This window comes from Streptomyces sp. NPDC005423 (assembly GCF_040606415.1).
Classification (GTDB): Bacteria; Actinomycetota; Actinomycetes; order Streptomycetales; family Streptomycetaceae; genus Streptomyces.
Genome location: NZ_JBEXET010000022.1, coordinates 1 through 55012, shown reverse-complemented (window position 1 = coordinate 55012; position 55012 = coordinate 1). Strand labels below are relative to the sequence as shown.

At 70.6% G+C, this 55012-nt stretch carries 55 protein-coding genes and 1 pseudogene; 32 read left to right on the top strand and 24 right to left on the bottom strand.

Annotated elements, in window-relative coordinates:
• The first annotated feature begins 301 nt into the window (after positions 1 to 301).
• A complete protein-coding gene (locus ABZT12_RS22850; RefSeq protein ID WP_356387525.1) occupies positions 302 to 1288 on the top strand; it encodes a LacI family DNA-binding transcriptional regulator in 987 nt (328 codons plus the stop codon).
• 85 nt (positions 1289 to 1373) lie between these two features.
• Here the strand turns inward: ABZT12_RS22850 and ABZT12_RS22845 are convergent, their stop codons facing one another.
• Positions 1374 to 2237 carry a LysR family transcriptional regulator gene (locus ABZT12_RS22845; protein ID WP_356387521.1) on the bottom strand — a complete coding sequence of 288 codons (864 nt, stop codon included), beginning with the start codon at positions 2235 to 2237 and terminating at the stop codon, positions 1374 to 1376.
• A gap of 93 nt (positions 2238 to 2330) precedes the next feature.
• On the opposite strand from ABZT12_RS22845, the gene ABZT12_RS22840 reads away from it, so the two are divergent.
• Both ABZT12_RS22840 and ABZT12_RS22835 read left to right on the top strand, forming a co-directional pair.
• Complete coding sequence (locus ABZT12_RS22840) at positions 2331 to 3215, top strand: aldo/keto reductase family oxidoreductase (protein WP_356387518.1); 885 nt, start codon at positions 2331 to 2333, stop codon at positions 3213 to 3215.
• 202 nt (positions 3216 to 3417) lie between these two features.
• Positions 3418 to 3759 (top strand): FG-GAP repeat protein, encoded by a 342-nt coding sequence (locus tag ABZT12_RS22835; RefSeq protein ID WP_356387515.1) that lies wholly within the window; start codon positions 3418 to 3420, stop codon positions 3757 to 3759.
• Between the two features lie 144 nt (positions 3760 to 3903).
• Here ABZT12_RS22835 and ABZT12_RS22830 read toward each other — a convergent pair whose 3' ends face one another.
• A complete protein-coding gene (locus tag ABZT12_RS22830; RefSeq protein ID WP_356387512.1) occupies positions 3904 to 4620 on the bottom strand; it encodes an SDR family oxidoreductase in 717 nt (238 codons plus the stop codon).
• A gap of 235 nt (positions 4621 to 4855) precedes the next feature.
• Here ABZT12_RS22830 and ABZT12_RS22825 point away from each other — a divergent pair, with 235 nt between their 5' ends.
• Entirely contained in the window at positions 4856 to 5770 is a 915-nt protein-coding gene (locus ABZT12_RS22825) for a LysR family transcriptional regulator (protein WP_356387509.1), read from the top strand.
• A gap of 150 nt (positions 5771 to 5920) precedes the next feature.
• On the opposite strand, the gene ABZT12_RS22820 is transcribed toward ABZT12_RS22825, so the two are convergent.
• A complete protein-coding gene (locus tag ABZT12_RS22820) occupies positions 5921 to 6547 on the bottom strand; it encodes a hypothetical protein (RefSeq protein WP_356387761.1) in 627 nt (208 codons plus the stop codon).
• An 86-nt stretch (positions 6548 to 6633) separates the two neighbouring features.
• The gene (locus ABZT12_RS22815; RefSeq protein WP_356387507.1) at positions 6634 to 7275 is read right to left on the bottom strand and encodes a TetR/AcrR family transcriptional regulator; all 642 of its coding nucleotides are present in this window, start codon (positions 7273 to 7275) and stop codon (positions 6634 to 6636) included.
• 108 nt (positions 7276 to 7383) lie between these two features.
• Here ABZT12_RS22815 and ABZT12_RS22810 point away from each other — a divergent pair, with 108 nt between their 5' ends.
• Positions 7384 to 8856 carry an MDR family MFS transporter gene (locus ABZT12_RS22810; RefSeq protein WP_356387503.1) on the top strand — a complete coding sequence of 491 codons (1473 nt, stop codon included), beginning with the start codon at positions 7384 to 7386 and terminating at the stop codon, positions 8854 to 8856.
• Between the two features lie 151 nt (positions 8857 to 9007).
• On the opposite strand, the gene ABZT12_RS22805 is transcribed toward ABZT12_RS22810, so the two are convergent.
• On the bottom strand, positions 9008 to 9898 hold the full coding sequence (locus tag ABZT12_RS22805) for a helix-turn-helix transcriptional regulator (RefSeq protein ID WP_356387500.1): 891 nt from the start codon (positions 9896 to 9898) through the stop codon (positions 9008 to 9010).
• Positions 9899 to 10140: 242 nt separating this feature from the next.
• Between ABZT12_RS22805 and ABZT12_RS22800 the strand changes: the two genes are divergently transcribed.
• The 5 genes from ABZT12_RS22800 to ABZT12_RS22780 all read left to right on the top strand — a co-directional run bounded on the left by ABZT12_RS22800 (position 10141) and on the right by ABZT12_RS22780 (position 14238).
• A complete protein-coding gene (locus ABZT12_RS22800) occupies positions 10141 to 11157 on the top strand; it encodes a zinc-dependent alcohol dehydrogenase family protein (RefSeq protein WP_356387497.1) in 1017 nt (338 codons plus the stop codon).
• A 78-nt stretch (positions 11158 to 11235) separates the two neighbouring features.
• Positions 11236 to 11526 carry a hypothetical protein gene (locus ABZT12_RS22795; RefSeq protein WP_356387494.1) on the top strand — a complete coding sequence of 97 codons (291 nt, stop codon included), beginning with the start codon at positions 11236 to 11238 and terminating at the stop codon, positions 11524 to 11526.
• 63 nt (positions 11527 to 11589) lie between these two features.
• Positions 11590 to 11937, top strand: a complete 348-nt coding sequence (locus ABZT12_RS22790; RefSeq protein ID WP_356387491.1) for a cyclophilin-like fold protein — start codon at positions 11590 to 11592, stop codon at positions 11935 to 11937.
• Positions 11938 to 11995: 58 nt separating this feature from the next.
• Positions 11996 to 13336, top strand: a complete 1341-nt coding sequence (locus ABZT12_RS22785) for an MFS transporter (protein ID WP_356387488.1) — start codon at positions 11996 to 11998, stop codon at positions 13334 to 13336.
• 137 nt (positions 13337 to 13473) lie between these two features.
• The gene (locus tag ABZT12_RS22780; protein WP_356387485.1) at positions 13474 to 14238 is read left to right on the top strand and encodes a metallophosphoesterase family protein; all 765 of its coding nucleotides are present in this window, start codon (positions 13474 to 13476) and stop codon (positions 14236 to 14238) included.
• Between the two features lie 36 nt (positions 14239 to 14274).
• Here the strand turns inward: ABZT12_RS22780 and ABZT12_RS22775 are convergent, their stop codons facing one another.
• The 6 genes from ABZT12_RS22775 to ABZT12_RS22750 form a co-directional block, all read right to left on the bottom strand.
• The gene (locus ABZT12_RS22775; RefSeq protein ID WP_356387482.1) at positions 14275 to 15267 is read right to left on the bottom strand and encodes a PfkB family carbohydrate kinase; all 993 of its coding nucleotides are present in this window, start codon (positions 15265 to 15267) and stop codon (positions 14275 to 14277) included.
• 115 nt (positions 15268 to 15382) lie between these two features.
• Positions 15383 to 16384, bottom strand: a complete 1002-nt coding sequence (locus ABZT12_RS22770; protein ID WP_356387479.1) for an SIS domain-containing protein — start codon at positions 16382 to 16384, stop codon at positions 15383 to 15385.
• Between the two features lie 84 nt (positions 16385 to 16468).
• On the bottom strand, positions 16469 to 17308 hold the full coding sequence (locus ABZT12_RS22765; protein WP_356387476.1) for an ABC transporter permease: 840 nt from the start codon (positions 17306 to 17308) through the stop codon (positions 16469 to 16471).
• The gene (locus ABZT12_RS22760) at positions 17305 to 18183 is read right to left on the bottom strand and encodes an ABC transporter permease (RefSeq protein ID WP_356387473.1); all 879 of its coding nucleotides are present in this window, start codon (positions 18181 to 18183) and stop codon (positions 17305 to 17307) included. Before ABZT12_RS22760 ends, ABZT12_RS22765 begins: the two co-directional genes overlap by 4 nt.
• Complete coding sequence (locus ABZT12_RS22755) at positions 18180 to 19451, bottom strand: spermidine/putrescine ABC transporter substrate-binding protein (RefSeq protein WP_356387470.1); 1272 nt, start codon at positions 19449 to 19451, stop codon at positions 18180 to 18182. The genes ABZT12_RS22760 and ABZT12_RS22755 overlap by 4 nt, the downstream gene beginning before the upstream one ends.
• Before the next feature lie 16 nt (positions 19452 to 19467).
• Positions 19468 to 20682 carry an ABC transporter ATP-binding protein gene (locus ABZT12_RS22750; RefSeq protein ID WP_356387467.1) on the bottom strand — a complete coding sequence of 405 codons (1215 nt, stop codon included), beginning with the start codon at positions 20680 to 20682 and terminating at the stop codon, positions 19468 to 19470.
• A gap of 236 nt (positions 20683 to 20918) precedes the next feature.
• Between ABZT12_RS22750 and ABZT12_RS22745 the strand changes: the two genes are divergently transcribed.
• A complete protein-coding gene (locus ABZT12_RS22745; protein WP_356387464.1) occupies positions 20919 to 22016 on the top strand; it encodes a LacI family DNA-binding transcriptional regulator in 1098 nt (365 codons plus the stop codon).
• A 555-nt stretch (positions 22017 to 22571) separates the two neighbouring features.
• Complete coding sequence (locus tag ABZT12_RS22740; protein WP_356387461.1) at positions 22572 to 24077, top strand: GMC oxidoreductase; 1506 nt, start codon at positions 22572 to 22574, stop codon at positions 24075 to 24077.
• A 132-nt stretch (positions 24078 to 24209) separates the two neighbouring features.
• On the opposite strand, the gene ABZT12_RS22735 is transcribed toward ABZT12_RS22740, so the two are convergent.
• The gene (locus ABZT12_RS22735; RefSeq protein ID WP_356387458.1) at positions 24210 to 25244 is read right to left on the bottom strand and encodes a helix-turn-helix domain-containing protein; all 1035 of its coding nucleotides are present in this window, start codon (positions 25242 to 25244) and stop codon (positions 24210 to 24212) included.
• Between the two features lie 334 nt (positions 25245 to 25578).
• Entirely contained in the window at positions 25579 to 27192 is a 1614-nt protein-coding gene (locus ABZT12_RS22730; protein ID WP_356387455.1) for a GMC oxidoreductase, read from the bottom strand.
• Positions 27193 to 27546: 354 nt separating this feature from the next.
• On the opposite strand from ABZT12_RS22730, the gene ABZT12_RS22725 reads away from it, so the two are divergent.
• Positions 27547 to 28023: an ATP-binding protein gene (locus ABZT12_RS22725; protein ID WP_356387451.1), complete on the top strand. Its 477-nt coding sequence runs from the start codon at positions 27547 to 27549 to the stop codon at positions 28021 to 28023.
• A 189-nt stretch (positions 28024 to 28212) separates the two neighbouring features.
• Here the strand turns inward: ABZT12_RS22725 and ABZT12_RS22720 are convergent, their stop codons facing one another.
• Positions 28213 to 29226, bottom strand: a complete 1014-nt coding sequence (locus tag ABZT12_RS22720) for a winged helix-turn-helix domain-containing protein (protein ID WP_356387448.1) — start codon at positions 29224 to 29226, stop codon at positions 28213 to 28215.
• Between the two features lie 225 nt (positions 29227 to 29451).
• Here ABZT12_RS22720 and ABZT12_RS22715 point away from each other — a divergent pair, with 225 nt between their 5' ends.
• Positions 29452 to 29898, top strand: coding sequence for a hypothetical protein (locus ABZT12_RS22715; RefSeq protein ID WP_356387445.1), 447 nt, complete (start codon positions 29452 to 29454; stop codon positions 29896 to 29898).
• Between the two features lie 70 nt (positions 29899 to 29968).
• Positions 29969 to 30919: a hypothetical protein gene (locus ABZT12_RS22710; RefSeq protein WP_356387442.1), complete on the top strand. Its 951-nt coding sequence runs from the start codon at positions 29969 to 29971 to the stop codon at positions 30917 to 30919.
• 252 nt (positions 30920 to 31171) lie between these two features.
• Here ABZT12_RS22710 and ABZT12_RS22705 read toward each other — a convergent pair whose 3' ends face one another.
• Positions 31172 to 31837 (bottom strand): TetR/AcrR family transcriptional regulator, encoded by a 666-nt coding sequence (locus ABZT12_RS22705; RefSeq protein ID WP_356387439.1) that lies wholly within the window; start codon positions 31835 to 31837, stop codon positions 31172 to 31174.
• Positions 31838 to 31974: 137 nt separating this feature from the next.
• Between ABZT12_RS22705 and ABZT12_RS22700 the strand changes: the two genes are divergently transcribed.
• Positions 31975 to 32661, top strand: coding sequence for an SDR family NAD(P)-dependent oxidoreductase (locus ABZT12_RS22700; protein ID WP_356387758.1), 687 nt, complete (start codon positions 31975 to 31977; stop codon positions 32659 to 32661).
• Positions 32662 to 32810: 149 nt separating this feature from the next.
• Here ABZT12_RS22700 and ABZT12_RS22695 read toward each other — a convergent pair whose 3' ends face one another.
• Positions 32811 to 34286: a HAMP domain-containing sensor histidine kinase gene (locus ABZT12_RS22695; RefSeq protein ID WP_356387436.1), complete on the bottom strand. Its 1476-nt coding sequence runs from the start codon at positions 34284 to 34286 to the stop codon at positions 32811 to 32813.
• Complete coding sequence (locus tag ABZT12_RS22690; protein ID WP_356387433.1) at positions 34273 to 34953, bottom strand: response regulator transcription factor; 681 nt, start codon at positions 34951 to 34953, stop codon at positions 34273 to 34275. The genes ABZT12_RS22695 and ABZT12_RS22690 overlap by 14 nt, the downstream gene beginning before the upstream one ends.
• A 128-nt stretch (positions 34954 to 35081) precedes the next feature.
• On the opposite strand from ABZT12_RS22690, the gene ABZT12_RS22685 reads away from it, so the two are divergent.
• Together ABZT12_RS22685 and ABZT12_RS22680 are read left to right on the top strand one after the other, a co-directional pair.
• Positions 35082 to 36614, top strand: a complete 1533-nt coding sequence (locus ABZT12_RS22685; RefSeq protein ID WP_356387430.1) for a glycosyltransferase family 39 protein — start codon at positions 35082 to 35084, stop codon at positions 36612 to 36614.
• Positions 36615 to 37001: 387 nt separating this feature from the next.
• The gene (locus ABZT12_RS22680) at positions 37002 to 37559 is read left to right on the top strand and encodes a DUF3291 domain-containing protein (RefSeq protein ID WP_356387427.1); all 558 of its coding nucleotides are present in this window, start codon (positions 37002 to 37004) and stop codon (positions 37557 to 37559) included.
• Positions 37560 to 37716: 157 nt separating this feature from the next.
• Here ABZT12_RS22680 and ABZT12_RS22675 read toward each other — a convergent pair whose 3' ends face one another.
• Positions 37717 to 38109 carry an HGxxPAAW family protein gene (locus tag ABZT12_RS22675; protein ID WP_356387424.1) on the bottom strand — a complete coding sequence of 131 codons (393 nt, stop codon included), beginning with the start codon at positions 38107 to 38109 and terminating at the stop codon, positions 37717 to 37719.
• Between the two features lie 164 nt (positions 38110 to 38273).
• On the opposite strand from ABZT12_RS22675, the gene ABZT12_RS22670 reads away from it, so the two are divergent.
• A complete protein-coding gene (locus ABZT12_RS22670) occupies positions 38274 to 38717 on the top strand; it encodes a MarR family transcriptional regulator (protein WP_356387753.1) in 444 nt (147 codons plus the stop codon).
• A 130-nt stretch (positions 38718 to 38847) separates the two neighbouring features.
• Positions 38848 to 40020, top strand: a complete 1173-nt coding sequence (locus tag ABZT12_RS22665; RefSeq protein WP_356387421.1) for a hypothetical protein — start codon at positions 38848 to 38850, stop codon at positions 40018 to 40020.
• Between the two features lie 225 nt (positions 40021 to 40245).
• Here the strand turns inward: ABZT12_RS22665 and ABZT12_RS22660 are convergent, their stop codons facing one another.
• A complete protein-coding gene (locus tag ABZT12_RS22660) occupies positions 40246 to 40989 on the bottom strand; it encodes an SOS response-associated peptidase (protein ID WP_356387418.1) in 744 nt (247 codons plus the stop codon).
• A 227-nt stretch (positions 40990 to 41216) separates the two neighbouring features.
• Between ABZT12_RS22660 and ABZT12_RS22655 the strand changes: the two genes are divergently transcribed.
• The gene (locus ABZT12_RS22655) at positions 41217 to 41492 is read left to right on the top strand and encodes a hypothetical protein (RefSeq protein ID WP_356387415.1); all 276 of its coding nucleotides are present in this window, start codon (positions 41217 to 41219) and stop codon (positions 41490 to 41492) included.
• A gap of 280 nt (positions 41493 to 41772) precedes the next feature.
• On the opposite strand, the gene ABZT12_RS22650 is transcribed toward ABZT12_RS22655, so the two are convergent.
• The gene (locus ABZT12_RS22650; protein ID WP_356387412.1) at positions 41773 to 42840 is read right to left on the bottom strand and encodes a rhodanese-like domain-containing protein; all 1068 of its coding nucleotides are present in this window, start codon (positions 42838 to 42840) and stop codon (positions 41773 to 41775) included.
• Between the two features lie 173 nt (positions 42841 to 43013).
• Here ABZT12_RS22650 and ABZT12_RS22645 point away from each other — a divergent pair, with 173 nt between their 5' ends.
• From ABZT12_RS22645 to ABZT12_RS22615, 7 genes are all read left to right on the top strand, one after another.
• Complete coding sequence (locus tag ABZT12_RS22645) at positions 43014 to 43718, top strand: GntR family transcriptional regulator (RefSeq protein ID WP_356387409.1); 705 nt, start codon at positions 43014 to 43016, stop codon at positions 43716 to 43718.
• 183 nt (positions 43719 to 43901) lie between these two features.
• On the top strand, positions 43902 to 44030 hold the full coding sequence (locus ABZT12_RS22640; RefSeq protein ID WP_356387406.1) for a hypothetical protein: 129 nt from the start codon (positions 43902 to 43904) through the stop codon (positions 44028 to 44030).
• Positions 44031 to 44323: 293 nt separating this feature from the next.
• Positions 44324 to 45295 (top strand): ABC transporter substrate-binding protein, encoded by a 972-nt coding sequence (locus ABZT12_RS22635; RefSeq protein ID WP_356387403.1) that lies wholly within the window; start codon positions 44324 to 44326, stop codon positions 45293 to 45295.
• Between the two features lie 178 nt (positions 45296 to 45473).
• Positions 45474 to 46538 carry an ABC transporter substrate-binding protein gene (locus ABZT12_RS22630; protein ID WP_356387400.1) on the top strand — a complete coding sequence of 355 codons (1065 nt, stop codon included), beginning with the start codon at positions 45474 to 45476 and terminating at the stop codon, positions 46536 to 46538.
• A complete protein-coding gene (locus ABZT12_RS22625) occupies positions 46535 to 47422 on the top strand; it encodes an ABC transporter permease (protein ID WP_356387397.1) in 888 nt (295 codons plus the stop codon). Before ABZT12_RS22630 ends, ABZT12_RS22625 begins: the two co-directional genes overlap by 4 nt.
• Positions 47419 to 48252, top strand: a complete 834-nt coding sequence (locus ABZT12_RS22620) for an ABC transporter ATP-binding protein (protein WP_356387394.1) — start codon at positions 47419 to 47421, stop codon at positions 48250 to 48252. Before ABZT12_RS22625 ends, ABZT12_RS22620 begins: the two co-directional genes overlap by 4 nt.
• Positions 48249 to 49400 (top strand): aminoglycoside phosphotransferase family protein, encoded by a 1152-nt coding sequence (locus tag ABZT12_RS22615; protein ID WP_356387391.1) that lies wholly within the window; start codon positions 48249 to 48251, stop codon positions 49398 to 49400. The genes ABZT12_RS22620 and ABZT12_RS22615 overlap by 4 nt, the downstream gene beginning before the upstream one ends.
• Positions 49401 to 49558: 158 nt before the next feature.
• Here ABZT12_RS22615 and ABZT12_RS22610 read toward each other — a convergent pair whose 3' ends face one another.
• Together ABZT12_RS22610 and ABZT12_RS22605 are read right to left on the bottom strand one after the other, a co-directional pair.
• On the bottom strand, positions 49559 to 50065 hold the full coding sequence (locus ABZT12_RS22610) for an SRPBCC family protein (RefSeq protein WP_356387389.1): 507 nt from the start codon (positions 50063 to 50065) through the stop codon (positions 49559 to 49561).
• 3 nt (positions 50066 to 50068) lie between these two features.
• A complete protein-coding gene (locus ABZT12_RS22605) occupies positions 50069 to 50410 on the bottom strand; it encodes a metalloregulator ArsR/SmtB family transcription factor (protein ID WP_356387386.1) in 342 nt (113 codons plus the stop codon).
• A 273-nt stretch (positions 50411 to 50683) separates the two neighbouring features.
• Here ABZT12_RS22605 and ABZT12_RS22600 point away from each other — a divergent pair, with 273 nt between their 5' ends.
• Positions 50684 to 50884 carry a hypothetical protein gene (locus tag ABZT12_RS22600; protein WP_356387383.1) on the top strand — a complete coding sequence of 67 codons (201 nt, stop codon included), beginning with the start codon at positions 50684 to 50686 and terminating at the stop codon, positions 50882 to 50884.
• Between the two features lie 274 nt (positions 50885 to 51158).
• Positions 51159 to 51695, top strand: coding sequence for a S8 family serine peptidase (locus tag ABZT12_RS22595; RefSeq protein WP_356387380.1), 537 nt, complete (start codon positions 51159 to 51161; stop codon positions 51693 to 51695).
• A 221-nt stretch (positions 51696 to 51916) separates the two neighbouring features.
• Here the strand turns inward: ABZT12_RS22595 and ABZT12_RS22590 are convergent, their stop codons facing one another.
• Positions 51917 to 52378: a nuclear transport factor 2 family protein gene (locus ABZT12_RS22590; protein WP_356387378.1), complete on the bottom strand. Its 462-nt coding sequence runs from the start codon at positions 52376 to 52378 to the stop codon at positions 51917 to 51919.
• 85 nt (positions 52379 to 52463) lie between these two features.
• Here ABZT12_RS22590 and ABZT12_RS22585 point away from each other — a divergent pair, with 85 nt between their 5' ends.
• Positions 52464 to 53030, top strand: a complete 567-nt coding sequence (locus ABZT12_RS22585; protein ID WP_356387376.1) for a TetR/AcrR family transcriptional regulator — start codon at positions 52464 to 52466, stop codon at positions 53028 to 53030.
• A 342-nt stretch (positions 53031 to 53372) separates the two neighbouring features.
• The gene (locus tag ABZT12_RS22580) at positions 53373 to 53801 is read left to right on the top strand and encodes a VOC family protein (protein WP_356387374.1); all 429 of its coding nucleotides are present in this window, start codon (positions 53373 to 53375) and stop codon (positions 53799 to 53801) included.
• A gap of 18 nt (positions 53802 to 53819) precedes the next feature.
• Here the strand turns inward: ABZT12_RS22580 and ABZT12_RS22575 are convergent.
• A pseudogene (locus ABZT12_RS22575) lies at positions 53820 to 54840 on the bottom strand (IS5 family transposase).
• Positions 54841 to 55012: the final 172 nt, after the last annotated feature.

The window sequence follows — 55012 nt, the reverse complement described above, 5'->3', positions numbered from 1 at the left end:
TCCCTGACCGAACGACCGAGCGAGGTCCGGCACATGGCAGCAGGGCCTGCCGGTAGTCAGGGGTGCGATCCCCACCGACTACCGGGAGGCTCTGTTGTCGCGGTTCCTCGCGCTCGTGGCAGGTCCCGGAGGCGGGTCTCGACACCTTGGGCCCGAACGGCATCGCACGTAGCCTGCGGTAATGGACTTACCCACGCCTCCCACCGGTCGAGCTCCTCTGGCACCAGTCGTCGCGGGACCGGGCAGGGAGCGGTTGACGGCCGCGGCTAACAGAGACTCAGCGGGCCCCTCACGTCCGTCCATGGCGGACGTGGCCCGGTTGGCGGGGGTCTCGTCGCAGACCGTCTCCCGTGTCTCCAACGGTCACCCGGGGGTCGCCGAGCCCACCCGGCAGCAGGTACTGGCGGCCATGCGGGAGTTGCGTTACCGGCCCAACAGCGCCGCACGGGCTTTGAAACGTGGCGCGTTCAGCACGATCGGAGTCCTCTCGTTCAGCTCTTCCGCCACCGGCAACGTGCACGTCCTCGAAGCGATCACCACCGCCGCCGCGCACGAGGGGTACTCCGTCGCCCTGCTGCCGCACTCACTGACCACCGAGGACGAGGTGCGCGGAGCCTGTGCCCGCATGCGGGACCTCGCCGTCGACGGTTTGATCGTCATGCCGGAGAGGCGGTTGTCCGATGCGGTGACCACCGCCCTGTCCGCGCATGTCCACGTCCTGGTGGCCGACCTCCACGCCGGTGACTCCTCCACCGTGGTCGACACCGACCAGACCGCCGGCGGCCGCTCCGCCGTACGGCATCTCCTGGGCCTGGGGCACCGCACGGTGTGGCACCTCGCCGGTCCCGAGGAGTCCTGCGCGGCACATCTTCGCGCGGCCGCCTGGCGCACCGAACTCACCGAGGCGGGGCGGGTGGTGCCCCAGCTGTCACGCGGCGACTGGTCGGCTGAATCCGGCTACCGTGCCGGACTCGAACTCGCGGCCCGAGAGGACTGCACGGCGGTCTTCGCGGCCAACGACCAGATGGCGCTGGGGCTGTTGCGGGCCTTTCACGAGCAGCGTCGGCGTATCTCCGAGGACATCAGCGTCGTCGGTTTCGACGACATTCCCGAGGCCGCTTCCTTCCTGCCTCCCTTGACCACCGTCCACCAGGACTTCGCCGAAGTGGGACGGCTCTGCGTGGAGCGAATCCTGTGTCAACTGCGCTCGCGGACAGTGGAGTCGGCTACGACGCGAGTGCCCACGCGCCTCGTGGTCCGCAGCACCACCGCACCGCCCCGCAGGTGATCCGCGGAAGAGCTGCAAGGACCTCAAGTCCGCTATACCGCGTGCGACCGCTGCCCGTGCCGGGGCGAGGGACGGCGGGGGCGGGTCACAGCCGTGTGGCCGTGCGGATCAGCGCGGCGAGGGCGAGGGAGCGGCTGTGCGCGGGCCACGCGATGTGGGTGACGACGGGGGGTGCGTCGGTCAGGGGAACGGCGGTGTGCTCGGCCCACAGCCAGGCGCGGGCCGAGTCGGGGAAGACGGCCATGGTGCGTCCCAGGGCGATCAGTTGGGCCAGCTGCGTCTGGTCGTGGATCTCCGGGCCCGGACCGGGCGGGTACGTGCCGTGGCGGGACCAGCGGGCGAGCGGAAGATCGGGGAGGTCGCTGACGTCGGCCAGGGTCAGACTCCGCCGCGCGGCGAGGGGGTGCCCGGCGGGCAGCACGGCGATCTGCCCCTCGGTCATCAGTTCCTCGCTGTCGAACCCGGCGAGGGAGTTGAACGGCTTGTGCATGAGCGCCACATCGGCGCGGCCGTCGCGCAGCATCGCCTCCTGCTCACAGGTGCCGCTCGGCAGCACCTCGATCTCGGCGTTGTCGGGCTCCGCCGCGTAGGCGTCGAGGAGCTTGCGCAGCAGCTCGTGGGACGCGCCGGCCTTCACCGCCAGCACCAGGCGGTGGCGGGGGGCGCCCGGCCGGTCGGCGCCACCGGCGCGGCGGGTGCGGCGAGCGGCAGCGGTGGTCGCGTCGAGGGCGGCGCGGCCCTCGTGCAGCAGCATCTCTCCGGCGCCGGTCAGGGCGACGCCGCGCCGGTCGCGTCGCAACAGGGCGACGCCGAGGCGCCGTTCGAGCTGCTGAATCGCCCGGGACAGCGGTGGCTGGGCCATGCCGAGGCGCTGTGCGGCACGACCGAAGTGCAGTTCCTCCGCGACGGCCATGAAGTACCTGAGCTCGCGGGTCTCCAAGGTGTCCATGGCCCCACCGTACCCCTGTGATACCTACCGGGTATGACAGGGCACTGCATCGGTATTGGCCGCGCCGCTCGTCCGCGAGCGAGCATCGACGGCATGAGCGAAACCCTGAACACACCCTCCGCGTCACTGCCCGGCGGCACCTGGACCCTGGGCGACCTCACCGTCACCCGCTTCGGCTACGGCGCCATGCAGCTCGCCGGCCCCGGGGTGATGGGCCCGCCTGCCGACCGCGACGGCGCGCTCGCCGTCCTGCGCGAGACCGCCGCCCTCGGGATCAGTCATATCGACACCGCCGGTGCGTACGGACCACGTGTCACCAACCAGCTGATCCGTGCAGCGCTGCACCCCTACTCCCCGTCGCTGCACCTCGTGACCAAGGTCGGCGCGGTCCGCGACCAGCAGGGCGGCTGGCCCCCTGCCCGGCGGCCCGAGGACCTGCGCCGCGCCGTCCGCGAGAACCTTGAGGACCTCGGCCTCGATGCGCTCGACGTGGTCAATCTCCGGCTCGGCGACGCCCAGGGTCCCCGGCCCGGCTCGCTCGCCGGGCCCTTCGAGACCCTCGTCGAACTTCAGCGGCAGGGCCTGATCCGGCACCTCGGCGTGAGCAACGTGACGGCGGAACAGGTCGCCGAGGCGCAGGCCATCGCACCGATCGTGTGCGTCCAGAACGGGTACAACCTCGCCTACCGTCAGGACGACGAGCTGATCGACGAGCTCGCCGACCAGGGCATCGCCTACGTGCCGTTCTTCCCGCTCGGCGGCTTCACCCCGCTGCAGTCCACGACGCTCTCCGCCGTGGCCACCCGGCTGGACACGACACCGATGTCCGTAGCCCTGGCCTGGCTGCTGCGGCGGTCGCCGAACATCCTGCTCATTCCCGGCACCTCGTCGGTGGCGCACCTGCGCGAGAACGTCGCCGGCGCGGCACTCCCGCTCTCCGACGAGGACCTCGCCGAGCTGGACAAGATCGGCCACTGATCCCGCGCCGGCAGTCGCTCAGCCGGACTACCGAAACACGTAAGGCAGTTGAGGTGCGGCGCGGAGTGGCAGGCCAGGAAACCCTGACCTGCCACTGCCTCACGAACCCGTCGGTGACTGCGGCTCGTTGCTGCCGTAGGGCCGCGTGATGATCTCCAGGCCGTGTCCGGCCGGACCCCTGAAAACAGCCCGCGCCGGTCAGGTGACCGTCGTTCCGGGCCGCCGCACGGGCGCACTCGGCGCCGGTTCCCACTCCTTCTCCCAGGACACGGCCGGCGTCCCCGGCGCCTCCGGGACCGACGACTTCTTCGGTACGACGGTCTCCGCCGGGGACACCGACCAGGACCGCAAGCCCGAGCTGTTCGGCGGCGCCGCGAACGAGAACAACGCCACCGGCGCGGTGTGGGTCTTCCCCGGTGCCTCCACCCGCCCGACCGCCACCGGCAGCCGCCCGTTCACCGCGCCCGCCGCGGGCCTCACCCAGAGCGACAGCACGCTCCTCGGCGGCGCCTTGGCCGCGGTCCGCGAGGTGCTCGCACGCTGAGTCCGAGCTGAACGAGCGGCTCATCCGAGGCCGCTGTGCCAGGGTCGAGGCCGTCGGTCGGCCTCGGCCTGAACGGGTCAGGACGAACTGGGGTGTGGGGTCCGGCAGTTGAGCAGTCGGGCGCCACGTCGGCGGGACCCGTGGTCAGGCGCCGATCCCCATGCCTCCGCCGACGATGAGGTTGTCGCCGGTGATGTAGCCGGCGGCGTCGGAGGCGAGGAAGGCGACGGCTTCGGCGATGTCGGCGGGAAGCCCGATGCGCCCGAGGGGAATACCCGCACTCCAGGACTGCACGGTTTCGCGCGAGATGCCCAGGCTGCTGTAGACGGGGGTGTCGATGGCGCCGGGGCTGACGGCGTTGACCCGGATACGGCGGGGCGCCAGTTCGAGGGCGACGCCACGCATCAGCGGGAGCAGGGCGCCCTTGGCGGCGGCCATGGCGGGTGCTGCCATGCCGGTACCGGCACCGACGGTGAAGATGACGGACGCGCCGTCGTTGAGGAGGGGGAGCGCCTTCCGCAAAGTGAAGAAGTTGCCCTTGACGTTGATGTCGAACAGCGCGTCGAAGTCCGCCTCTTCCGTGTCGGCCAACGGCTTGGGCCGTGAGACGCCGGCGTTGAGGAAGAGCACGTCGAGTGTGCCGAAGCGTTCGCGCGCCTGGTCCATGGCGTGGTCTATGTCGGTCAGAGAGGCGGCGTCGGCGCGTACCGCGACGATCCCCGCGGGGAGGTCGTTCCGTGCTTCGGCGACGCTCTCGCGTCCGGTGACCATCACGCGGTATCCGCGCTCGTGGAGCAGTTCGGCGGTGGCCTTGCCGATTCCGCTGGTTCCGCCGGTGATCAGGGCTGCGGGCGCGGGCATGGTGTTCTCCTTGCATGCGTACATGGGTCCGAGCGCAAGTGACGGCGTGCGGCTCGCCGCGCGCCGCCCCGAGGGCTGAGGCCCCACGGGCTGCGAGCTCGTGTCCTCACGCTAGGAGCCGGTCGCGGCCCGCGTCCAAGGCCCATGCCGCATATCGATATACGGCCGAGGCATCACCACGGCTCACGAACTCGCACGGAGAGGGGCGTCGGTGGGACGGAGTTACGCTGCGGGAGTGACCGAACCGATCCCTCCCACGGACCTCGACCTTCGGCTGCTGCGGTACTTCGTCGCTCTCGCCGACCAGCGGACCTTCGCTCGGGCCGCCGACGCCCTGAAGGTGACCCATCCTTCGCTGAGCCGCCAGATCGTGCGCCTGGAACAGCAGTTGGGGGTCCGCCTCCTGGACCGCACTCCGCACGGCAGCCGGCTCACCCCGGCAGGCGAGGTTCTCCTGCCTCGCGCCAAGGCACTGCTGCGCACCGCTGCCAGGACGATCGCTCTCACCCGGGCCGCCGCCGAGCCGGTACGGATCACGGTCGGCTACACGACCGGCATCATCGTCACCCCCGCGGTGCGAGAGCTGCGCCGACGGCATCCGGACGCCGAGGTGCACACCGTGCACCTGGGGTGGGGGGACGTGCGCCCGGCCCTGCTGGACCACCGCGTGGACGCGGTGGTCACCCGGTTGCCGCTGCACACCGCACGCCTGCACGTGACCGTCCTGTACGAGGAACCACGCGTCCTGGTGGTCGCCAGCGACCACCGACTGGCCGGCCGGGAATCCGCCTGCCTCGCCGACTTCGCCGACGAGCCCCTGATCCGTGCGAGCGACCCGGCCCGTGACGCCTTCTGGCGCATCGACCCCCGTCCCGACGGAAGCCGCGCTCCCGACGGTCCCCTCGTGGAGGACCTGGAGGACAAGCTCGAACTCATCGCCTCCGGACGGGCGGTGGCCATCGTCCCGGCCCTGGACGGCAGGAGCCGCCCCTACCTCACCGCCGTCCCGCTGCGCGACGTCGAACCCAGTCACGTCGTACTGGCCGTGCGCGCGGACGACCGCGGTCGGCTCGTCGCCGCCTTCCGCACGCTCGCCCAGTCCTTCCTCACCGGACCCGTCCCGGAGGGGCCCGCGGACCGTGCGCCTTGAGGCTCGTTGCCTTACGTGCGGACGCGGGTACGTGGTCGGCGCGGCCCCCGGGTGGTCGCGGCCCTGGTGCGGCGGCGCCTGGGCGCGCGACAACGGGCGGACACCGACCGTCGCGCGCGACACCCCTGGGTACTCATCGCGAAGGAGGCGTCAGCCGGCCGGGGCCGCGGACCCGGGCTTCTCCTCGGGGGCGGGCTCGGTGCCGGTGACGATACGGCGGATCGTCTCCATCGGCAGTTTCGGCGAACCGTCCGTGTAGAGAAGGCCGTTGGTCTCCTGGGCGGTGTCCATGAACCGCGTGTAGCAGAAGCCCGCGACGATCGGACTCGTGTGCAGCACCTCGAAGATGTCGCCGAGCAGGGCGGCGTACTGGGTGTCGGAGTTGGTCCGCGTGTAGGAGAACTCGTCCTCCTCGGCGCCCACGGACAGACCGCCGAACTCGGTCACCATCAGCGGCGCTTCACCGGCGCGGTACCGCTCGGTCTGCCGCGCGTCGAGCGAGAGGGTCCGCCCGGCCGGACCCGGGGAAGCAAGCAGCGCCTCGAAACGGGCGGCGTCGCCGTAGCGGCGGGTGAGCAGCTCGGGGTCGGAAGAGTAGTCGTGCACCCCCAGGATGTCGCTGTCGGTGTGCTCCCAGCCCTCGTTGGACATGACCGGGCGCGTCGGGTCCAGGGCGCGGGTGAGGGTGGCGAGCGCCACCGTGTAGGCCCGCTGCGCCGCGTCGTTCGTGATGTCGGAACAGCCCCAACTCTCGTTCACCGGTACCCAGGTGACGATCGAGGGGTGGCTGCACCGCGCTGATCGAGGCGGCCCGCATCGACGGCGCGAGCGAGGGCGTGCCGCACGCGGGGCGAGTGGAGACGTCAGGGCCTGTGGCGGTCGCTCCGTTTTCCGCCCTGTCCCGGGTGGTTGGCGGCGACGAGGGGCATGAACAGGTCGTCCACGATCGCGAGGACCCGCTCGGGCGGGATCGGCTTGTAGGTCATCAGCATGTCGTGGCGCATCAGGTCGAACGGCATGGTCAGAACGGCCGGCGGGATGCGATCGAGGTCGATCTCGCCGCGCTCGTGCGCGCGGGCGAAGACCTGGTGCGACCGGAGCGGCCGGTCGCCCATGACCTTCTCGCGTACCTCGGCCGGGGTGAGGCCGGTGCTGGCCAGCAGCCCGGAGAACGCGGCCCCGACGATGGCGGCGAAGCTGATCCGTGCCCTGCTGGCGGTGGTGAGCAGCGCGACCATGTCGTCGCGCAGGCTTCCGGTGTCGGGGGTCTCGACGGCCTGCACGGTGCTGTGGTGGCGGATGGCGGCGAGCACCAGGTCGTCCTTGTTGGGCCAGCGCCGGTACAGCACCGCCACGCCTGTCTTCGCGCGGGCGGCGACGGACTCCATCGTCAGCTTGGCGAAGCCGCCCTCGACGAGATCCTGCCACGCGGCCTCCAGCAGTGCGGCCTCCAACTCCTCCCCGCGCCGCCGCTGTCGGGGGGTCTGCTGTGTCCGCTCGGTCATGGCACCCAGCATAGCGACCAGCGATTGATAAGAGAGGCTTGCGTCTCTTACTGGCCTCAGCCTACTGTCGATAAGAGAGGAATCAATCTCTTATCGAGGAGTGATGGCATGGCATCGAGACCAGCCGGACCCGCGGCCGAGAAGCCGGACCCCGCGGTGGTGAAGACCGCCCTCATCCTGCTCGTCGGCGGGATGGCCGTCGTCTTCGACACCACGATCGTCAGCGTCGCCCTGCACACGCTCGCGTTGCGGCTGGACACCTCGGTCGCCACGATCCAGTGGGTGTCGACCGGCTACCTGCTGGCGCTCGGGATCGCGGTTCCGCTGTCCACCTGGGGCCTGACGCGGTTCGGCGGCAAGCGGCTGTGGATCTTCTCCCTCGCCGTCTTCCTGGCCGGCTCGGTCGGGTCCAGCCTCGCGTGGAACGTCGGCTCGCTCATCGGCTGGCGGGTCGTCCAGGGCATCGGCGGCGGCCTCATGCTCCCGCTGATGACCACGCTCATCTTCCAGGCCGCCGGCGGCAGGGCGCTCGGCCGGCTGGTCACCTACGTCGCGCTGCCGGCGGTGCTCGGCCCGATCCTGGGCCCGGTGCTCGGCGGCGCGATCCTGACGCACCTGAGCTGGCGGTTCATGTTCTGGGTCAACGTGCCCTTCTGCGTCATCGCGATCCTCCTCGCCTGGCGCTACCTCACCATCGACACGCCCACCCAGCCGGACCCCGCGGCCGGCAAGCCCAAGCTCGACGTTCCCGGCCTGCTGCTGATCGCGCCGGGCACCTCCCTCGTCCTGCTGGGCCTGGCCGACGCGGGTACCGCCGCCGGGTTCGCCCACCCGGACGTCGTCATCCCGCTCGTCGCCGGCGTCGCGCTCCTCGCGGCCTTCGCCCGCTACGCGCTGCGCCGGAGCCGCCCGCTCGTCGAGGTCCGGCTGCTGGCCAGGCGGCCGGTCGGCTCCTCCAGCGCGGTGCTGTTCTTCTCCGGATTCTCCCTGTACGGCGCGATGCTCCTGCTGCCGCTCTACTACCAGGAAGTGCGCGGCACCACCGCGCTCGCCGCCGGCGTCGCGCTCATCCCCCAGGGCATCGGCACCGTCCTGTCCCGTACGGTCGCCGGCAGCAACATCGACAGGTTCGGCTCGCGCGCGATCGCGCTGGCCGGGTTTGTCATCGTCGCCGCCGCGACCGTGCCGTTCGCCCTGGCCGGGCCGCACACGAACGAGTGGCTGCTCGCCCTGTGGATGCTCCTCCGTGGGTTCGGCCTGGGCTGCGTCACCATGCCCGTGATGGTCGCCGGATACATCGGCCTGGACCAGCACCAGATCCCGCACTCCAGCGTCCTCACCAGGACCGCCCAGCAGATCGGCGGCTCCTTCGGTACCGCCGTCCTGGCTGTCATCCTCAACACCGCCATCGCCGCACACCCGGCCACCCTCGCGGCCGCGTTCCACACCGCGTTCTGGTGGTCCGCGGGCTTCTCCGCCGTAGCCGTGCTGCTCTCCCTGTGGCTCCCCGGCCCTCAACCGGCACCCCGGAACGTCCATGACTCTGCCGGTGACCAACCCGCCGATCCCGTCCAGGTGTAGCGACAGGCGGCCGTCAGGTTCCGGCGGGGGCCGTCCGCCTTCCGGTCCGCGCCGCGTGCTCGCTCACCCGCTCGGCAACGCAGGGGGGATCGGCCGGGCCGGGGACCGCGCTGTCTCCCGGAGGTGACGGGTGCGGAGTGGCTTGTGGGGGTCAGCCGGACGCTTGCGGGGAGGACGCGTCGGCTCCCTGGGCAGTGGCGTGCCAGGACGCGAGCAGGCGCAGGCCCTCCTCGGAGGGGGAGGCGGGTTCGGCGGCGTAGACGGTGAGGGTCAGGCCGGGCTCGGCCGCCATCTCCAGGCCCTCGTAGGCGAGGGTGAGCTCGCCGACGGCCGCGTGGTGGAAGCGTTTTGTCCCCGTGCCGTGGTGGCGCACGTCATGAGCGCCCCAGCGCGTGCGGAAGGCGTCGCTACGGGTGGACAGCTCCCCGACGAGGTCGTGCAGGTCCTTGTCGTGGGGGTTGCGGCCGGCTTCGGTACGCAGGATGGATACGGCGACGTCGGCGGCCTGGTCCCAGTCCGGGTAGAAGCGGCGGGAGGCGGGGTCGAGGAAGTTGAAGCGGGCCAGGTTCGCCTGGTTGAGCGGGTTGGCGTAGACGTCGGCGTAGAAGGCGCGGGCGAGCTGGTTGGCGGCGAGCAGGTCCATGCGGCCGTTACGGACGAAGGCGGGACCGCCGGTGACGGCGTCCAGGGTCCATTGCAGGCTTCGGTGCGCTCTCCACTGCCGGGTGGAGGCGCGGCGAGGCCGGGTCAGGGCGTCGGAGCCGTCGGCTGCCTGGGCCAGGTGGAGCAGGTGGGCGCGCTCGGCGTCATCGAGTCGGAGGGCGCGGGCCACGGCTTCGAGGACGGCCGGTGAGACGCCGCTCAGGTTGCCGCGTTCGAGCTTGGCGTAGTACTCGACGCTGACGTCGGCGAGGGCCGCGACTTCGCTGCGGCGCAGGCCCGGGACGCGGCGCCGGGTGCCGGCGGGCAGTCCGGCCCGCTCGGGGGTGATCTTGGCTCGCCGCGAGGTGAGGAACTCGCGGACCTCTCGCTGGTTGTCCACCCTTCGACGGTACGTGCCGCGCGCCGCCGGAGGGATGTACTGCCGGTACACCTCTTGTCAGTGACTCGCCGCGCGTGCGAGGTGCGGGTTACCTGGATGACGTGGCGCTCTCCCGGCCCGATGAACGGCGGGGAGAAGACGTCACGTCCCGTGGCGGGTGAGGTCGCACCGTCCCTGCCGCGGGAGTGTCAGCGCGCGGACCGCCCAGGCGGTCCGGCCCCTTCCTACGTGAGGAACCCGTAATGCGCGGAGCGATGATCTACGCCCCCGGCGATGTGCGCTTCGAGACCCTGCCCGATCCGCGGATTCTCCAGCCGACCGACGCGGTCATCCGTACGGCCGTGACCTGCGTATGCGGCTCCGACCTGTGGCCCTACCGCGGTGCTGAGCCGATCGGTGACCCGCATCCGATGGGCCACGAGTACGTCGGCTTCGTGGAGGAGGTCGGCAGCGAGGTCACCTCGGTCAGGCCGGGCCAGTTCGTCGTCGGCTCGTTCGCCACCTCCGACAACACCTGCGCCAACTGCCGGAACGGCTTCCAGTCCAACTGCCTGCACCGCGAGTTCATGAGCACCTGTCAGGCCGACCGCATGCGCATCCCCAACGCCCAGGGCACCCTCGTCGCCACCGGCGAGGTACCGGGCGAGGAGCTGTGGCCCAGCCTGCTGGCCGTCTCCGACGTGATGGGCACCGGCTGGTGGGCCGCCGACGCCGCCGAGGTCCAGCCCGGCTCCACCGCCGTGGTCGTCGGTGACGGCGCGGTGGGCCTGTGCGGTGTGATCGCCGCGAAGGAGAGGGGCGCGGAACGGATCATCGCCATGTCCCGCCACGAGTCTCGGCAGCGGCTCGCCCGGGAGTTCGGCGCCACCGACATCGTCACCGAGCGCGGCGAGGAGGGCGTCGCCCGGATCAGGGAACTGACCGGTGGGATCGGCGCCGACAGCGTGCTGGAGTGCGTCGGCACCGCCGAAGCCATGCGGCAGGCCCTGCACTCGGCCCGGCCCGGCGGCAACGTCGGCTTCGTCGGCGTCCCCCATGAGGTCGCGATCGACGGGCAGGAGCTGTTCTTCTCCCACGTCGGCCTGCGCGGTGGTCCCGCCCCGGTACGCCGCTACCTGCCCGACCTCGTCCACCGCGTCCTCGAGGGACGGATCGAACCCGGCAAGGTCTTCGACCTCACCCTCCCTCTGGACCAGGTCGCCGAGGGGTACAAGGCCATGGACGAGCGCCGCGCCATCAAGACACTGCTCACGCCCTGACCTGCCCCGCTGCCCCGGGGACGGGCCCGTGAGAAGCCCGTCCCCACCCGCTCGCGCGTCTCCGAGGAGAACCCCGCCATGACCACTTTCGCTCTCATCGGCGCCGGGCCGGGCCTCGGCCTGGCCGCCGCCAGCCGCTTCGGTGCCGCCGGCCACCGCGTCGCCCTCATCTCACGCAGCGCCCGGCACCTGGACAACCTGGCAGCCGAACTGGCCTCGCAGAACATCCACGCCGCCCAGCTGATCATCCCCGGCGCGATCCGGCCCGACGCGGAACACTCCAGCCCCCAGGCGCTGGCCGAGCGCCTCTACGCCATCCACACCGAGCGGGGCGGGTTCCGGCACTACGCCGAGCCCATGCCCGCTTGACGCCCAGAGCAGAAGGCGACGGCCCCAGCCACCTCGTCGTCCGCCGCGGAGAGGAGCACTCACATGGACATCCGTGTCACCCTCGACGGCCGTCCGGTCGACGCCACCGTGCATGACAGCCCCGCCGCCCGCGACCTCGCCGGGCTGCTCCCGCTCACCCTGGACCTGCACGACTTCCACGGCACGGAGCGGATCGCCGGCCTGCCACGCGCACTGGACACCTCCGCCGCCCCCGAACCGGCCGCGGCCGGAGTCGGCGACATCGCCTACTACGCCCCTTGGGGCAACCTGGCCCTTTTCTACAGGGACGGCCCGGCCGCCTCCGGTGACCTGCTCATCCTCGGCCACCTCGACGTCAGCGCCGAACAGCTCGGCCGAGCGGAGCGCATCACCATCGAAGCCGCCCCCTGACCTCCCCCGTCCTCCTACGCGTTTCCACCAGTCCAACGAGGAAGAGGGAAGTACCTGTATGCCTCTCGCAGCCGGCACCCCGCAGGGCAGACTGCCCTTCGTCGTCTGGGTGCTCGCCGTCGGCACGTTCCTGATGGGCACCACCGAATTCGTCATCGCCGGCCTGCTCCCGGAGATCGCGGGTGATCTCGGGGTGGGTGTCTCCCACGCCGGTCTGCTGATCACCGCCTTCGCCGTCGGCATGATCGTCGGTGGGCCGACCATGGCCCTGGCCACCCTGCGTCTGCCCCGGCGCCTGACCCTCGTACTGGCCCTGACCGTCTTCGCTCTCGGGCACGTCGTCGCCGCGCTCAGCTCCTCCTTCACGGTCGTCCTGGCCGCCCGGGTGGTGACCGCGCTGGCCACCGGCGCGTTCTGGGCCGTCGGATTCGTCATCGCCACCGCCGCGGCGGGCCCGGCCCGGGCCACCCGGGCCGTCGGCGTCCTGATGGGCGGTCTGACCCTGGCCAACGTCGTCGGCGTGCCGATCGGCTCCTTCGTCGGCCGGTACACCGGCTGGCGCGGCCCCTTCTGGGCGCTGGCCGTCCTCGCCGCCCTGGCCGCCGTGTTCATCGGCCGCTTCGTCCCCGACGCCGGGCGGAGTGCCGAGGTGTCCGTCCGCGCCGAGGCGCGGGCCCTGCGCCAGGGCCGGCTGTGGCTGGCTCTGGCCGCCGCCGTCCTGATCATGGGCGGCGTCCTGGCCACGTACACCTACATCACCCCGCTGCTGACCGACCGTGCGGGCATCCCGGCGGGAGCCGTCCCGCTGGTCCTGATCGTCTTCGGGCTCGGTGCGCTGGGCGGCACCGCCATCGGCGGCCGGCTCGGCGACCGCCGCCCGCTGGCCACCACGCTCACCGCCGCCGTGGTCACCGCTCTGGCCCTGTTCCTGCTGATCCCGTTGTCGACCGCCCCCGTCACGGCCGTCGCCTTGGTCTTCCTCATGGCCCTGGCCGGGTTCACCGTCAACCCTGTCGTCACCTCCCTCGCCGTCCGCTTCGCCGGCGACGCCCCCACCCTCACCTCGGCACTGACCACCTCCGCCTACAACACCGGCATCGCCGCCGGCTCCGCCCTCGCCGCCACGGCCCTGGACACCTCCCTCGGCCTGACCGGACCAGCGCTGGTCGGCGCCGTCTCCGCCGCCCTCACCCTCCTGCCGCTGATCGCCCTCGCCCTCATCGGTACCCGGGACCGGACCCGGATCGTGGCCCGGCGCACCGCTCCGGCCGTCGTCCGCAGCGACAGCGCCGGCTCTGCGAGGAACCACCGGTTGAGCCCTCCCGCCAACCCGTCGCGGACCTCCCACGCCGCCGGCGGCCCTGCGCACGTCGGGCGCGGTGCTGGAACCGATGGCTGAAGTGCGGTGCCGTTTCCGGCCGTTCGGGCCTTTCCGACCGACGGTGACCGGGGCGCACCCGTAGGATCCCCGTACTCGTCGGTCCGGGCGCATGGCCGACGGTCGCCCGGACACCCGATGCCTTCGGAAGGTCACCCGTGGTCGCGAGCATCGCTGTCCTGTCCGACATCCACGGTGTGCTGCCGGCCTTGCAGGCGGTACTGGACGAGCCCGATGTCAGGGCGGCCGACCTCATCGTCGTCACCGGTGACCACGTGGCCGGTCCGCAGCCGGTCGAGGTACTGGACCGGCTGCGCGCGCTCGGCGACCAGGCCGTCCTGGTCCGCGGCAACGCCGACCGCGAGCTCGTCGATATGGCCCGTGGGGAGTTCCCGTCCGACCAGGCATGGGAGATCGACCTGTGGGCCGCCGCTCAACTGGGCGACGAACACGTGCGGTTCCTCGCCGAGCTCCCCCACCCGGTGACCATGGAGGTCGACGGCTTCGGCAAGGTGGTCTTCTGCCACGGGACGCCGCGCGACGACGACGAGGTCGTTCTCGTCGACACACACCTGGACCGCTGGGCCGAGGTCTTCGCCGAACTGCCCGCTGACGTAAGGACGGTGGTGTGCGGGCACACTCATATGCCGTTCACGCGCTACGTCGACGAACGCCTCGTCGTCAACTCCGGCAGCATCGGCATGCCGTACGGCCAAGCCGGCGGCTCCTGGGCCCTGCTGCAGGACGGTCAAGTGCAGTTGCGGCACACCCGGTTCGACATCGACGGGGCAGTGGACCGGGTGGCCCGGGAGTCGGGCTATCTCGGCCGCCGCGCCTGGGCCGAGCACTACGTCCGGGCGGTCACCACCGACGCCGAGGCGGTCCGCGCCTTCGGCCCAAGGGACGGCCGGACCATCTCCTGACCTACCGTCACCGACGAGGTGGGTGGGCGCCGTTCGTCACGGTTGCGGCCGACGGACCGTGTGCTCGCTCACGCTCCGGTCTTCGCTCGTCCCCGTCCCCGTCCCCGTCCCCGTCCCCGTTGCCGTTGCCGTTGCCGTTGCCGTTGCCGTTGCCGTCGGTGTCGGGTTCGGGTTCGGTGTCGGGCGGCCCCAGCCGAACGCGGCTTCCACGAAGCACTGGTCGTACGCCGCCCGTGCGCCGTGCCGCAGGGCCCGTTCCAGTGCTTCCCCGGTCGGCGGTAGGCGCCGTGACCACCCGTCACGCAGGAGTGAGACGACGAATCCGGCGAGGAGGGCGTCTCCGCAGCCCATGGTGTCGGACATGGCGGCGGGGTCCGCGGCGTGGGCCGGTGCGGTGGCCGTGAGGTGGCCGTCGTAGGCGATCGCGCCGTGCAGGCCGCGGGTGGCCAGTGCCATGGTGGCCCCCCGTCGCACGGTCTCGGTGAGCAGCGCACGGGTTGCGGTCTCGTCCAGGTGTGAGCAGGACAGCAGGGCCAGGTCCACGTGGGGGCAGACGCGGTCGAGGTAGGCGGGGGTGCGGTACTCCTCCTCGTCGGAGAAGTCGAAGCTGACCAGGGGGCCGGCCGCGGCCAGCCGGGGCAGCTCCGCCTCGGTGCGGGAGTAGACGCTGGAGTGCACGAGTGCGAAGGTCGCCGCGTACGCCAACAGGTCGTCGTTCAGGGTGAGTTGCTCGTGGACGGTGCTGTCGTCGTAGCCGAGGAACACCCGGTCGCCGTCCCGTACCTCCAGGGTGGAGACCGAGGTCTTCCCGTGGCGCACCGCGCTCCGCTCGACGGCGACGCCCTGTGCCGCCACGGCCGTGCGCAGGAAGACACCGAGGTCGTCGTCGCCGAATGCCCCCAAGTAGGCGGAGTCCAGGCCGAGTCGGCGGGCGTAGACGGCGACGTTGACGCAGTTGCCGCCGGGGTAGTCGGTGCCCCGGTCGATGAAGCGGTCGATGGTGTTGTCGCCGAAGCCGAGGACGTTCATCAAGGTCTCCCGAGGCGCGGGCGCGGCGTGCGGGAACGCCGCGCCCGACGTGGGCGCGCCGGCGCCGGGGCACCGGCGCGCGGTGGTGGATGGACGAGGGGAAGCGGTGCGACGGTCAGTAGTCCATGACGCGGTAGTAGCGGCGCAGGTCGAGCGAGTGGTCGCGGGCCCGCTCCAGGTGCTTGCTGACCCGGTCCATCACGGTGTCCAGCACCAGCGGGGAGAGCAGTCCGCGGAACTCGGGACTGATGCCTTCGAGGGGGTAGTCGCGGGTGTCGAAGACGGTGACGTCCTTGGAGACCCGCTTGGCGAACGCCTCGGCCCGGTCGGTGAGCGCCCTGGTCTCGTCCTCGCCCTGGAAGACGATCACGCTGGTGTCCTCCTCCAGCAGCTCCAGCGAACCGTGGAAGAACTCCGCGCTGTGCACCCGGGTGGTGCGCAGCCACTGCATCTCCTCAAGGATGCACATGGAGTACAGGTAGGTGAACCCCCACAGGTTCCCGCCGCCGATGAGGAAGTGGTAGTCGTCGTCCTTGTGGGCGTCCGCGAAGGCCGCCGCGACCGGCTCGGCCTGCCGAGCGACGTCCACCAACACGCGCGGCAGGCACGCGAGTTCGTCGGCGAGGCGCTCGTAGCCCTCGAACTCGCCGCGGTGGGAGAGCAGTCGGCCCAGGAACAGCAGCAACTGGACGTCGAACGGCCATGCCTTGGGCGCGGAGATCAGCGCGGTGTCGACGCTCCGCGCGATGGGGGAGTCGGCGATGCCGGTGAAGCCGATCGTGTGGGCGCCCCGGGACTTGCAGTACTCGACGGCGCGCAGGCTGTCCTCGGTGGTGCCGGAGACGGAGGTGAAGACGACGACGGTGCGCTCACCGAGGCGGGCGTCGCCGGAGGCCACCAACTCCGCGGCGATGGCGGCACGGACGGGGAGCAGCGAGGAGCGGCGGGCGAGGTGCTCGTAGGGCCACATCTGCGCGTACGTCCCGCCCGCTCCCACGAGGAGGACGTTGTCGTACCCCTCGTCGACGAGACGGTCGACGACCTTCTCGATCTGGGGGCGCAGCGCCACGAGGCTTTCCGTCTGGGAGCTGAACTCGGCTTCGTTGAAAGAGAGCACGGTGATGGTTTCCTTTGGGGGTTGTTCCGCACCGGCCGGCGTCTGCCGGTGAGCCGGTGTCCGAGGGCGCGGGACCGGGTCGGGTCAGACCGCGCGGCGCCGGGAGAACAGGACGTTCCCTCCGGCGATGAGGAGGCCGCCGACGAAGATCAGCGTCCCCATGACGTTGACCTGCGGGGGCACGCCGGTACGGCTGGCGCTGTAGACCCACAGCGGGAAGGTGACCGTACGGCCGGCGTTGAAGCTGGTGATGACGTAGTCGTCGATGGACAGGGCGAAGCACAGCAGGGCGCCGGATGCCACGCCGGGCAGCAGCATCGGCAGGGTGACCAGCCGGAACGCGGTCCAGGGGCCTGCCCCCAGGTCACGGGCGGCTTCCTCCAGCGACGCGTCGTGCCCCGCCATGCGGGCCCGTACGGTGATGGCGACGTAGGGGATGCAGAACGCCACGTGTGCGATGACGACCGTCCAGTAGCCGCGGGGTACGTCCATGACGATGAACAGCGACAACAGGGCGGCGCCGAGGGCGATTTCGGGTGCCGCGATGGCGGCGAACATCAGCAGGTCCACGGAGCCGCGGCCGCGGAAGCGGTAGCGGCCGAGGGCCAGGCCGATCGGTGTGCCCAGCAGGGTCGCGACCACCGCCACGAGTACGGCGATGGTGAGGCTGTGGACCAGGGCCGCGGTCAGGTTGGGGATGGCGAACAGGTGCCGGTACCAGGTCAGGGTGAAGCCCTGCCAGGTGAAGTTCACCTTGCTGCCCGTGTCGTTGAAGCCGAACAGGATCATGACGGCGATCGGCAGCATCAGCCAGGCCAGTACCAGCCCGGTGTACACGGTCAGGGTGGGGCGGCGACGCCCCTTCCGGCGTGGCCGGGTGGCAGGGGGCACATCGAGGGCGGGGGCGGTGATCGGTGTGGTCATCGCGCGGCCGCCTCCAGCACGTCGTCGGTGCCCAGGGCCCGGGCGTAGGTGAACACGGCGAGCAGCAGCGCGCCCATGAGCACGAAGGACAGGGCGGCGGCGCTCGGGTAGTCGAGGTTGGTGAAGTACTCGGTCTGGATGATGTTGCCGATCATCGTCGTCGAAGGGCCGCCCAGGATGCCCGCGTTGACGTAGTCGGCCGCGGCCGGCACGAAGGTGAGCAGTACGCCCGCGAAGACCCCGGGCAGCGACAGCGGCAGCACCACGCGCAGGAAGGTTCCCGTCCTGGAGGCGTACAGGTCGGTGGAGGCCTCGATCACTCTGGCGTCCACCCGTTCCAGGGCGACGTACACCGGCAGCACCATGAACGGCAGGAAGTTGTAGGTCAGTCCGCCGATCACCGCGTAGGGGGTGGCCAGCAGGTGGAAGTCGGCGGAGAGCAGGCCCCAGTCCTTGAGCGGTCCGAGCAGGACGCCGTTGTCGGCGAGGAGCACGTTCCAGGACTGGGTGCGGATGACGAAGGAGACGAAGAACGGCAGCAGGAGCAGGAAGAGGAACACGGACTTGTGGCGGCCGGCCCGGAAGGCGATCCAGTAGGCCACCGGGTAGCCGATGACAGCGCAGGAGACGGTGGCGACCGCGCCGTAGACCAGGGACCGGACGAGTTGCACATGGTAGGCGCGCACCACGTCGACGTAGGTCTGGAAGTGGAAGGTCTGGCGGAAGCCGTCGATGAAGTCGCCGGTCTGGAGGGACAGCGACACCATCACGATCACGGGGGTGACGAAGAAGGCGGCCAGCCACAGCCATCCCGGCAGGATCATCAGGTACGGGGCCAGCGCGGCCCCGGGACGGCGCCGGCGTCGCCGGGTCACGCCTGGTAGATCGGTTCGAACAGTGCGTTCCACTGCTTCTCCTCGTCTTGGTCGAGCACCCGCAGGTGGCGCAGCTTCGCTTCGTCGGCCTTGTTCGGGAAGACCAGGGGACTGGTGCTCAGGGCGTCGAGCACGGTTCGCCGCTTGCCGGTGGCGGCGGCCGCGTCGCGCACGACGACCGGCTGCGCGCCGGGGACGGGGCAGACGAACTGCACGGTCTCGCTGATCTTCGCGGCGACCTCGGGCCGGTAGACGTAGTCCATGTACGTGAGCGCGTCCACGGGGTGGGAGGCCGTCGAGGGGATGCAGAGGTTGTCGGTCCACAGCAGACCGCCCTCGTCGGGGATGACGAACTCCAGGTGGGAGCCGCTCTGGTTGGCCTGGAAGATGTCGCCCGAGTACACGAGGGACGCCGCCAGGTCGCCGCGCTGGAGCGAGGACTGGTAGGTCGCCGTGCTGTAGGAGCGGACCATGCCGGCGTCCCGCTGCTTGCGCAGCCAGGCCGCCGCCCTCTGCCAGTCGGCGTGCGTGGAGGACTCCGGGTCGACACCGACGGCCAGCAGGGCGATGTTGCCCATCTGCACCGCGTCGTTCCACATGCCGACCTTGCCGTGCAGCTTGGGGTCGAGCAGGTCCTGCCAGCTGGTGATCTTCCGGCCGACCCGGGCGGGGTCGTAGCCGATGCCGGTCATGCCGGACTGCCAGGGGACGGTGTAGACGTTGCCGGGGTCGAACGAGCTGTTCTTGAACGCGGCTCCGCCGTACCGGGCGAAGGTGGGCAGCCGGCTGTGGTCGAGCGGGGCGAGGTAGCCGAGTTCGATGTACTTGGTCAGGTAGCTGTCGCCGCCGACGACCATCAGGTCGTAGCCGATGCCCTGGCCGGAGGCGAACTCGGGCTGGATCTTGCCGAACCAGGAGGCGCTGTCGTCGATCAGTTCGCTGTAGTCGACCTTGGCGCCGCTCTCGCGGGTGAAGGCGTCCAGGGTGGGGTGCCTGCTCTGGTCGGCCGGGTCGACGTCGATGTACTGGGTGTAGTTGACGAAGTTCAGCTTTCCGGCCTTCTTCTTGCCGGTCCAGAAGTCGTTGACGGCCGCGGCGATCTCGGCCTTGCCGGTCGGAACGTGTACGCGGGCACCGGGGACGCTGCACGCGGCGAGTGGGGCCAGTGCGGCGGCGCCGAGTGCGGCGCGCAGCAGACCGCGCCGGGAGAAACGGTGCTCCGTCAGCCCGCGCAGCCGGGGCGCGGAGGGTGTCAAGTGCTCGGGCATGGTGGTCTGCCTGTCGTCAGCGCGGGGTGAGGGAACCCGGGGCCGCGGCGGTCGCCGCGGGGATGGGTGCGGTGGTGAGCAGGTAGGAGTGGGCGGTGGCCCAGGAGAGCCAGACGGTGTCGCCGCGGGCCGGGGTGACGGAGGCCGTCCCGTCGTTGGGCTGGAAGACCGTCATCTCCGCGCCCATGGCGGTGTCCACCGTGTAACTGGTGGAGGTGCCGAGGTAGACCACCTCCCGTACGGTGCCGCGCAGACGGCTGGCGGTGTCGGCCGGCCCGGCGGTCAGCGTGATCTTCTCCGGGCGCACCGTGAGTTCCACGAGGGCCCCGGCGCCGGGCGGGCCGGGCAGTGCGTCCGCCTGCGGGGCGGGTCGCGAGCCGGTCAGCGGGACGGTGACGCGCTGCCCGTCGCCGAGGTCGAGCACCCCGGTGCCGGCCTGGGCGTCGACAGAGGTCAGGCGCCCGCCGATCAGGTTGGAGGTGCCGATGAACCCGGCGACGAACGCGGTGGCGGGCCGTTCGTACACGTCCTGGGGCGGGCCGACCTGCTCGACCAGGCCGCGGTTCATCACCGCGATCCGGTCGGACATGGTCAGCGCCTCGGCCTGGTCGTGCGTGACGTAGACGAAGGTGATGCCGACCTCGCGCTGGATCCGCTTGAGTTCCAGCTGCATGGACTGGCGCAGCTTCAGGTCGAGTGCGCCGAGCGGTTCGTCCAGCAGCAATGCGCGGGGGCGGTTGACCAGGGCGCGGGCGAGTGCGACGCGTTGCTGCTGGCCGCCCGAGAGCTGGCGCGGTCGGCGGTCGGCCTTGTCGGTGAGTTCGACGGTGCGCAGGATCTTCTCGACCCGGTCGCGGATCTCGTCCTTGGGCACCCGCTTGCGGCGCAGCCCGAACGCCACGTTGTCGGCGACGCTCAGGTGCGGGAAGAGGGCGTAGGACTGGAAGACCATGTTGATGTCGCGCTTGTTGGCCGGTACGCCGACCATGTCGCGGCCGTGCAGCAGGATCTGTCCACCGGTCGGTTCCTCGAACCCGGCGATCATCCGCAGGGTGGTGGTCTTGCCGCACCCGGAGGGGCCCAGCAGCGAGAAGAACTCGCCCTCGCCGATGGAGAGATCGACGCCGCGGACGGCTGCCGCGTCCGTGGCGCCTCCGAAGCCCTTGACCACGTCCACGAGGGTGATGGCCGGGCCTGTGGCCGATGGCGGCGAGAGGGTGTCGGTTGCCATCCGTGGTACCTCCGGTGTTCGGGGCGTGCGCTGTGGGCGAGCGTGGGCAGGGGCGTGCCGTGGTCGACCAGGGGGAAGCCAGGCGGGGCGAGCGCCGGTTGGGATTTTGATAACGTTACCAACCGGCTCGTACCTTACCCACCGGCAGCCGCTGTCCGTCAATGGTTGAATGGCGCCGGATCTCATCGACCCGTTCCTCGGCGTCCGCCGAGCCGTCACCCGTGAAGAGACCGCCCATGCCGAACACGCCCCGGCCGCCGCGTCGCGTCACCATCCCCGACGTCGCCCGGCACGCCGGCGTGGGACAGGCCACCGCCGCCCGAGTCCTGGGCGGATACGGATCGGCGAGCGCGACCACCAGGGAACGCGTGCTGGCCGCCGCCGCCGAACTGGGCTACAGCACCAACGCGGTGGCCCGCAGCATGATCAGCGGACGCACCCACACCCTCGGCGTGGTCGTCGCCGACGTGGAGAACGCCTACTTCGCCCGCGCGGTGCGCGGAGTCACCGACGTCGCGGCCAAAGCCGGCCTCCAGGTCGTCCTGGCCAACAGCGACGAGGACGTCGAGACAGAACGGTCCGCGGTACGGCTGTTCATCGAACGGCGCGTGGACGGCCTGGTCGTGGCGCCCGCCGCCGCCGACCACGAGCACCTCGACCGGGCCGTCGCCTCGGGCATTCCCGTGGTTCTCCTGGACCGCGTCGTGGGCAGCGCCGCGCTGGACACGGTCGTGGTGGACAACCGCGGTGCCGCCAAGGCCGCGGTGACCAGGTTCACCGGCGAGGGGCACACCCGCATCGCGGTGATCACCTCGGCCTCCTCCGACGAGGACTCGGCGGTGCTGGCCCCGGGCGCGGACATCTGGACCACCACCGAGCGGCTCACCGGCTACCGGCAGGCGCTGCGCGCCGCGGGCATCCCGCGCGAGGCGGAGCTCATCCGGCACACCGGCTACGACCGGGCCTGGGCGCGCTCGGCCGTACTGGAACTGATGACGTCCGACGACCGGCCGACCGCGCTGTTCACCACCGACAACGTGGCCACGCTCGGCACCCTCGACGCCCTGCTCGACCTCGACGCCCGCATCCCCGGCGACGTCTCCGTCATCGGCTTCGACGACGCCGAGTGGGCCACCCTGGTCCGGCCCCGGCTGAGCGTGGTCGGCCAGCCGGTGCAGGAACTGGGCGGTCTCGCGGCCGACATCCTGGTCCGCCGCATCAACGGCTCCACGGCCAAGCCCCGCCGCCACACCCTGCGCACCACCTACGTCCCGCGCGAGTCGACCGGTCCCGCCCCGGCCCGGGTACGACGACTGGGAGCGGCCGGGGAGTGACCGAGGGTGCTGCCGCATGCCGTGGCCGCCTGGCCGCCTGCCGCCTGGTTCGGCGGCAGAGGCGGCCACGACACCGCGCGCGGCCGGCCGGACGGACGACGTAGCGGGAGGTACGCCTGTCATCTGTCGCCCGGTCAGTACACCGTGCGTCGCGCTATGAGTGTCGCGCCATGTTCGTCCTGCCGTCACGCGTGATTCCGCGTGGGGCGGCCGTCCAATGGCGCTCAGGTTCCGAATGGACGGCGCTGTGGTTCAAGTGCGTGCTGTCTCGGTTTTCCTAAGCTTCGAGGGCAGGGGAAACACCCGGGCTGTTCCCGGACGGGCACACACCAAAGACGAGAAGTCGTGAACCTGAAGAAACCCGGCCCCACATCAGCAGGGGCGCGTGGTGAACCTTCATTCGGACAGCCGTGCTCCTTTGGAGCCCGTTCACTGCGGGGACCGGTCGGTTCAGACCCTTTAGTGCATGCATATGAATCAGCTCCTTGATCGTCGAGGAGTTGACTTCCTGAAATCCGGTGGTCGGACAAGGCTGCCGTGGAAAGCGGAGACGTGATGGCCAAGAGTCCTTATGACTATGTCGTGGTGGGAGCGGGAACAGCGGGATGCGTGATCGCCTCCCGGCTTTCGGAACGCCCCGGCGTGCGGGTGCTGCTGCTGGAGGCGGGAGCCCGGGACGCGACCGAGACGATGGCGTCTCCCTGGGGTTTCCTGGGGTTCGACCCGTCATCCCTCTGGCTGGGCGCCTCGACCGTGCAGGCCGGTACAGGCAGGGCCGCTGACGTGCTGCGCGGCAAGGCGCTCGGCGGATCGTCGAGCATCAACGGCCTCTACCACCTGCGGGGACACCGCTCCGGTTACGACGAATGGGCCGGCCTCGGAGCACCGGGCTGGGGTTTCGACGATCTGCTGCCCTATTTCCGCCGCAGCGAGAGCACTCGGGGCCGTGATGCCTCCGTGCGGGGCACGGACGGCCCGGTCGTGGTCGCCCCGGTCCCGGAACCCCACCCCCTGGCCACGGCAGGCGTCGACGCCGCTGTGGAGGCCGGCTTCGAACGCGCCGATGACATCGGCAGCGGGCTGGAGACCGGGTTCGGGTGGAGTGACATGAATCTGCCCGGCGGCGCCCGTCAGAGCGCGGCGGACGCCTACATCCGTCCGTTCCTCGACCGGCCGAACCTGGACGTCGTCACGGACGCGACCGTGCAGCGGCTGCGTACCACCGCGGGCCGTTGCACCGGCGTCGAGTACACCGTCGGCGGGGAGCGCCTGTCCGTCGACGGCGCCGAGGTGGTACTGACCGCGGGAGCCATCGGTTCCGCACACCTTCTGATGCTGTCCGGGATCGGCCCGGCACAGCACCTTGAGGCACACGGCATCGACGTCGTCGCCGACCTGCCGGGGGTGGGCTCCCACCTACAGGACCATCCGATGGCGGGCGTGGTGTACGAGGCCATCCAGCCCGTACCGTTCGTTCCCGCCAACCCGCCGGCCGAGATGATGGGCCTGCTGTACAGCAACCCCGCCGCGGCCCGGCCGGACCTCCAGGTCTACGTCGTCGCCGCACCGCTCCCCTCGGCATGGGGCCAGCCGCCGGCCAACGGCTACTCCATCGTCTTCTCCGCGATGGCTCCGCACAGCAGCGGCACCGTGCGCCTCGCGGACGCCGATCCCGGCAGCGCTCCCGTCGTCGACCCCGGCTACCTGAGCGACGACCGTGACCTGGAGGTCATGCGCAAGGGCCTGGCCCTGGCACGCCGTATCGGTGAGGCCGAGGCGTTCGCCGACTGGCGCAAGCAGGAAGCGGTGCCGGGCTCCGATACGAGCGCCGAGTCCGCGGACGAGTTCATCCGCAAGGCCACCGGCCCCTACTTCCACTTCACCGGCACCTGCCGCATGGGAACCGACGCCGATGCCGTCGTCGACCCAGCGAACCTTCGCGTGCACGGCATAGCCGGACTGCGGGTCGCCGATGCCTCGGTGATGCCGTCCATCCCCTCGGCCAACACCAACGCGACCGTCTACGCCATCGCAGAACGCGCCGCCGAACTGATCGACTGAGCCCTCTTCAGCGCGCTCGTCCTGGCGCCTGAATTGCCGTCAACTGGTCGCACTCTGCGCCCAGTTGACGGCTCTCGCTTGCCGAACTCAAGGAAGCCGGCGAGCTCGACGGCACTGCGGTCGTACGTCTTGTCACGCGCTGTCGGCCGGACCGTGGTCCGGCGGCTGCCGGTCCGGCGAGAGCTGGGCAGCCCCGGCCGAGCGGGCGTACTCGGTGGGCGTCTGGCCGTAGTGCTTCTTGAAGGTCCGGGTGAAGTGGCTGCTGTCCGCGAACTGCCAGTGTGCGGCGAGTTCCGAGATACTCGGGCGACCTGACGGCGCGGTGAGGGCGAGCCGGGCCTCCTCCAGTCGCCGGTGGCGGATGTAGGTGGTCACCTGCTCTCCCACCGCGGCGAATGCCCGGTGCAACGTGCGTACGGAGACGCTGAGTTCACGCGCAAGCATCGCGGGCGAGAGTTCGGGATCAGCGAGCCGACGGTCCGCCAGATCCTTGGCCGCCTGGGTGAGCGCGGGAGCCAGTCGGGGTTCTACGTCGTCGAACCGGCCCTTCGTCACCGCCTTGGCCAGCTCGATCAGGGCGCCGTGGGCGGCGTCCACACCGGCCGGGCCGAGGTCGGCCACAGTGGCGTGGATCGTGTCGGTGAGCGCTGTCAGCAGGCGTATCTCGGCCGAGTCCGCCGCCCCGGTGACGACCCGGTTCCCGAGCAGGGGTTTCAGCTCGTCGGGGGGCAGGACGAAGAACCTGGCCGTGAGGTGCGCCGACGTCTCGAAGGCCGACAGGCGTCCGACGTGCCGGATGACGAACTGCCCAGCGGACACGGTCTGTTCGCCGCGACCGGGTGGGCCGCACAGCGTCCATGAGCCGCGCTGCACCACGTACATCGCCACCAGATCCTGATCGCCGCCCGGGACGTCCGCGGTCCGGGTCGGCGACGCGGCGTGCAGATCCGCGATCGCCGCGCCGTGCACCTTGGTCACGTGGCCCTTGACCCGGAAGTCACCGACCGTGTCCGGGGTGAAGGCCGGCAGTCGGAAGACGTCGTCGCCGATCTGCGTCTCCCATCCGCGCCGGAAGGCGTCGAGTCCCCGCGGTGCGGCCCCCGGGGCGGTCGAGTCCACCAACAACACCCCGCGCCCGCCGTCGACCTCCGCTCCGGTACTGGTCACAACTCCCCGCTCCCTCACGTCCGTTGCGTCAACGTCGCCCAGTGGTGCTCGGCTCCCGCGCGGAGTCGCCGTGGCTCATGCGGGCGCCGTGCCCATCTTCCTACAGACGGTCCGCGAGGCAGCGGTCGAGGGGCAGTGGTCGAGGGGCAGGGCAGCGACAGCACGCGCTGATCGTCCGAGCGGCCTCGGATCGTCGCGAGGCCCTCGCGCAGAGGTGCCGGCTCCCGGTCCAGCGAGGGCCCGCACCGAGACGTGGGCGATGGCCTTGACACTCGACTTCGCGAACCGACCTGAACTGACCGCGAACTGGCCTTGTCGCGGGGGGAGTCGGCGTTCAGAACACGCGCCCGAGGTCCTGTCGCACGATCGTCCGCATACTGTGCTCGGCGAGGGCCGCGATCGTCATGGACGGATTGCAGGCGCCGGTGGAGCCGGGGATGCGGGCGCCGTCCAGGACGTAGAGGCCCTTGTGGCCGAGGACACGGCCGGAGAGGTCGACGGCGTCGCCCATCGGGACTCCGCCCAACGAGTGCCAGGTGGAAGCGGCTTGGGCGTTGGTGTCGAGCATGAAGCCGCCGCCCGCTGCGGCGATGTCGCGCATCCGGGCCGCGATGAGCTGTTGCAGTGCGGCGTCCGCGTCGGTCGGCCAGGTGAGGACGGCGTCGTCGGCGCCGGCGTCGTAGGCCCAGGTGCCCGCGCCGTCGACGATGCCGAAGCCGACCACGGTCAGCGCGGTGACGCCGGGTTGCTGGACGGGTGATCCGGCGTGGACGACGGTGAGCGGGATGGAACTGGCCGGGTCACGTCCACCGACGCACGCCGGTCCGCCCTGCTGGGTGCCGGCGTCGCCGGACGGGTTGATCCAGGCCCAGATGCGGTCGCCGTTGTTGCCCCACTTGGTGCCGATGGCGTCGGGCAGGTCGGGGACGAGGCCTTTGGCCCGGGACTTGACCAGGAGACGGGTGGTGCCGGGCGAACCGGCGTTGAGGAACACCGCGTCCGCGGTGATCCGGATCCGTTCCTGGACGGTGCCGCCGGTGTCGATGCGGTCGACCGACAGTACCCACCGCTTGTTCGTGTCCAGCGCGAGGTCGCGCACCACGTGCAGCGGCGCCACCCGCACCAGACCGGTGGACTCCGCCTGGGCGAGATAGGTGACGTCGATGGAGTGCTTGCCGCCGTTGTTGACGCCGAAGGCGATGTCGCTGGTGGTGTACGTCGGGTCGTACTGGCCGGTCAACTCGCCCCGGACATAGCTCCAGTCGATGGGCAGCGGCACCTTGAACGGCGTCAGGCCGGCCTTCGGCGCGATGTCCTGGAAGAGCCGGGAGGACTTGTACGGGTCGGAGGCCAGCACGTCGTAGGGGATGGTGGAGACGCCCAGCATCCGGGAGACCGTGGGGTACGCCCACAGGTTGAGGTCGTCGTAGAGGCCGGCGGCCTGCGGGATGGACGTGGCGAAGTCGGCCTTCGTGGGCTGCAGGGTCATGCCGTGGTACAGGATGGACCCGCCGCCGACCGCCGCTCCGCACATGGCGGTCATGCCGTTTCCCACTACGGCTTCGAGCACGCCCGTGTACGGCGTCCACGTCTTGTCGACGCTGCCGACGACGGCGTGGTCGGTGAGCCAGGCGGAACGGTTGTCCATGTTCGCGAAACGGCAGAACGTGGTGGCGTCGGGGCCGGTCGGCCAGCGCAGCCCGCGCTCCAGGACCAGGGTGGACACGCCTGCCTGAGCCAGCCGCAACGCGGTGACGCCGCCGCCGAAACCGGTGCCGACGACGACGGCCCGTTCGCGCAGTTCCGTCACGACGGCCGAGGTCGAGGCCTGTGCCCGGACGGGGCGGGCCAAGGTGCTGCCCAGGGCGACCGCACCGAGTGCGGTCGCGCCGAGCAACCGGCGGCGGCTGAGGCCAGGGGTGGGGTGGGGGGAACCGTTCTCGGCCATGGGACTCCCAGCGATCCGTGCGGGGTGGTGGGGGTGAGTCGCCGGGAGCGTAGCGTGAGTGAGCATGCCGTTGTCAATGCACGGAAATGGAATTCTCTTGAGAGAGATTGATCCTTTTTTGGCGGGGCGGGGCGGGGCGGGGCGGGACGAGACGGGGCGGTCAGGGCTGGGCCGACACCCAGACGTGTCAGCGCCTGAGCCCAACCGCCCCGAATGGGTCGAGTCGACTTCCGGTCAACGTGCACCGGACGGCGCTCTTGAGTGACTGGTGTGGTGCGCGAGGTCGGGGGAGTGTGGGCCGGTTTCGCGGGTATCCGGACCGGGATCAGCGGTGCTTGAGTCATGGGGTGGGGTATGGGCGTGGCTGGGCAGGACGAGGACCAGAGGCCGTTCGTGGACGGTCTGTTCGCCGTTTCCGCCGTATTGGAGGACGGCAGCGATATCGCCGGGGCCCGTCAGACGGCCCGTGAGTTCCTTACGTCGGTGCAGGCTGTGCATGGGCTGCCGGTGTCGACGCGGGCGATGGGCATGGTGCAGCTGGTGGTGAGCGAGCTGGTGACCAACGCCCGCAAATACGCGCTGGGGCCGTGTCTGCTGAGGCTGGAGGTCGAGGGCGGAGCCGTCCAGGTGAGCGTGTGGGACAGCAGCACGACGCTCCCCTCGGTGCGGGCGGCGGACCCGGAGCGGGTCGGTCAGCACGGCCTGGAGATCGTGATGGCGGTCTGCCAGAGCTTCGCCGTACAGCGCGAGCCGGTGGGCAAGCGGATCATCGCGACGGTGGTGCTCGCCGACGACCCCGGCGGAGACGCCGCCGGCCGCCGGGCCCTGTGACATCCACCCGCGGGGGCCAGGGCTGTCCGTCCCGCACTCCGCGACGGTGAGCGGTGTCCGCGGGGAGCCGTCGGGGCAGCGGGACGGCCCCCGGCGTGGGGTGCGTCGGCGCCCCCGCCACGAGCGCAGCGGTGCAGTGCGGTGAACGTGACCGGACCTCAACCGCAGCGAGGTAGAGGGGCGTTGGGGCTACGGCGCCACCGGCTCCAAGAGGGCGGGCGGGGCCGCGCCGCCTCCGAGGAGCTGGCCGCCCAGTGGTGTGAGGGAGTGCCGAATGGTGTTGCGTACGCGCAGGCTGCGAATGAGACCCGCGTCGCGCAGTACCGTCGCGTGTTCGCTCGCCGAGGCGGGTGAGATGCTCAGCCGCCGGGCTATCTCGCTGCCGGTGGCGTGGTGTGACTCAGCGATGGCGAAGAGGGTCGCGGCCCGGGTGCGGCCGAGGAGTCGGTCGAGTGCCTTGGCCCCGGTCGCCCCGCCACCGGGCTGGAGAGGAGTGACACCGCGGTTGGCCGGATACACCAGCACAGGCGGGAGGGACGCGTCCCGCAGCGTGATGGGGGTGGTGCTCCGGCAGAAGTACGAGGGAACGATCCGCAGTCCGCGCCCCATGAGGTACAGATCCCGGTCGTGCGGATAGGCGACCTGTAGGACCGGTGCCCGCCAGTGCACCGACGGATGCAGACCGGTCAGTAATCGTTCAACCCCTCCGGCGAGGAACGTCTTTGCGCGTAGGGCCAGTTCGGCGTCCACGGCCGCACTTATCTGGGTCCAGTACGGGGACAGCGCCCGGTGGTGGTACCTGCGCAGGATGGTGCCCAGGCCCCGCCGCGCGTCGGGTCGGCCCGACGCGAGCGCACCCGCCCATGACGGGAGTTTCTGCTGCTGCCCGAGTTCTGTCATGTCCGTTCGTAGCCGGGCAGCGGACGTGGACGAGATCGTGTCAGCGGCGGCCTCGGGATCAGAGGTGCCTTCGGCCGGCGTCAGGAAGTCGGGCGAGTAGCCGTGCGGCGGCGCCAGGTGCAACAGCGGTCGGGACACGACCTCGACCGTCGTCCGGACCCGCTTGCGCCATTCGTGCAACTCGGCATCGATGTCACGACTTCCGAGAACGTGCAGACTGAGCAGCGTCTCCCACGCCGGATCGGGCCCCGTCGGCAGGCGGATCCGGCCGAGATCCTCCGTACTGAAATGGATGCGCAGCATCACCATGCCCCCCGTACGGCTGCTACTCCAGGTGTCTCACCTTCCCCGATGCGCGTCCCGCGCGATAGCCGCGATTCCGCCAGGCGCGGTTGTTCGGGGAGGACCGAAACACCTTCCACGGGCCGCCGCACCCGGCCTAGCTTCGGGGTCACACAGCACGGGGGAACAGCGGTGGAAGCCGCAAACTGCGTCTGCCGCCCTCCCGTAGCCGAACGGAGGAACATCGTGACTTCTGCACGTCGCATTGCCGGATCTCTGGCGGTCGTGGCAGCGCTGGTCGCCGGGACGAGCGTCCTGTCCGGCGCGTCGGCGTCCGCCCGGACGGCGGACACAGCAACCGCCCAGACACAGCGCGCGGACTGGGACGGCTACATCTACCTCTACTACAGCGCGGCCAGCAACAGTTCGTGGAGCGCGTACTACGGCTGGGTGAACGACTTCGCGGGCTACACCTTCACCGCCCCCGGTCCGGGGCAGGGACAGTCCGTGAAGAACAACGTGAACCGGGCATGGAACAACGACGCGAGCTACGCGGCCCGGATCTACTACAACGAGAACCAGAACGCGAGCGGCAGCGCTCCCTACGACGACTTCTACCCCGGCAACTCCCGGTCCCTGAACAGTGGCGTCAAGAACAACAACGCCTCGCTCAGCTGGTGGTACGTGGGCTGACGCCGTTCCCGACTCATGCAGGACACCGCGGCCGGGCCCTGTGCCCGGCCGCGCGCGGGGAGGACATGACATGGGGACACCAACTCGAAAGGCCGCGCGGCGGACCGGGATCGCCCTCGCCCTCGTGGCCGCTGTCTCGGCCTGCGCGCAGGGACACGACGTGGGGGCGGGGCCGTCGGGATCCGCCCTGCCTCCGGTGCACGTGGTGCGGGAGATGCTCGGCACGGGGTCATTGGTCCTGCCCATCGAGCCGTACCTGTTCACCGACCGCCAGGTCGGGCGGCTGTTCCGGGCGCGGGCCGTCCTGACGGCCTCCTGCATGCGGCGCTTCGGCCACAGTTGGCCGGCACCCACCGCGACCGCCCCGGCGACGGGAACCCTGAACCCCGCCAACACGGCGCACCGGTACGGGATCACGGACGCCGGCACCGCCGCCCGGTACGGCTACCATCCGGCTCCCGGCACGACGTCGGGGCAGTCCGGGGCGAAGAACCCGGAACGCCGGCCTGAGCCGGCGGAGTTGCGCGTTCTGACGGGGCTCACCGCCGACGGGACACCGGCGGCCACCGACGAGCGCGGTCGGCCGCTGCCGGCAGGCGGGTGCGAGGGCGAAGCCACGGCAGCCCTGTCCGGCGATCCGCAGAAGATCGGCAACAGGGAACTCGTCAGCACGATCAACATCGGCAGCTACCGCGACTCGCAGCGGGATCCGCGGGTGGTGTCGGTCTTCCGGAAGTGGTCACGCTGCATGCGGCGACACGGCTACCGGTACAGCGATCCGACCCAAACCCCGGGCAAGAATGCCGAGTTCACGGGTCCGACGGTCACGCGGGCCGAGACCGCGCTGGCCGGCGCGGACGTGGCCTGCAAACGGGAGACGAACGTCGTCGGTGTCTGGTCGTCGGTCGACGCGGCCTACCAGCGCAGGGCGATGGACACCAAGCGGAGAGAACTCGCCGCGGTGAAACGGGACATGCGCAGACAACTGACCAACGCGGACAGAGTGTTGCGGCAGGACTGAGCCGGCCCGGCCGGCGCCGACGTCGGCACGGAGCAGGCCGGACCCTCGCGCGCTGGGTGAACACGCGGGCCCCGAACGGCACTTCGTGGGCGGAGGGGGTGAGGCTGAGCGTCACCGACCCGAGGACTCAGCGGAGTGCGCGCCACCGCTCTCGCCTTCCGCTTCGCGGCGGCCACAGCCGGTACGTGGTAGCAGGTGCGGTTGCGTTGAGGCGACCCTGCCTGTCACCCGGCTTGTGGTGCTCTTCGGCCTTCAGTGATGCGTGTTGCTGGGCTCCGGGGCAGACGGCGCTTTCGGCAGCCGCCCGTCCGTGGTGGGCGTGACGACGGCTCTCAGGGCGATGTCGACGGACGCCTGGAGCTCTTCGCGGCTGGCGCCGGCCGCGGCGTGGACGGCGTGCCCTTCGCTGAGCACCATCACGAAACGTGCCAGCGCCTGGGCATCCATGCCGTCCGGCAGATCCCCTTCCTTCTGCGCGCGGGACAGCCGTTCCTCCAGGGCGGCCTCGGTGTCCGCCCGGCCAGCGGCCAGGATCGCGGAGATCTGGGTGTTCTCGGGGGAGCAGGCCAGGCCTGCCTGGATGGAGAGGCAACCCGCGGGGTGATCGCCGGCGGTGAGGCCGTCGGCACTGGAACGCAGGAATGCTTCGATGGCGGCGTACGCGGTGGACTGCGCCAGTGCGGCGCGGGCGTGGGCCACCCGAGTCGCGTGGTAGCGGGCGAAGGCGCGCCGGAACAGTTGCTCCTTGCTGCCGAACGTGGCGTACAGGCTCGGCCGGTTGATCCCCATCGCGCTGGTGAGGGCGCTCAGTGACGCACCTTCGTAGCCGTGCTGCCAGAAGACCTCCGCGGCCCGTTCGAGGACGGTCGCCTCGTCGAAGCCGCGTGGTCGGCCGACGGTGTGCGTCTCGGTACCCATGAGGACACTCTACCGCTCGGTACAAATTACGACCCCACGCGCCAACCGAGCGGTACAAAAAGCTGTTACGGTTGGCCTCCAACCGATCAGTACAAAACTAGGCCGGTCCGGCCGGGCCGCCCACCTGGAGGAAACGCATCCCCGCCGCCCTCATCACCGGCGCCAACAAGGGTCTCGGCTACGCCACCGCCGAACGGCTTCACGAGTTGGGCCACACCGTCTACGTCGGCGCTCGTGACGTCGAGCGAGGCGAACGAGCCGCGGCGGCACTGGGTGTCCGATTCGTGCAGCTCGACGTGACCGACGACGCGTCCGTGAGCGCAGCCCTGGCCACCATCGAATCGGCCGAGGGTCAGCTCGACATCTTGGTGAACAACGCGGGTGTCCTCGGTCTCACAGGGGTCGACGGACCGACGGCGTTGCGGGTGTTCGACACCAACGTGGTGGGGATCGTCCGCGTCACGGAGGCGGCACTTCCCTTGCTGCGGAAATCCCCGAATCCCCATGTTGTCACCGTTTCGAGCAGCATGGGTTCTTTCTGGGCGGTGACGAATCCGGACCGGCCGGAGTTCAACTTGTCGGCGGCGCTCTACTCGGCCTCCAAGTCCGCGGCCACCATGCTCACCGTGCAATATGCCAAGTCCGAGCCGGGTGTCAGGTTCAACGCGGTCGAGCCCGGCTACACGGCGACCGACATGATGGCCGCCATCGGAGGCGGCAGGCCGCCGGCGGAGAGCGCCAAAATCATTGTGCGGCTGGCCACACTCGGCGCGGATGGCCCGACAGGCACCTTGCAGGACGAAACGGGCGTACTGAACTGGTGAACCGGTGGACCGGTGGACCGGCAAAAGCCGACGACCTTGTGCTTCTACGAGTTGGCCACCGATCGGGTGACGGACCGCGCAGCGCGACGAGCGAGGCCCCCGGCTGTTGGCGGTCTTCCGGTGTCGTAGGGCTGCCGCGGTAAAGCGCGTCATTCCTCGGTCGTGGTGGGGGCTAGGGGGAGGCGTAACTGGAAGCAAGCTCCCTGGGGCCGGGGGGTGAGGGTGAGGGTGCCTCGGTGGCGGTGGGCCAGGTCGCGGGCGATGGCGAGGCCCAGGCCGGTGCCGCCGTGGTCGCGGGAGCGGGCGTCGTCGAGCCGGACGAAGCGTTCGAAGATGCGCTCGGCGTCCTCGATGGGCACGCCCGGTCCGTCGTCGTGCACCGTGAGGACGACCCAGGCGTCCTCGTCGCGGATGGTGACCTGGATGTGGTGTGCGGCGTGGCGGGCGGCGTTGTCGAGGAGGTTGCGCAGCAGCCGTTCGTAGTCGGCGGGGTTTCCGTGTGCGTGTGCGGGGGCGCTGCTGTCGCAGATGAGGGTCGACTGCCGTTCGGTGAGCCGGTATTGCTCGGTCAGCCGCAAGGCGAGGGCTGTCAGGTCGACGGTGTCGGGGTCGGCTGTGGGGGAGCGGGTGTCGAGGCGGGCGAGGAGCAGCAGGTCCTCGGCGAGGGCGTGCAGGCGGCGCGTCTGTCGTGCGGTTGTGGTGGCCGCGGCGGGCCAGTCGGTGCGTTCCGGGTAGGCGAGCGCGACTTCCAGGCTGGCCAGCAGCGCGGTGAGGGGGCTGCGTAGTTCGTGGGCGGCGTCCGCGACGAAGCGGCGTTGCTGGGCGGCGGCGTCGTCGAGGCGCTGGAGGGTGCTGTTGATGGTGGTGGCCAGGGCGCTGATCTCGTGTCCGGTGGCGGGGACGGTGACGCGTTCGCGGGGGTCGCTCGCGGTGACCGAGGCGGTGAGGACGCGGATGGCTTCGACCGGCCGCAGCGCCCTTCGGACGGCGAAGTAGGCGACGGCGGCGATCAGTACGAGGCCGACGAGCCCGGCCCGCAGCAGCACACGGTCGGTGATCTCGGTGTTCGCCTCGGCCGTGTACGGCAGCACCACCACATAGACCCGCAGCTCGGCGTCGGCGGCGACGCCCAGAGCGGCGGCCTTGTCGCTGCTGAGTTCCTCGGGCCGGATATCGGCGGTCATGACCCGCTGGGTCCCGCCGGCCATATCGAACTTGTCCCTGGGGTTGTAGTGGCGGTTCACAGGTATGCGGACGGTAGTGGGCGGTACCAGCCCGGCGACCCCGGTGGTCGGCGGGGCGGGCATCACGTGGTGGGTGTCGGAGTAGGCGCGGCTCAGGGCCCCGCCGGAAGCGACAGCGGTGCGTCGGCCGGTCGCGACGACCTCGTACGGCACGGCGCTTGTGGGGACGGGGATGACCCCCTGTCTCAACTGTGCGCAGAGAGACCGGAGTTGCAGCTGCGCTTGTTCTTCGGTGATCTGCGTGCTCTGGCGGTGGACGTCGTGGTGCACCCACCAGCCGATGCCGAGCAGGATGACGGCGGCGGTCGAGGCGGCGGCCAGGGCCGCGCCGGCTCGTACCGAACGCGGCCACCAGCGGCGTCGCGGCTCAGTCGCGTTCACGGTCGTCCACCAGCCGGTAGCCGGTACCTCGTACGGTCTGCAGGGACTGCCGGTGGAACGCGGCGTCCACCTTCTTGCGGAGGGCACTGACGCGCGCCTCCACCAGGTTGGGATCCCAAGCTTCGTCGGGCCACGCGTGATAGAGCAGATCCGCTTTGGACACCGCCTGGCCCGCCCTGCGGGCCAGCAGCTCCAGCACGGAGAACTCCCGTGGTGTGAGTTCCACCCGGACCCCGGCCCGGCGGCAGATCCGGCCGGCGACATCCAACGAGAGATCGCCTACGGCGAGGACGGGCGGCGCGACCGTGGCGGCTCGTCTCACCAGGGCCCGCAGCCGTGCGACGAGCACCATGTAGGAGAAGGGTTTGGCCAGGTAGTCATCCGCCCCCGTGTCCAGGGCCTCTGCCTGGTCCCACTCCCCGTCCTTGGCGGTGAGTACCAGGATGGGGGTCGCGTTGCCCTCCCGGCGCAGCTGGGCGCAGACCTTGTAGCCGTTGAGTCCGGGCAGCATCAAGTCCAGTACGACCAGGGCGTATTCGCCGGTCCGGGCCATCCACAGTCCCTGCCGCCCGTCATGGGCGAGGTCGACGCTGTAGCCCTCGGCGGTCAGACCGGTGTGCAGGGTGTGGGCAAGGTCCACCTCGTCTTCGACCACCAGGATGCGCATGTGGTGCAGCCTCGCACAGCGCCGGCCCGCCTTCCTGATCGGCCGGTCAGGTTGGGTCAGCACCCGGTCAACGAGGTCCGAGCACGCTGGCGGAGTGTCCTCGCCCCTGCTGAAAGGCCCTGTCGCCGATGTCCCTCGATGAACGTGCCCCCGCCGTGGTCAGGACGGTTTCCCCGCTCGCACCCGTCCGTCGACAACCACCACGCCCGGCCAAGGCCGTTGTCGTCATCGCGCCCTTGGCGCTGACCATCGCTCTGGGGTTCTGGGGTATCCGCCGGAAGAACACCATGTGGGGGGACGAGTCCGTCACCTATGAGCTCGCGCACCGCGACCTTTCGCGGATATGGCTCACCGCCCAGCATGTTGATCTGGTCCATGCCCTCTACTACGCCGTGATGCATGAGATCTTCGGCTGCTTCGGGGCGGGGCTGCTGACCTTGCGGCTGCCGTCCGTGCTGGCAATGTCCGTGGCAGCGAGCGGAGTTGGGCTTCTGGGGCTACGCCTGGCGGGCCCCCGTGCCGGGCTGCTGGCCGGGCTGGTGTTTCCGGTCCTTCCCCAGGTGCAGAAGTACGCGCAGGAAGGCCGCTCGTACGCCATGGTCTGTGCCCTGGTCACCTGGGCCACCTACGCGCTCGTGGCAGGCGTCCCGCATCGCGCCCGGTGGCGGTGGGCGGTCTACGGCACCACCATGCTGCTGGCCTGTCTGCTCCACGAGTTCGCGGTCCTCGCCCTCGTCGCACACGGCGTCACACTGGTCGTCTCCCGTGCTCCACGACCGGTGCTGAGGGCGTGGAGTGTGGCTGCCGCGGGAGTCGTGGCCGGGCTGTTGCCGCTCGCGATCCGCAGTGCGGGACAGGCGGGGCAGGTGTCCTGGATCGGCGGACCGGTGCGGCTTCGATATTTCCTGGTCCTGGCGGTCGTGGGCGTGGCGTGTGCCCGAGCGCCCCTGGGCGTGAAGGGGCCCGTGCGGCTTCCCGTACTGGCTGTGCCGATTCTCGTGCTTCCGGGCCTTCTGCTGCTGATCGCCTCCCTGGTCAAGCCCCTTTTCGTCGACCGGTATGTGGTCTACAGCAATATCGGAGTCGCCTTGCTGCTGGGCGCCTGGATGGATCACTTCCACCGGCGGCAGCGGTCTTCCCGCAACGCGTGGATCGCGGCGGTTGCCGTACTGGCCGCGCTCGTGCAGCCGAGCGTTTCGCTGCGGACGCCCCAGAGCCGGAGCAATGATGCAACCGCCATCGGTGCCACCGTACGCAAGGAAGGCCGTCCCGGCGACGGGCTGCTCTATCTGTCCGGCCAGCGCCGGATCTGGACCGCGGCCAACCCCGAGGACACCCGTGCACTGACAGATCTCGCCCTGGCACAGGACCCCGTCTCGTCCAACACACTCGCAGGTGTCGAGCTTCCCGCCCGGGACATCGCGGCACGCATGCTGGAGTTCGACCGGATCGTCGCGGTCCGCGACCCGGCGGGTGCGCATTCGTCGGCCAACCCGCGGGAGGAAGCGAAGGCAAGCACCCTGCGGCGCCACTTCCGCGAGTACGGAACAACCCATGTCAACGGGGCGCGCATCACCGTCTATGTCCGGGACCACGACCCGTCTCCGAAGGCCGGTCCTGGATCCAACAGCCCAGAGGCGCAAGGTGGGTTGGTGAGGTGACGGCGTTGGGGCCGCGGTACTCGGGGCTGTCGGACTGGGGGACAGAGGGACAGGAGGAGAGGGGGCGGGCGGTATGGCGGGCGAACCGATCGACCGAAGTGGATCACTGGTACCTCGCGGCCTGCCCCGCCCGTCACTACCCCAGCCCCGCAATGACCGGTGCAGCGGTGCAAGAGGCCATTCGGACGAGGAAACTGCAACTTCGACATGGCCCGCAGAGGCAGCTACCTTCACCTGGTCTTCGGCAATTGCCCACGGCCGCCCAGGAATTCCCTTCAGCTGAGTCACCCGCGGCGGGACGAGTCAGCCATGCCCCGCGAAAGCTCGCCCCCATGCGTGAGCCGCCGAACCGGGTCCACACCAGGCACCTCAACCAGGGAGAGACACATGCCCCATCTCGCGCTGTACACCTTCGGCGTCCTGAAGTCACCTCTCGCCGATCCCGCACCTCTCACGCGCGAATTCCACGACAGGGGCGAGGCCGTCTACCGGAAGATCAGCCGGCACCCCGGGTACCTCGCCCGTGCTGAAGCGGCAGACGGCGACCGGAGCACACTCTTCGACCTGGACTGGGGTGCATGGGGGGAGTTCGCCGTACCGACCTGGTACGGCAAGGGCCGTACGGTGGAAACCACCGCCCTGGCCGCGACCCTCTCACTCTGGACCGACCTGCGCCCCGCCGTCGACGCCATCTACACCGGTCTGCACCGTGAGGCACTGAACAAGCGTCACGACTGGTTCGAGAGGACAGGACACCCGGCTTACGTGTGCTGGTGGGTCTCCGACGGCGTGATACCCACCTGGCACGACGGGGTGTCCAGGCTGGAACACCTCCACGACCACGGCTCCACGCCGCACGCCTTCACCTTCCACCACTCGTTCGCCCCGGACGGAACGCCGACCAGCATCAAAGGCGTCGGGCCGGAGAGCGACCAGGCGCACTGACAAGGAAGCCGTAAGCCGGGAGCCTGAACGACTGGCTCCGCTGTCGAACGCCTCGACTGAAGGACGGCGAACAGACGCGTCTGCGCTACGGCGGATCCGCCAATACCTGTCGATCCGCCGGTAGTTGGGGCTTCGCCCGCTGCGCCCAGGTCGGCGGTCAGTCGGACGGCGGGGACGTGGTGAGCCGCGACGCGGTGGTCCTGGCAGGCTCCAACCCAGCCGCCGGGTACGCACGCCGCGCGTTGTGCCGCCCCGCCAGGCGGCACGCCAGGCAATCGGAGTGCCCGGCCTTCGCACCCGTGTCACGGACGCGCCAGTCCCACTGCTCGGCCGGACGCGGCCCGCTCGCTTTGCCCCAGCCCCCCAGGTGCAGCGACCACGTGACCAGAAGCGCGAGGGCGAGAACGCCGACGCCGACGTAGAGGAGCGGCCCCGAGACCATGATCAGGCCCAGGCCGCACAGTCCACTGCCCAGCGTCGCCACGGCCATCCCCGTCCAGCCGGCGACCGTGTGTCCCAGGTCGTACGGGTCGTCTCCGTGGATGAACATGATGGGGCTCCTTGGGGGACGGGGCGGATGCGGCCAGGGTGAACGGCCTGAGCGCACGCCAGAGGTAGAATATCTCGCGAGCTAAGTAACTTAGATGCTAAGGGGAATTCGTGGGGCACCGCAAGGCGCGCCCGGCCGCGACGAGCGATCAGGCACTGCACGCCATGGACCGGATGATCGCGACGACGCAGTTCGGCCAGCAGGACATCGCGCGCCGCCTGGGCGTGAACGTCACCGACCTCACCTGTCTGGGCTTCCTCATCGAGGCGTCCACGGCCGGCGAGTCCCTGGTCGCCGGTGACCTCGCGGAACGGGCGAGGCTGACCACGGGGGCGGTGACGGGCGTACTGAACCGGTTGGAGAAGGCCGCTTACATCCGTCGCACCCCGGACCCGGCCGACCGCCGACGCGTGGTCGTGGTGATGGACGAAGCGGCGCGGGCACGCATCCTGGCGGTGTACGGCCCCGTGTACCAACGCCTGACCGCCCTCTTCGCCGACTACGAGGCCGAGGAGATCGCGGTGCTCGCGGACTGGTTCACCCGGGCCCGAGGGCTGTTCGAGGAGGCGTTGGGGGAGATCCGGGAGGAGCCGCTGGGTTCGCGCTGACGGGACGGCTCCGCCGGGACGAGGCGGGGGTGGCTGTCGACTCCGCCCCGCTGGACGAGCAGCAGGCTGAGCTATTGGACAGTTGTGAAAGGGTGCCCCAGGCGCCGGGCGGTGACCGTAGCATCACCGTGTGTCGGTCATCTCGCACTTGTATCACGGTGAGTTGGGCGACTGGTGTCAGTCGCGGCTGACCGGCTCGGAAGAGGCCGCGCAGCGCCTCACGGCGCACCTGCGCGAGCACGAGATCCTCCGGCCCGAAGGTCCGGTCGACAGGCACCACTGGAGCCAGGCCGACCGCGCGCTCGGCTTGCGGCTGGGTGCCCTGATCCAGCCCGCCCCGCCCTACTCCGCGCTGCTGGGCCTGGCCAGAGCGGGGCTCGTCTCGCGGTCCTGGGCCGACGTACAGGCGGCACGGTATCCGACCCACGCCCTGCTGCCGGAGCACTCGCGTGCGCGGGCGCTGGACCTGCGCCCGACGCCGGACGGCTGGATCGACCTCCAGACCGCGCGGGACGCGGGAGCGACGGTCGGCATGGCGTTCACCTCGGCGGAGCGCGGCCACCGCCGCGTCTCACGTCCCGGCCACCCCGACGAGCAAACACTGGACGAGCTGTTCGAGCGGATACGGGCCTACTTCGCCGCACACAGCTCACTGGGCCGGCTCGGCGGGCCGGGGCCGGAAAAGGGCCTTGCCCGGTTGTGCTGGATCCTCGGATCGTTCCAGTACGCCTACCGCAACGACAGCATCGAGCACCCGCTGTTCCGGATCTTCCGCGACGACGTACCGAACGTGGCGGAACTGCACCGCTCCGCGGACGACGAGGCGGTCGCCGACCCGCTGGCCCTGACGCACCGGCTGAGCACCTCGGGCGCCCTGTCCCGGATGCGCCGCCTGGCCGGCGATCCACCGGCCGGCACGCCGTTGGGCATCACCCACCCGGTGATCTTCGACCACTGGGACGACAACGCCTTCCTGCTCAGCGGCCCGGACGGCGCGACGCTGCTGGAAGTGGTGTCACTGGTCAAGGCCGACGACACCCACACCCGGGGCCGTCGCCGCCTGTGGAAGATGCTGGCCGGTGCCTGGCTCGACACCGAGGACACCTTCCGCATCCGCACCCTGGCCGTGTACTTCGCCCGGCACGGCGTGCTCGTCAGCTGGAACCTCACTTCCTACGCCGAGTTCCTCCTCGAAGGCCGCGATCCCGACGAGGCAAGGAAGGAGCTCGTCGCGCTCGCCACGCACCTGCGCGACACGGACCGTGCCCGCCGGACCGCCTGGCGCGAGGGCCGTGAAACCTGACGGCCGTTGACCATCGGGCAGGGGTGTTCCGTGCGGGCGGCCATCCACCCCGGCTCCGGCCGTGCGGCCACCGAGGGCGGGGACCACGGTCTCGGCACTCGGCGGTTCGGCAACGGCCGCAGCGACTTCAGACGTCGCCGGCGGACGAGTGCGCTTCATTGCCGGGGAGAGTACGCGCCGAAGGCGGGTCTGCCCGCGACCGTGGCGCCGTGGAGGTGCCGGCGGCTATGGGGTGCCGGCGTCGAGGAGGTGAGGGCCGTTGTTGCGGACGCTGTTGACTGCCGTGGAGACAGGGCGGGCGTGCAGGTGCCCGTTCGCCGGCTGGATGAGCAGTGCGCGCAGTTCGTCGGCCTCCTGGTGCTTCGGATCGAGCCAGGCGTCGTAGTCGTCCTCGGTGAGGGCGAGCGGCATGCGGGGGTGAACGCGGCCGGCCGCGTCGGTGGCCTCGGTGGTGATGATGGTGCAGGTCATCAGCCAGGCGCCCGGATCGTCGTCGCCCTTCACGGCTGGATCGCGCCAGTACTCGTACAGCCCGGCGAGCGCCATCACCTCGTCGTCCTCGGGGTGGATGAAGTACGGCTGTTTGCGGGTCCTGCCCGTGACGGGGTCCTCGGCCTGCTGCCACTCGTAGAAGCCGTCGGCGGGCAGCAGGCAGCGGTGCCGGGCGAATGCGCGGCGGAAGGCGGGCTTCTCGTGCACCGTTTCCACCCGCGCGTTGATCATCCGTGCGCCGACCTTCACCTCCTTCGCCCAGGACGGCACCAGACCCCAGCGCAGTGACCGCAGTTCGCGCTCCGCCCGCGCGGACTCGTCCGCCGCGCGTCGGGTGCGCTCAAGGATTGCCCACACGTTGTCGGTCGGGGCGACGTTCCAGTTCGGGGCGAGCGTCTCGCCGGGGCGCCAGTCGGTGACCCGGAAGAGAGAGACCAGGTCCTCAGGACTGCGGGTGGAGACATAACGACCGCACATGCCCCCCACTGTGCCAGCAACTGCCCTGGCCGACGCGTCACGCGTGACCAACAGCCGCGCACTGGTTCGCGAGGCATCAGCGGTACTTCCACGGCCAGGGCACCACGCCTGCGCGCCGTCTTCTTCGAGCCCGCCGACATATCAGGCAAAAACCCTGAATAGGTCATGGCGGTCTGGGAACTCCGTGCAAGGAAACGCCATCCGTCAAACGGAGTACGGAGCACGCCATGATCATCAAAAGCATGCACGACATGGGCGTCCGCAGCGAACACGCCTACCTGGCCGGCCTGGCATCCATCGGACTCAGCGTCGCCGCCTGGGCCACCTCACTCAAAGTCGAGCCCGGCGTAGGCCTGGACCGCGCCGACCGGTGGGGGCTTTTCGTCGGCGAATGGGCCCCCACGTTCTTCGGCCTCGGCCTCGCCCTCTCCCACTACGAACAGCAGGACGGCACCATCAACGCCACGGTCCACGAGATCCGCGAACAGCGCAAAGTCGGCTGACGCCCCGCGCGGTACTGCCCCAACGCAGTTGTAAAGCCCCCCGTGGGGAGCCGGGGGCGCGGCGGGCCCTGCCACCACCGGGGACAGCAGGGCCCGGCGAGGGCGAAGTCCGGGGCGTCGTGAACGGTGGAACCGCAGTGGGCGGCAGGCCTCGTCGAAACCGGTCTGGCCGCTCCGGCGCCCCGCCCTGAACGGGGCGAGCGGCACGGTGCGCGACTTCCCGTGTTCTTTGTGGCTGGATCGAAGTACGCGCCAACAGGACCGTCCACCGTACGTCCCGTCAGGGCGCCCCGGTGAGGACCGGCCGGGCCGGGTCCGCGGTCCACTCCTCCAACGAGCCGTCGTAGACGGAGAGTTGCTGCACACCGGCCAGGGTGAGGGCGAGGGCGCCGAGCGAGGCGGAGATGCCGCCGCCGCAGTAGAGGACCACCGGGTTGGTCCGGCCGCCCGGCAACTGCTCGGCGTAGCGCACGAGTTCGGGGACAGTGCGCAGCCGGCCGTCCGGAGTCAGGGCGGGCTGGGCGGGGAGGCTGATGCTGGCGGGGATGCGGCCCCGACGGGAGTAGCGGGTGGGGGTGGTGCCCTCGAAGTGTTCGGTGCTCAGCGCGCACACCAGGGTGCCGGGTGCGGTGCCTTCGCTGATCGCCCGCACCTGGTCCTTGTCGGCCCACAGTGACGGGCGCACGGCGTCCTGGGCGGCGGCCCGGGGGAAGGGGTCGGCGTCCAGGGCGAGTTGGGAGCCGTACGGGCCGTTCTCTGCCGGCAGGCGCATCTCTTCGTCCGGGCCGCTCGTGTCGTGCGGGCCGTTCTTGTCGTCCGGGCCGTGCCTGTCGTGCGGGTGGTTCTCGGCGTGCGGGTCGGCGCCCGTGTCCGCCGGGTGTCCGGCTGCTGTCCAGGCGGGCAGGCCGCCGTCCAGGACGCGGGCCTCGACGCCGGCGTCTCGCAGGGTCCACCACAGCCGGGCGGCCCACTGGAGGGAGCCCTGGTCGTACAGGACCACTCGGGTCCGAGGGCCGGCACCGAGTGCGGCCAGTTCCCGCCGTACCGCCGCCCGTGCGGGATGCGCGAAGTGGTAGGGCGCCGACGGGTCGGTGAAGCGGGTGAGGAGGTCCACGTGCCGGGAGCCGGGTATGTGGGCCTCCGCCCAGCCCGCGACGCCGGACGCGGCACGGTAGTCGCCGTCGTGTGCCGGTGCCGCCAGCGCGACGGTCGCGTCGAGCAGCAGCAGCCCGGCGGGGGACAGTTCGGCGGTGCGGTGGGCGTTGACGAGCAGGGAACGCAGTCCGGGGACGTCGATCAGCACCTCCTCGCGGGTCGTGCCGGGTGCGCCGGAAACGCCGGGTCTCATGCGAACGCCCTCCAAGGAGTCGTCGGGGATCCGGCAACAGCGTATACGTAGGTATACGCATTCTGTCATTCGGCTTCTGGACGTATACGCTAGGGTGTGCCGGACGGAGTTCGCGCTTCCGTCCACCCGCTCTCCCGGGCCGCCACGACACGGCCCCGACCGAGGACCACACCATGCCCAGAGGTACCGCCTCCGCCCCGGACCTTGAGCCGACAGTGCCCGGCGCCGAGCAGGCCCCCTACGGCTCGGAGCTGTACTGGCGGGTGCGGCGGGACGTCATGGACGGCCGCTTTCCGCCGGGCTCGCCGTTGCTGGAGACCGCGCTGAGCAGTTCCTACGGGGTCTCGCGCACGCCGATGCGCGAGGCACTGGGACTGCTGGAGCACGACGGCCTGCTGGAGCGCGCGCCCCGGGGCTTCCGGGTGCGCTCGGGCACCGCCGAGGACGTGGTGGAGATCTACGAGGCGCGCATCGCGCTGGAGTCGGAGGCCGCGGCCTCGGCCGCACTGCGGGCCACCGAGCTGGACCTGGCGCGGCTGCGGCACCAGCATGAGGTGATCCTGGCGGCCGGGGACGAGGGCGCGCGGGCGCGGACCGCCAGCTTCCGCTTCCATGAGCTGCTGTGGCAGGCCGCGCACAATGCCACCATCACCGACCTGCTGGTCAATCTGACCGCGCGGCTGCGCATCTACGACAGCGGACCGCCCTCGCCCTTCGGCGGAGTCGATCCGCTCCAGGAGGAGCACGCTCTCATTCTCGGCGCGTTGCACGACCACGCGCCCGACCGGGCTCGTGAGGCGACACGCGCCCATCTGCGGCGGAGCCTGGAGCAGCGCATCAACGCCCTGGTGGGCGATGACGAGGGGGCCGTGCCCTGATTCCGGCCCGCCGTCCGCGCCTGTGGACGACCGGGTGACCGTCATCGAACGACTGTTAGGATCACCGCCACCATCTCGGGCCCTGTCCCGAAAACCAGCGTTATAACAGCATCCGATCGGCACAGCTGATCGGACGGATGCGTACAGATCGCCCCCGCCAGGCAGACCGGAAAGGAGCCACGGGTGCCCACGGAACTCCGCAGCGGACCGTCGCTTCCCGGCGCCACCGCCGCCGACCCCGACCGCCGGCTCACCCTGCGCCGCCATGTCGACCTCGGCCGCTGCTCGAGCGCCCGCTGTACCGCCGGCTGACGTCCGCCCCGCCTCCGGACCGGACGTACCACCCCGCCCCGCGCTGACCGGCGGGGGCCGCCCCCGGCCTCCACCATGCCAACCCCCGCCCAGTGAAGCTCCGTTGAGGCTGGCCTTGGATGCCCGGTCTCGATGCTTGATCGTCCACGCGCGAACCGGCACCCGCGGGCATCGGCGGCGGCGTCCGGCGCACGCCCACGGCGGGCGCGGCCGACCGCCGGACGACCACCCCGCCACCACCACCGCTGACCGCCTCAACCGTCCCCGCCCCGCCCCTGCGATCCGGAGCCGTCGTGTCCCACATCCGCGTCATGCTCGACTACTTCCACCCCTGGCCCAACTCGGCGGGCTTCTTCGTGGCCCGTGACCGGGGCTGGTACCAAGAGGCCGGTCTGGACGTCGAGTTGAGCGTCCAGGACCCGGGCCGGGGCGACACGCTGGAGTATCTGGCGCGCCGGCAGGCCGACTTCGGGATGTTCCCGCCCAACCGGTTGCTGGTCCGGCGGGCGGCGGGACAGCCACTGGTCGGCATTGCCGCCGTCAACCACCGTGCGCTGGAAGCCATACAGACGGTCACCGGCCGTGGCATCGAGCGACCGCGCGACCTGGCGGGCCGACGGCTGGCGTACAACCCGACACCCCGCGGCCGGGCCATGGTGCGCCACCTGGTGGCCGCGGACGGCGGTGACCCGGACGCCGTGGTCACCGTGGACGCCGGCTACCGCGAACTGACCGTCGACGACCTGGAGTCGGGGGAGGCGGACGCGACGTTCGGCGTCTACTGGTCCTGGGACGCCCTCCGCGGCGACCTCCCTGAGGAGCGCCGCGTCACCTGGCCGGTGGACGAGATAGGCGCCCCGCGCTACCACAGCTACCTGCTGGGCGCGCACGAGGAGACCCTGCACGCGGACCCTGAGGCGGTGCGCCGGTTCCTGGCCGCCACCGAGCGCGGATTCCGCACCGCGCGCACCGAACGGACCTACACCCTGGACCTGTTGGAGCGGGTGATCCCCTACTTCACACGTCCGCTGATCGCCCGGTCGCTGGACCTGGTGGCCCCGACGTGGACGGACCCGCGAGGCGCCTGGGGCCGTATCGCGGAGGACCGGATGGGGCCCTACGCCCAGTGGCTGACCCAGTACGGGATACTGCCCGGGGCCGACGGCTGGCGCGAGGCGTACACCACGGAGCTGCTGCCGGCTTCGTCGGCCGCACTCGCCGACGCGGGACCGCTCGCGCGGTCGGCGGGCGGGAGCGCCGCATGACCACCGGACCGGCCGCGGCACATGGCGCGACGGGCCGCCCGCGGGACGCCCTTCCGTGTCCCCGCCGAAACTCCGTAACCCGGCTCCGCCCCGCCCGTACGGCAGCCGTCCCCGGAGTGCCCCCTTTCCCGCCGGCCCGCTCCGGCCCCCCGTCCGTCACACGAAACGAGCCCCCTGCGTGAATCCGTTCCGCCCGCGTGCCCCGCGCCGCGCCTCCCGTCTCACCGCCGCTCTCGCCACCGCCGGCACCCTGCTCGTCGTGGCCGGCTGCTCCTCGGCAGCGGGTTCGGCGGACGCCGACGCCAAGGGGCTGACCACGGTCACCCTCGCCCTGGACTGGACGCCCAACACCAATCACACCGGCATCTACGTCGCCCAGCGGCTCGGCTGGTTCAAGAAGGCCGGGATCAACCTGAAGATCGTGCCCTACGGCTCGACCGCGCCCGAGACCCTGATCGCCAACCACAAGGCCGACTTCGGGATCTCCTACCAGGAGGGCGTCACCAGCGCCCGCGCGGCCGGCCAGGACATCACCTCCGTCTACGCGGTGACCCAGAAGACGGACGTCACGATCGCGGTCTCGGCGAAGCGCGACGACATCGCCTCTCCGAAGGACCTGGACGGCAAGACGTACGCCGGCTTCGGCGCGCCCTACGAGAAGCCGCTGCTCCAGTCCGTCATCAAGAACGCGGGCGGCAAGGGGGACTTCAAGAGCATCACGCTCAACACATCGGCGTACGCGGCCCTTTACGCCGGCAAGGCGGACTTCGCGATGCCGATGCCGACCTGGGAAGGGCTGGAGGCGAAGCTCACCGGCAAGCCGCTGAAGAACTTCCAGCTCTCCGACTACGGCTTCCCCGCCATCTACTCCACGCTGATCGCCTCCTCGGACCAGTACCTGAAGGGGAACAGCGCCACCGCGAAGAAGTTCCTCGCCGCGGTACAGCGCGGATACGTCTACGCCGCCGACCACCCCGCGAAGGCCGCGGACCTGCTGATCGCCGCGAACAAGAGCGTGCTGACCAACACCCGACTCGTCAAGCAGAGCGAGCAGATGCTCGCCGACTCCTACTATCGGGCCGCCGACGGCTCTGTCGGAACCCAGTCGGCCGAGCGCTGGCAGGCGTTCGCCGACTTCGAGTACACGTCGGGCCTGCTGAGTGACGCCAACGGCAAGAAGCTCACCGCGAAGCCAGACACGTCGACGTACTTCACCGACGCCTACCTGCCGGAGCAGTCGTGACCGGCCCAGCGACGGAAACGGCCGACGCCACCGCGCCCGCCACCACCGGACAGGCGGCCCGCCCGGAGGACGGCACTCCCGCCCAGAGCGGTGGGCGGCGCGGCGGCGGGCTGCGGCGCGGCGCGGCTCTCGTGCTGCCGCCGGTCCTGGTGGTCGCCGTCCTGCTGGTGGTGTGGCAGACGTACACCAGCGCCGCGCGGGTCGATCCGACGACACTGCCCGGGCCGTGGCGAGTGCTCGTGCAGGGGTGGGAGAACCGGCAGGACCTGTGGGACAACACGGTGCCGACGCTCCAGGAGACCGCCGCCGGCTTCGGCATGTCGTTCGTGGCGGCCTGGCTGGTGGCGGTGGTGCTGGACTTCTCGGCCACCGCGCGGCGCGCCCTCTACCCACTGCTGGTCGCCTCGCAGACGATCCCGATCGTGGCCGTCGCGCCCCTGCTCATCATCTGGTTCGGCTTCGGACTGTTCCCGAAGATGCTGGTGGTCACGCTGGCCACGTTCTTCCCGCTCACCGCGAACCTCGCGGCCGGATTCGCCTCCGCCGACCCGGAGGCCATGCGGCTGCTGTGCTCACTGGGCGCGGGCCGGCTGCGGACCTTCCGCATGGTCCGGGTGCCGAGCGCGATGCCGTACTTCTTCGCGGGCCTGCGGGTCAGCATCACCTACGCCGTGGTGGGCGCGGTGTTCGCCGAGTACGCCGGTGCCGAGAGCGGTCTCGGCATCTACATGCAGGCGCAGAAGAGCGCCTTCCGTACCGACCTCGTCTTCGCGGCGGTCGCGGTGACCGCCGCCCTGAGCATCGCCCTGTTCGGTGCGACCTATCTGCTCCAGCGGCTGGTGCTGCCCTGGGAGCGGGCCACACACCGGGAGGACCACGCATGAACACCCCCACCGCGCACGGCGGTTCGGGCCCGGACACGCGTCTGCTCGTACGGGACGTGCACAAGTCCTACGGCGACCTGAAGGTGCTGCGGGGCCTGCAACTGTCCGTGGCGCCTGGCGAGTTCGCGGCCGTGATCGGGCCCAGCGGCAGCGGCAAGAGCACACTGTTCAACCTGGTCTCCGGGCTGGAACGGCCCAACGGCGGTACGGTCCTGGTCGATGGGGAGCCGCCGCGCACCCGGTCGGGCCGGGTCGCCTACATGCCGCAGAAGGACCTGCTCTTCCCCTGGCGCACGGTGCTCGCCAACACGGCGCTGGGACTTGAGGCCCAGGGGGTCAGGCGGGCGGAGGCCCGCGACCGGGCCGCCGCCCTCTTCGAGGCGTTCGGCCTGGACGGCTTCCAGAACAGCTATCCGGCACAGCTCAGCGGCGGCATGCGGCAACGCGCCGCGCTGCTGCGCACGGTGGTGCTGGAACGTCCGCTGCTCCTTTTGGACGAGCCGTTCGGGGCACTGGACTCGCTGACCCGTTCCGACATGCAGCACTGGCTCGCGGACATGTGGAAGCGCTACCGCTGGACCGTCGTCCTGGTCACCCACGACATCCGGGAGGCGGTCCTGCTCGCCGACACCGTGCACGTGCTGTCGCCGCGGCCGGCGACCGTGACGGCGCGCATCGAGGTGCCCCGGCCGTCGCCCGACGACCCGGCGGGCAGCAGCGGCAGTGGCGGCGGCAGCGGTGGCGGTGGACGGCTCGATCCGGTCACGGCCGCCGCCGTCGAGGCGCAGGTGCTGACCGCGCTCGGCGGACACGGAGGCACGACACGATGACGACGAACCACCACCTCGACACCCCGGGCGCACAGCCGGCCACCCACGGACTGGGCTACGAGCGTGTCGAACCCGACTGGGCCCCCCTGACAGCCGAGGAGGCGGCGGCTGTCCTCGGCGGCCCGGCCCGGCTGCGCTGGCACAGCCCCCGGCCGCTCTCCGCGGCGGCCGTCGTCGAGCACGACGGACGCCGCGTCTTCCTCAAGCGGCACCATGTGAGCGTACGGACCCTCGACGGGCTCGCCGAGGAACACGCCTTCCTGCGCCATCTGCGGTCCCGGGGCGCCCCGGTCGTGGAGGTGCTCGGCGCCGAGGCGCGCGGCGAGTGGACGTACGAGGTGCACACCCTGGGTGCTGGCTCCGACCTGTACCAGGACGCCCTGTCGTGGACGCCGTTCGCCTCGCGGGCGCACGCCTACGAGGCGGGCGCCGCCCTGGCCCGGCTGCACATGGCGGCGGCCGGGCACACGGCGCCGCCGCGTCGCCCGCAGCCGCTGGTGTCGTCGTTCGGGGTCTTCGGGGCGGCCGATCCGGTGGCGGCGCTGCACGCGTACACGGCCCAACGCCCGTACCTGGCGGAGGCGTTGGAACTGTTCCCGGTCGACCTGAACCTGGAGCGACTGCATCTGCCGCTGCATGCGGAGCTGGCGCCCCTGCTGCCGGAACTGGAACCGCTGTGGACCCACAACGACTGGCACGCCTCCAACCTGCTGTGGGACACCGCGGGCGGTACGCGGGCGGCGGTCGCGACGGTCCTCGACTTCGGGCTGTCCGACCGCACAACGGCCGTCCATGACCTGGCAGTTGCTCTGGAACGCAACATGTTCGGCTGGCTTGAACTGCCGAGCGGCCGGGTGCCTGTCCAACTGGGGCACCTGGAGGGCTTGTTGGAGGGCTACGCGCGGGTGCGTCCGCTCGAGCCGGCCGAGGCCGCCGCGCTGCCGGCCCTGCTGCCGCTGGTCAACGCGGAGTACGCGCTCTCGGAGATGGACTACTTCCACGGTGTCACCCGCTCCCGGGAGAACACCGCGGCGGCCCGTGCCTACTTCAGCGAGCACACCCGATGGTTCACCTCACCGGACGGCACGGCCGCACTGGACCGGGTGCGCGCCGTCTGCCGTTCCCTGACGGCCTCGGGTCCACGCTGAGTCGTCAACTCGGCCTCTTTTGGGGGCCGGTGAGGACTCTCGCCCGTGGGGCGGTGGCATGGTTCGAGGGTGGGCGCTCGAACGTCTCTCGCGCGACGTCGTCGTCACGCGGAAGACCACCTTCTCGCCGTCAGCCGTCAGCCGTCAGCCGTCAGCCGTCAGCCGTCAGCCGCCTTCCGTGCGAGGTCGGTGACGTAGGCCGCCAGGTTGTCCAGGGTCTGCCGGCCGCCCTCGATCGCGTGGTACTTCTCGACCGCCTCGTCGCGCAGTTCCTTGGTGGGGAACACCGTGCGCATCGCGATCCGGGTCGCCTCGCCGTGCGGCGCGAACGTCAGGACCGACTCGAAGGAGTTGGGGTCGTCGCGGGACTCACCGTGCAGCAGCTCGATCAGTTCCGGCGGGGCGATCCGCCGCCAGCGGATCCACTCGGAGTAGTCGGTCCCGTCCGGCCCGTGCAGCACGAAGTCCCACTCCCCGCCCTCGCGGAACTCGAAGGACCGCGTGGTGGTGGTGAACCCCTCCGGACCCCACCACCGCGAGAGGTGCCGGACCTCGGTGAACGCCTCGAACACCAGCTCCCGCGGAGCGTCGATGACGCGGGAGATCGCGATCTCCCGGTCGTCCGTCACCGCTTCCGCCTCTGTTTCGCGCCGTGCTTCCGCCATCGGTCAGTCCTCCTGTTGTGTCTGCTTGAGGTCCTGCACATAGGTGTCCAGGCGGTCGAAGCTCTCGTTCCAGAACCGCTCGAATCCGCCGACCCACTCGTGAACGGGCCGCAGCCCGTGGGCGTCAAGGCCGTAGAGGCGCTGCTTGCCCACCCCGCGCACCCGCACCAGCCCCACCTCCCGGAGCACCCGCAGGTGCTTGGAGGCCCGCGGCTGGCTCATCCCCAGCTCTTCGGCCAGGTCGGTCACCGGCCACTCACCCGCCCGCAGCAGCGCCAGTATGTCCCGGCGCTGCGGCTCGGCGATCGCGTTGAACGCGTCCGACGTCGTCGCTGCTCGTGCCATGGCAGCCATCATATGCCTGTATCGGAATACTTCAAGCGAGCGCGCGTGTGGACCCAGGCGCCCGGCCCTTCTCGCCGGCCTCGGAGAGCCGCGCGGCCCAACTACGAGGCGCGCGCTGCCTGTGCTCCACCCGCTGATCCGGCCCACTCCGGGCCTGGTGGCGGTGCCGGCTCCCGGATCGCATACCTTCTTCGATCTCCGCAGACACCCTCCAGTCCAACGAGTCGGCCGGCCACCCGCGCCCCCAACGACGTCGCCGGTTCCGTCGTCACCTTGGTCACCGGCGACACGGTCACCGTCACCCCCGCCCCCGACGGCGGCCCCGGCACCCTCACCGTGCAGGGTCCCGACGGCGAGCCGACCGGCGCCCGCGTACTGACCGTGGGCGGCGACACCCACGTCTATCCCGACGCCGCCCGCCCTACCTGGCGTCCGGCGCGCTGGACGACCAGCTCTTCGACATCACACGGCTGATGGCCGACGGCTACGACGACGCGTCGCTCAAGAGCCTGCCCCTCATCGTCACCTACGGCGGCAAGGAGGCGTCCGCGTCCACGCCGCGCAAGCGCGCCGTCGCCATGCCGGGCACCATCGCCGGCGTACGACCGCTCACCAGCGTCAACGGAGTGGCCCTCGCCGCGGACCGCGACAACACCGGCGCCCGGTGGAGCGAACTCACCGGAACGCGGCAGGACGCCGGGAAGATTCCGGACGATGCAGGCGCGGCCTTCGAGGCGGCGTTGCCAAGGTGTGGCTCGACGGCCGCGCCGAGGCAACCCTCAGCGACGCGGTCGCCCAGATCGGCGCGCCCGAGGTCTGGGAGGGCGGCCACACCGGCGAAGGCGTCGACGTGGCCGTCCTGGACACCGGCTACGACCCCGATCACCCCGACCTCAAGGACGCGGTCAAGGACAGCGACAGTTTCGTCCCCGGCGAGGAGGTCACCGACCGCAACGGCCACGGCACGCACGTCGCCTCCACCATCGCGGGCAGCGGCGCCGCCTCCGACGGCAAGGAGAAGGGCGTCGCACCCGGCGTCGACCTGCACGGGGGCATGGTCCTGTCTGACGAGGGGTACGGCTACGACTCCTGGATCCTCCAGGGTATGGAGTGGGCCGCCCGCGACGTGCACGCCCGGGTCATCAGCAGAAGCCTGGGCAGCGGCGAGAACGCCGACGACCGGACCGTCCTCGCCCAGGCCGGGGACGAGCTGAGCGCCGACCGCCGCCAGGAAGAAGACGTGACTCACTGGCGAGCATCAGTCCTACGGGGCGGCCGCCGGTGACCATCACGCCGGTGACCTCTGCCGCAATGTGTGCCCGTGCCTGCGGAGGAGGGAAGAGGGAGTCAGTGCTGGGCCGCGGGCCGCGGGCCGCGGGGTGTGGCCCTCGGCCAGGTCACATGGTGGTGGCGAGCAGGGCCCCGATCTGCTGGCTGAATGAGCGTCGGTTGGGTTCAGGCGAACGTGCTGCCTGCGCTCACCGGCTTGGGATGGTTTGGGGCGGGCTACAGGAGCGGGATGTCGAGCCCGTACTCGTCCCCGGGCCGAGGACCGCGAATGCGCCTCTCGGTTTCGGAGATGGCGACGTCGTTGATGCTCGCCTCGCGGCGCCGCATCAGGCCGCGCTCATCGAACTCCCACTGTTCATTGCCGTAACTGCGCCACCACTGGCCTTCCGTGTCGTGCCACTCGTACTGGAAACGGACGGCGATCCGGTCCTCGTGGAACGCCCAGAGGCTCTTGCGTAGCGCGTAGCCCAGTTCGCGCTCCCACTTCTGTGTCAGGAAGGCGACGATTTCCTCGCGTCCCCTGACGAACGTGTCCCGGTTCCGCCATGTCGAGTCAGCCGTGTAGGCCAGCGCCACGCGCTGGGGATCGCGGGTGTTCCAAGCATCCTCCGCGGCCTGGACCTTCCGCAGGGCGGTCTCCCGCGTGAACGGGGGATGGGGTGGGCGGTCTTCCGGCACCGGGGCCTCCTCGTATCGGGAACGTACGTTCTCTTTTAGCGAGGCTAAGGTAGGGAACGATCGTTCTCAACGTCAAGGAGACCCGATGCCGGCCCCGATCACCGAAGAACGGAACCGCCTCGACCGTGAAGCACTGCTTGACGCGGCGGAGAGGCTCTTCTACGAGCGAGGCATCCAAGCGGTCGGAATGGATGAGGTGCGTGCGGCATCCGGTCTGCCGCTGAAGCGGATCTACCGATTCTTCGCGGCGAAGGAGGGCCTCGTCGTGGCGATGCTCAAACGTCGCGACCAACGGTGGCGAGGCGACCTGGCCGCCTACGTGGAACAGGTCCCGGATCCTCGCGAGCGCGTCCTCGCGATCTTCGACTGGCTTGCCGAATGGTTCGCACAGCCGGGTTTCCGCGGGTGTGCCTGGGTCAACGTCCACGGCGAACTCGGCTCGTCGTCCGAAGCGGTGCTGTCCGAAGTCCGGTCGCACAAGCGGGCGTTCCACGACCAGATCGCACTGTGGGTCCACGCCACCGGGGTGCCGGTGGCCGAACCGGTCTTCCTCCTCGCCGAAGGAGCCATCGTGACGGCCGGCATCAGTGGCGACCTGGCCCCGGCCCGCCATGCTCGGGCAGCCGTCGCGACGTTGCTCGGGACATCGTGATCCGTCGTCTACGGTGTCAACAACCTGCTCCCGCAGCAACTAGCCCTGAACTAGGGCGCGTATCGTCGTGATCAGCGGAGCCGTGACGACCCGCTTTGACGCAACGGCGGCTCGATCTGCGGCTGGGCACGCCCAAGAAACGATGTTGCCCCCGCCTGTGATGGTCACTAAGGTCGGTCGGGTGACTGCCGGGTCGGCCATGGGCCACGCACGAGTGAGGTTCCCGGCCTCGACGTGAGCACGAGGCGGGCCAGAGGCCCGCCCACTTCTCCGCGTCTTAGCTCCCGGCGCCCGTATACGGCGCCCCATTCCAGTGGATCTCAAGACCGGAGACACACCACTTTGTCCTATGACCAGCAGTACCCGCATGAATCCGCGCTGCCGACGGCCGGCGTCCAGCTGAACCACACTGCCATCTACGCAAGCGCCCGGCACCTGTCTGCCGAGTTCCTCGCCGCGGTCCTGGGCTTGAAGGTCGGCGCCCCGTTTGGGCCGTTCCTGCCCGTCGACCTTGGCAACGGCGTGACGCTCGACTACTACGAGAAGAAGGACGAGCCGATCCAGTCGCAGCACTACGCCTTCCTCGTCCCTGACGAGCAGTTCGACGCCGTTATCGCCCGTCTGGAGGTGGTCGGGGTCACCTACTACGCCGACCCCAGCCACACCGAACCCGGCCAGATCAACCGTCTATTCGGTGGTCGCGGCGCCTACTTCGACGACCCGGACGGTCACAACATGGAGGTTATGACTCGGCCTTACGTCCGCCCTTAGGGCGCGACAGGGCTGTGATCAAGGGGTGCCTCGGGTGAGGTCTTTGATCCAGATCATCGAGGCGCGCAGGTGCAGTCCGGCGAGGTAGCTGTCCGGGGTCTTGTCGTATCGGGTGGCGATGCCCCGCCAGGACTTGAGCTTGTTGATCAGGCGCTCGACCGTGTTCCTCTCCTTGTAGAGGTCGGCGTCTTGTAGAGGTCGGCGTCGTGGTTGACGGGTCGGCCGCCCCTGGAGCCCCTCTTCTTCCGGTTGGCGGCCTGGTCCGACTTCTCCGGGATGACTGCCTTGATGTGGCGTTTACGCAGGTGGGCCCGGTTGCTGCGGGACGAGTAGGCCTTGTCCCCGGCGACCGCGTCCGGCCGGGTGCGGGAACGGCCGACAGGACCGCGGACACGGATCCTTCCCAACACTGGGATGAACTGCGGACTGTCAGCGGCTTGTCCAGCGGTCAGGACGAACGCCAGCGGGCGGCACTTGCGGTCGGCGGCGAGGTGGACCTTGCTGGTCTGCCCGCCCCTGGAACGTCCGAGGAGGGCGGCCTTCAGCCGGAGCTTTTGCCGACGCCGAATGCGTCGTCGCTCGCCCCGCTCGGGATCGGCTTCGGCATCCTGCCCGCTTTGTTCTTCGCGGCCGCCCCCTTTGACCCGGCCTTCTCTTTCTCGGCGGCAGCCTCCTCCAGCGCGGTGATGACGTCCTGGTCCAGGTGCATCCCGACGGCGTCGTGGTGGGCCCGCGCGGTGGTGGAGTCGATGCTGACCAGGGACAGGTCCACCTCGCCCCGCCTCGCAGCCTCCGCGATCAGCCCTTCCATCAGAGCCTCGAACACACCTGCGTCACGCCACCGCCGGAAGCGGTTGGAAACGGTCGACCAGGCACCGAACTCCTTCGGCATCTCCCGCCACTGCCCGCCTGTCTTGAACCGCCAGATCACACCCTCGAACTGCTGCCGCAGCCGCTCGGGGTACGGCCCGTACTCGCCGATCGGCAGGTATGGGCCGATGAACTCCCATTCCATATCTGTCAGTTGCACTCGCGTCACACAAAACGATCTACGGATCGGGCCCCGCCGCGAAGGCAAATCCCGCAGATTGATCACGACTCGATACGCGCCCTAGTTGTTCTGTCCCGGGAGGTTGTGGACGGGTGAGGCAGATCTCGGCTGAGGGATCTTGAACAGGTGAGGGCCTTCCGGCTTTGGTGTGGATTGCGAC

What these genes read in the sequence shown, in the direction of transcription:
- ABZT12_RS22850 (WP_356387525.1), top strand. Translation starts at nt 302, where the DNA reads ATGGCGGACGTGGCCCGGTTGGCGGGGGTCTCGTCGCAGACCGTCTCC.
- ABZT12_RS22845 (WP_356387521.1), bottom strand. Translation starts at nt 2,237, where the DNA reads ATGGACACCTTGGAGACCCGCGAGCTCAGGTACTTCATGGCCGTCGCG.
- ABZT12_RS22840 (WP_356387518.1), top strand. Translation starts at nt 2,331, where the DNA reads ATGAGCGAAACCCTGAACACACCCTCCGCGTCACTGCCCGGCGGCACC.
- ABZT12_RS22830 (WP_356387512.1), bottom strand. Translation starts at nt 4,620, where the DNA reads ATGCCCGCGCCCGCAGCCCTGATCACCGGCGGAACCAGCGGAATCGGC.
- ABZT12_RS22815 (WP_356387507.1), bottom strand. Translation starts at nt 7,275, where the DNA reads ATGACCGAGCGGACACAGCAGACCCCCCGACAGCGGCGGCGCGGGGAG.
- ABZT12_RS22810 (WP_356387503.1), top strand. Translation starts at nt 7,384, where the DNA reads ATGGCATCGAGACCAGCCGGACCCGCGGCCGAGAAGCCGGACCCCGCG.
- ABZT12_RS22800 (WP_356387497.1), top strand. Translation starts at nt 10,141, where the DNA reads ATGCGCGGAGCGATGATCTACGCCCCCGGCGATGTGCGCTTCGAGACC.
- ABZT12_RS22795 (WP_356387494.1), top strand. Translation starts at nt 11,236, where the DNA reads ATGACCACTTTCGCTCTCATCGGCGCCGGGCCGGGCCTCGGCCTGGCC.
- ABZT12_RS22790 (WP_356387491.1), top strand. Translation starts at nt 11,590, where the DNA reads ATGGACATCCGTGTCACCCTCGACGGCCGTCCGGTCGACGCCACCGTG.
- ABZT12_RS22785 (WP_356387488.1), top strand. Translation starts at nt 11,996, where the DNA reads ATGCCTCTCGCAGCCGGCACCCCGCAGGGCAGACTGCCCTTCGTCGTC.
- ABZT12_RS22775 (WP_356387482.1), bottom strand. Translation starts at nt 15,267, where the DNA reads ATGAACGTCCTCGGCTTCGGCGACAACACCATCGACCGCTTCATCGAC.
- ABZT12_RS22765 (WP_356387476.1), bottom strand. Translation starts at nt 17,308, where the DNA reads ATGACCACACCGATCACCGCCCCCGCCCTCGATGTGCCCCCTGCCACC.
- ABZT12_RS22755 (WP_356387470.1), bottom strand. Translation starts at nt 19,451, where the DNA reads ATGCCCGAGCACTTGACACCCTCCGCGCCCCGGCTGCGCGGGCTGACG.
- ABZT12_RS22750 (WP_356387467.1), bottom strand. Translation starts at nt 20,682, where the DNA reads ATGGCAACCGACACCCTCTCGCCGCCATCGGCCACAGGCCCGGCCATC.
- ABZT12_RS22745 (WP_356387464.1), top strand. Translation starts at nt 20,919, where the DNA reads ATGCCGAACACGCCCCGGCCGCCGCGTCGCGTCACCATCCCCGACGTC.
- ABZT12_RS22740 (WP_356387461.1), top strand. Translation starts at nt 22,572, where the DNA reads ATGGCCAAGAGTCCTTATGACTATGTCGTGGTGGGAGCGGGAACAGCG.
- ABZT12_RS22730 (WP_356387455.1), bottom strand. Translation starts at nt 27,192, where the DNA reads ATGGCCGAGAACGGTTCCCCCCACCCCACCCCTGGCCTCAGCCGCCGC.
- ABZT12_RS22725 (WP_356387451.1), top strand. Translation starts at nt 27,547, where the DNA reads ATGGGCGTGGCTGGGCAGGACGAGGACCAGAGGCCGTTCGTGGACGGT.
- ABZT12_RS22720 (WP_356387448.1), bottom strand. Translation starts at nt 29,226, where the DNA reads ATGCTGCGCATCCATTTCAGTACGGAGGATCTCGGCCGGATCCGCCTG.
- ABZT12_RS22710 (WP_356387442.1), top strand. Translation starts at nt 29,969, where the DNA reads ATGGGGACACCAACTCGAAAGGCCGCGCGGCGGACCGGGATCGCCCTC.
- ABZT12_RS22705 (WP_356387439.1), bottom strand. Translation starts at nt 31,837, where the DNA reads ATGGGTACCGAGACGCACACCGTCGGCCGACCACGCGGCTTCGACGAG.
- ABZT12_RS22690 (WP_356387433.1), bottom strand. Translation starts at nt 34,953, where the DNA reads ATGCGCATCCTGGTGGTCGAAGACGAGGTGGACCTTGCCCACACCCTG.
- ABZT12_RS22685 (WP_356387430.1), top strand. Translation starts at nt 35,082, where the DNA reads ATGTCCCTCGATGAACGTGCCCCCGCCGTGGTCAGGACGGTTTCCCCG.
- ABZT12_RS22680 (WP_356387427.1), top strand. Translation starts at nt 37,002, where the DNA reads ATGCCCCATCTCGCGCTGTACACCTTCGGCGTCCTGAAGTCACCTCTC.
- ABZT12_RS22675 (WP_356387424.1), bottom strand. Translation starts at nt 38,109, where the DNA reads ATGTTCATCCACGGAGACGACCCGTACGACCTGGGACACACGGTCGCC.
- ABZT12_RS22670 (WP_356387753.1), top strand. Translation starts at nt 38,274, where the DNA reads ATGGACCGGATGATCGCGACGACGCAGTTCGGCCAGCAGGACATCGCG.
- ABZT12_RS22660 (WP_356387418.1), bottom strand. Translation starts at nt 40,989, where the DNA reads ATGTGCGGTCGTTATGTCTCCACCCGCAGTCCTGAGGACCTGGTCTCT.
- ABZT12_RS22655 (WP_356387415.1), top strand. Translation starts at nt 41,217, where the DNA reads ATGATCATCAAAAGCATGCACGACATGGGCGTCCGCAGCGAACACGCC.
- ABZT12_RS22650 (WP_356387412.1), bottom strand. Translation starts at nt 42,840, where the DNA reads ATGAGACCCGGCGTTTCCGGCGCACCCGGCACGACCCGCGAGGAGGTG.
- ABZT12_RS22645 (WP_356387409.1), top strand. Translation starts at nt 43,014, where the DNA reads ATGCCCAGAGGTACCGCCTCCGCCCCGGACCTTGAGCCGACAGTGCCC.
- ABZT12_RS22620 (WP_356387394.1), top strand. Translation starts at nt 47,419, where the DNA reads ATGAACACCCCCACCGCGCACGGCGGTTCGGGCCCGGACACGCGTCTG.
- ABZT12_RS22615 (WP_356387391.1), top strand. Translation starts at nt 48,249, where the DNA reads ATGACGACGAACCACCACCTCGACACCCCGGGCGCACAGCCGGCCACC.
- ABZT12_RS22610 (WP_356387389.1), bottom strand. Translation starts at nt 50,065, where the DNA reads ATGGCGGAAGCACGGCGCGAAACAGAGGCGGAAGCGGTGACGGACGAC.
- ABZT12_RS22605 (WP_356387386.1), bottom strand. Translation starts at nt 50,410, where the DNA reads ATGGCACGAGCAGCGACGACGTCGGACGCGTTCAACGCGATCGCCGAG.
- ABZT12_RS22585 (WP_356387376.1), top strand. Translation starts at nt 52,464, where the DNA reads ATGCCGGCCCCGATCACCGAAGAACGGAACCGCCTCGACCGTGAAGCA.